The 52036-nt window shown below is 39.9% G+C and carries 38 protein-coding genes and 2 pseudogenes; 20 read left to right on the top strand and 20 right to left on the bottom strand.

The features are described 5' to 3' along the window. Positions 1 to 606: 606 nt before the first annotated feature. A complete protein-coding gene (locus ACM0OY_RS03115) occupies positions 607 to 1560 on the bottom strand; it encodes a Rieske 2Fe-2S domain-containing protein (protein WP_414567427.1) in 954 nt (317 codons plus the stop codon). Positions 1561 to 1899: 339 nt separating this feature from the next. On the opposite strand from ACM0OY_RS03115, the gene ACM0OY_RS03110 reads away from it, so the two are divergent. Then, positions 1900 to 2556 carry a TetR/AcrR family transcriptional regulator gene (locus ACM0OY_RS03110; RefSeq protein WP_414567426.1) on the top strand — a complete coding sequence of 219 codons (657 nt, stop codon included), beginning with the start codon at positions 1900 to 1902 and terminating at the stop codon, positions 2554 to 2556. Positions 2557 to 2578: 22 nt separating this feature from the next. On the opposite strand, the gene ACM0OY_RS03105 is transcribed toward ACM0OY_RS03110, so the two are convergent. Beyond that, complete coding sequence (locus ACM0OY_RS03105; protein ID WP_414567425.1) at positions 2579 to 5326, bottom strand: HD family phosphohydrolase; 2748 nt, start codon at positions 5324 to 5326, stop codon at positions 2579 to 2581. Between ACM0OY_RS03105 and ACM0OY_RS03100 the strand changes: the two genes are divergently transcribed. Then, the gene (locus tag ACM0OY_RS03100) at positions 5308 to 5688 is read left to right on the top strand and encodes a hypothetical protein (RefSeq protein ID WP_414567424.1); all 381 of its coding nucleotides are present in this window, start codon (positions 5308 to 5310) and stop codon (positions 5686 to 5688) included. The genes ACM0OY_RS03105 and ACM0OY_RS03100 overlap by 19 nt on opposite strands. Positions 5689 to 5900: 212 nt before the next feature. Here ACM0OY_RS03100 and ACM0OY_RS03095 read toward each other — a convergent pair whose 3' ends face one another. The 6 genes and pseudogenes from ACM0OY_RS03095 to ACM0OY_RS03070 all read right to left on the bottom strand — a co-directional run. After that, positions 5901 to 6842: an ADP-ribosylglycohydrolase family protein gene (locus tag ACM0OY_RS03095; protein ID WP_414567423.1), complete on the bottom strand. Its 942-nt coding sequence runs from the start codon at positions 6840 to 6842 to the stop codon at positions 5901 to 5903. Between the two features lie 95 nt (positions 6843 to 6937). Beyond that, positions 6938 to 7402 carry a type II 3-dehydroquinate dehydratase gene (gene aroQ / locus ACM0OY_RS03090; RefSeq protein ID WP_414567422.1) on the bottom strand — a complete coding sequence of 155 codons (465 nt, stop codon included), beginning with the start codon at positions 7400 to 7402 and terminating at the stop codon, positions 6938 to 6940. 11 nt (positions 7403 to 7413) lie between these two features. Beyond that, a complete protein-coding gene (locus tag ACM0OY_RS03085) occupies positions 7414 to 7551 on the bottom strand; it encodes a hypothetical protein (protein WP_011316929.1) in 138 nt (45 codons plus the stop codon). 478 nt (positions 7552 to 8029) lie between these two features. Continuing rightward, on the bottom strand, positions 8030 to 10696 hold the full coding sequence (gene topA / locus ACM0OY_RS03080) for a type I DNA topoisomerase (protein ID WP_414567421.1): 2667 nt from the start codon (positions 10694 to 10696) through the stop codon (positions 8030 to 8032). 280 nt (positions 10697 to 10976) lie between these two features. Beyond that, a pseudogene (locus ACM0OY_RS03075) lies at positions 10977 to 11423 on the bottom strand (proton-conducting transporter membrane subunit); the annotation flags it as partial. Between the two features lie 2 nt (positions 11424 to 11425). Continuing rightward, positions 11426 to 11831 (bottom strand): annotated as a pseudogene (locus ACM0OY_RS03070) (STAS domain-containing protein); the annotation flags it as partial. Positions 11832 to 12077: 246 nt separating this feature from the next. Between ACM0OY_RS03070 and ACM0OY_RS03065 the strand changes: the two are divergent. Both ACM0OY_RS03065 and ACM0OY_RS03060 read left to right on the top strand, forming a co-directional pair. After that, the gene (locus ACM0OY_RS03065; RefSeq protein ID WP_414567420.1) at positions 12078 to 12392 is read left to right on the top strand and encodes an RNA recognition motif domain-containing protein; all 315 of its coding nucleotides are present in this window, start codon (positions 12078 to 12080) and stop codon (positions 12390 to 12392) included. A gap of 376 nt (positions 12393 to 12768) precedes the next feature. Then, complete coding sequence (locus tag ACM0OY_RS03060) at positions 12769 to 14373, top strand: NAD(P)H-quinone oxidoreductase subunit N (RefSeq protein ID WP_414567419.1); 1605 nt, start codon at positions 12769 to 12771, stop codon at positions 14371 to 14373. A 94-nt stretch (positions 14374 to 14467) separates the two neighbouring features. Here the strand turns inward: ACM0OY_RS03060 and ACM0OY_RS03055 are convergent, their stop codons facing one another. From ACM0OY_RS03055 to ACM0OY_RS03035, 5 genes are all read right to left on the bottom strand, one after another. Then, positions 14468 to 15832 (bottom strand): ATP-binding protein, encoded by a 1365-nt coding sequence (locus tag ACM0OY_RS03055; protein WP_414567418.1) that lies wholly within the window; start codon positions 15830 to 15832, stop codon positions 14468 to 14470. An 83-nt stretch (positions 15833 to 15915) separates the two neighbouring features. Continuing rightward, positions 15916 to 16458 (bottom strand): methanogen output domain 1-containing protein, encoded by a 543-nt coding sequence (locus ACM0OY_RS03050; RefSeq protein ID WP_414567417.1) that lies wholly within the window; start codon positions 16456 to 16458, stop codon positions 15916 to 15918. Between the two features lie 234 nt (positions 16459 to 16692). Next, positions 16693 to 17736, bottom strand: a complete 1044-nt coding sequence (locus ACM0OY_RS03045; protein WP_414567416.1) for an ATP-binding protein — start codon at positions 17734 to 17736, stop codon at positions 16693 to 16695. Positions 17737 to 17742: 6 nt separating this feature from the next. Then, positions 17743 to 18894 (bottom strand): FIST signal transduction protein, encoded by a 1152-nt coding sequence (locus ACM0OY_RS03040; RefSeq protein ID WP_414567415.1) that lies wholly within the window; start codon positions 18892 to 18894, stop codon positions 17743 to 17745. A 187-nt stretch (positions 18895 to 19081) separates the two neighbouring features. Next, positions 19082 to 20401: a response regulator gene (locus ACM0OY_RS03035; protein ID WP_414567414.1), complete on the bottom strand. Its 1320-nt coding sequence runs from the start codon at positions 20399 to 20401 to the stop codon at positions 19082 to 19084. A 601-nt stretch (positions 20402 to 21002) separates the two neighbouring features. Between ACM0OY_RS03035 and ACM0OY_RS03030 the strand changes: the two genes are divergently transcribed. Together ACM0OY_RS03030 and ACM0OY_RS03025 are read left to right on the top strand one after the other, a co-directional pair. Next, positions 21003 to 21989 carry a terpene synthase family protein gene (locus ACM0OY_RS03030; RefSeq protein WP_414567412.1) on the top strand — a complete coding sequence of 329 codons (987 nt, stop codon included), beginning with the start codon at positions 21003 to 21005 and terminating at the stop codon, positions 21987 to 21989. A 27-nt stretch (positions 21990 to 22016) separates the two neighbouring features. Next, positions 22017 to 23408 (top strand): cytochrome P450, encoded by a 1392-nt coding sequence (locus ACM0OY_RS03025; RefSeq protein ID WP_414567410.1) that lies wholly within the window; start codon positions 22017 to 22019, stop codon positions 23406 to 23408. A 147-nt stretch (positions 23409 to 23555) separates the two neighbouring features. Here the strand turns inward: ACM0OY_RS03025 and ACM0OY_RS03020 are convergent, their stop codons facing one another. From ACM0OY_RS03020 to ACM0OY_RS03010, 3 genes are all read right to left on the bottom strand, one after another. Then, a complete protein-coding gene (locus ACM0OY_RS03020; RefSeq protein WP_414567408.1) occupies positions 23556 to 29360 on the bottom strand; it encodes a protein kinase domain-containing protein in 5805 nt (1934 codons plus the stop codon). 385 nt (positions 29361 to 29745) lie between these two features. Further along, positions 29746 to 29880, bottom strand: coding sequence for a hypothetical protein (locus ACM0OY_RS03015; RefSeq protein ID WP_414567407.1), 135 nt, complete (start codon positions 29878 to 29880; stop codon positions 29746 to 29748). An 86-nt stretch (positions 29881 to 29966) separates the two neighbouring features. Next, complete coding sequence (locus ACM0OY_RS03010) at positions 29967 to 30629, bottom strand: response regulator (protein ID WP_414567406.1); 663 nt, start codon at positions 30627 to 30629, stop codon at positions 29967 to 29969. Between the two features lie 310 nt (positions 30630 to 30939). Here ACM0OY_RS03010 and ACM0OY_RS03005 point away from each other — a divergent pair, with 310 nt between their 5' ends. Together ACM0OY_RS03005 and ACM0OY_RS03000 are read left to right on the top strand one after the other, a co-directional pair. Next, entirely contained in the window at positions 30940 to 31899 is a 960-nt protein-coding gene (locus tag ACM0OY_RS03005) for a lipoyl synthase (protein WP_414567405.1), read from the top strand. A gap of 197 nt (positions 31900 to 32096) precedes the next feature. Next, positions 32097 to 32234: a photosystem I protein PsaX gene (locus ACM0OY_RS03000; protein WP_181931953.1), complete on the top strand. Its 138-nt coding sequence runs from the start codon at positions 32097 to 32099 to the stop codon at positions 32232 to 32234. 21 nt (positions 32235 to 32255) lie between these two features. On the opposite strand, the gene ACM0OY_RS02995 is transcribed toward ACM0OY_RS03000, so the two are convergent. Then, positions 32256 to 33122, bottom strand: a complete 867-nt coding sequence (locus ACM0OY_RS02995; RefSeq protein ID WP_414567404.1) for a branched-chain amino acid ABC transporter permease — start codon at positions 33120 to 33122, stop codon at positions 32256 to 32258. Between the two features lie 184 nt (positions 33123 to 33306). Here ACM0OY_RS02995 and hrmK point away from each other — a divergent pair, with 184 nt between their 5' ends. The 12 genes from hrmK to larE all read left to right on the top strand — a co-directional run bounded on the left by hrmK (position 33307) and on the right by larE (position 48778). Further along, entirely contained in the window at positions 33307 to 35145 is a 1839-nt protein-coding gene (hrmK, locus tag ACM0OY_RS02990; protein WP_414567403.1) for a hybrid histidine kinase/response regulator HrmK, read from the top strand. A gap of 48 nt (positions 35146 to 35193) precedes the next feature. Beyond that, positions 35194 to 35805: a hypothetical protein gene (locus ACM0OY_RS02985; protein WP_414567401.1), complete on the top strand. Its 612-nt coding sequence runs from the start codon at positions 35194 to 35196 to the stop codon at positions 35803 to 35805. Between the two features lie 810 nt (positions 35806 to 36615). Further along, entirely contained in the window at positions 36616 to 37386 is a 771-nt protein-coding gene (locus ACM0OY_RS02980; RefSeq protein ID WP_414567400.1) for an ATP-binding protein, read from the top strand. A gap of 29 nt (positions 37387 to 37415) precedes the next feature. Next, complete coding sequence (locus ACM0OY_RS02975) at positions 37416 to 38318, top strand: hypothetical protein (protein WP_414567399.1); 903 nt, start codon at positions 37416 to 37418, stop codon at positions 38316 to 38318. Between the two features lie 24 nt (positions 38319 to 38342). After that, entirely contained in the window at positions 38343 to 40298 is a 1956-nt protein-coding gene (locus tag ACM0OY_RS02970) for a hypothetical protein (protein ID WP_414567398.1), read from the top strand. Between the two features lie 53 nt (positions 40299 to 40351). Next, a complete protein-coding gene (locus tag ACM0OY_RS02965; RefSeq protein WP_414567397.1) occupies positions 40352 to 41416 on the top strand; it encodes a hypothetical protein in 1065 nt (354 codons plus the stop codon). After that, positions 41388 to 42581: a vWA domain-containing protein gene (locus tag ACM0OY_RS02960; protein WP_414567396.1), complete on the top strand. Its 1194-nt coding sequence runs from the start codon at positions 41388 to 41390 to the stop codon at positions 42579 to 42581. The genes ACM0OY_RS02965 and ACM0OY_RS02960 overlap by 29 nt, the downstream gene beginning before the upstream one ends. Before the next feature lie 131 nt (positions 42582 to 42712). Further along, the gene (locus ACM0OY_RS02955; protein ID WP_414567395.1) at positions 42713 to 43450 is read left to right on the top strand and encodes a vWA domain-containing protein; all 738 of its coding nucleotides are present in this window, start codon (positions 42713 to 42715) and stop codon (positions 43448 to 43450) included. A gap of 13 nt (positions 43451 to 43463) precedes the next feature. Further along, a complete protein-coding gene (locus ACM0OY_RS02950; protein ID WP_414567394.1) occupies positions 43464 to 44714 on the top strand; it encodes a protein phosphatase 2C domain-containing protein in 1251 nt (416 codons plus the stop codon). A 227-nt stretch (positions 44715 to 44941) separates the two neighbouring features. After that, complete coding sequence (locus ACM0OY_RS02945; RefSeq protein ID WP_414567393.1) at positions 44942 to 46264, top strand: protein kinase domain-containing protein; 1323 nt, start codon at positions 44942 to 44944, stop codon at positions 46262 to 46264. Positions 46265 to 46435: 171 nt separating this feature from the next. Further along, positions 46436 to 47863 carry a hypothetical protein gene (locus ACM0OY_RS02940; protein WP_414567392.1) on the top strand — a complete coding sequence of 476 codons (1428 nt, stop codon included), beginning with the start codon at positions 46436 to 46438 and terminating at the stop codon, positions 47861 to 47863. An 84-nt stretch (positions 47864 to 47947) separates the two neighbouring features. Continuing rightward, the gene (gene larE, locus ACM0OY_RS02935; protein WP_414567391.1) at positions 47948 to 48778 is read left to right on the top strand and encodes an ATP-dependent sacrificial sulfur transferase LarE; all 831 of its coding nucleotides are present in this window, start codon (positions 47948 to 47950) and stop codon (positions 48776 to 48778) included. Positions 48779 to 48786: 8 nt separating this feature from the next. Here the strand turns inward: larE and ACM0OY_RS02930 are convergent, their stop codons facing one another. The 3 genes from ACM0OY_RS02930 to ACM0OY_RS02920 all read right to left on the bottom strand — a co-directional run bounded on the left by ACM0OY_RS02930 (position 48787) and on the right by ACM0OY_RS02920 (position 51526). Next, positions 48787 to 49833: a radical SAM protein gene (locus ACM0OY_RS02930; protein WP_414567390.1), complete on the bottom strand. Its 1047-nt coding sequence runs from the start codon at positions 49831 to 49833 to the stop codon at positions 48787 to 48789. Positions 49834 to 49877: 44 nt separating this feature from the next. Then, a complete protein-coding gene (locus ACM0OY_RS02925; RefSeq protein WP_414567389.1) occupies positions 49878 to 50096 on the bottom strand; it encodes a hypothetical protein in 219 nt (72 codons plus the stop codon). A 350-nt stretch (positions 50097 to 50446) separates the two neighbouring features. Then, on the bottom strand, positions 50447 to 51526 hold the full coding sequence (locus tag ACM0OY_RS02920; protein ID WP_414567388.1) for an SGNH/GDSL hydrolase family protein: 1080 nt from the start codon (positions 51524 to 51526) through the stop codon (positions 50447 to 50449). Between the last annotated feature and the right edge of the window lie 510 nt (positions 51527 to 52036).

Genomic DNA, 52036 nt, shown 5'->3' with positions numbered 1-52036 from the left:
CAAGTGTTAAAACTTTTGTAGAACCTATGACAATGATTAGTTTTACTTATTTAAAGATAAACAACTGAGCTTAAGATAGGCCCCAGCTACATACATAGAAATTTCTATTTGTATATATATTTAGTTCGATTGCCTACTTACCTGGGAATAATAACTTTGTAGATTACCGCTATTCCAAAAAAAATTAACCCTCAGCTTACCACTGGGGGCTTTTTTGTTTGGCAAAATGGCAGATCTGCCAATTAGAGGCTTGCTATGGTATTGAAGTAGGATACATTCCATGCGAAAAGTACTGACTTGCATTACCCCTGGTTAATTACCAGGGGTTTTTATTGAAACTTAGTAAGAATTCAGCACTCAGGAGTGAAAAGTCAAAGCTTAAAACAAATCTATTATGATTTGTATATAGTGTTTCCCTGATGGCTAAGGTGTAGAAAAAAATAATTAATCACAGGCCAACACAGATGTTCGTAGGATAACACAGTTGTGCTAATCTACCTATGTACCTAACTGAAACGAGAATCGCCACATTAAGTATTAAAGCAAGACATTAAACCTGTTTTACTTTCCAATTCGGAATTTTGCTATAGATTTTGCAAAACCAAATTACCAATTATGGTAAAGTTTTTCTGCGTAGAACATAATCTCTTCGTTTGGTAGTCTAATTTTTGGTTTTTGCCGGGGATACAAACTTTCAACTGCACTTGTATCCTGTTCTATTACTGTAGCTCCTGCTTGTAAAACTGAATTTTTAAAGAACAATTTCATCAAAGGATTATTTACTTGACCATACATCAAAATAAACGTCTTGGTTGTTTTTTCTGTTTCAGGGTAGAGAATGTGAATTTGAGCAATATTACCAATAGGTGTTTTCGCAAAAAAAGCTGTAGTCGAAGGAAAAGCATATTCGAGTGTGTTACTTAGGGTTTTAGGAAAGATTCCCAAAACAGGATTTTTGATGATTTCTGCTACTGTGTTTTTAGCTCTCGTTAAGTCTTGTTTTACCGTGGCATAGTATCCTTTTTCTTCAAAGCTACTTACATGACAAGATGTAATTTTAAATAGCTCTTTATGAGTACCATTTTGATGATTGTAGTCGTAATTAACCATTAGATTACTCAAAAATTCTCCGTGAATACTTTTTTCGCCAGTCACTCCAATAAATTCGTATTCATCTGCAATTCTTTGATGCAAATCTGGGATAGGTAATCTAGGCTCAAATCCACTATATGTCCAGATGCAATCGTTACTAATAATTAGCTCTAATGGCTTGGTAATTGGCTGAGTGTCTTGTTTGTTTCCTTGATAAAGTCTGCCTTCTCTATCAAATTCTAGTGCATGAAAAGGGCAAGTAATAGTATCTCTTTCTTGACAAACCCACCCGGATGATAAGGGCGCTTGCATATGGGGACAGATATTATCAAGGGCAAACACTTCACCTTTTTGGTTTTGCCAAATTACATAATCATGCCCATTGAAAGTGATTTTATGAGGTTTATTCAGTCCTAATGTAGATTTATGCGCGATTAACCAAGGCGCACCAGGTAAAATTGGTTGCATTTTTCCTCCAAAATATTGCCAAATTATTTATCAACAAAGAACTCAATAGTCAGGAATTAATCTCCAACGTTAAAATTTGTGATTGACGAGCTAGTATCGCTTGTCCTACATTGCTATGAATGAATGTCAATTGGGATAATTAAGGTTTGCTTAGTAACGGACGAAGTAATATTACCGGGCATTGCTCGGCTAACTTCGACTACTGCATGTTTAGATTGTGCAAAAGATGAGTTAACTAAAAAATTAGTTAACAATCATTAATTTAATAAAGTTTACCTTCTGTGTCAACTACTAATTAATTTTTTAGTTAAGATGTTTTCGTTAAGCTGATGGAGTACTGTGGATCGTTCAACAAAATCAAAACTTTCATATAAAAAACCTCGCCAAGTGCGGGATGCAGAGGCGACAAAAAAGCAAATTCTCGATGCAGCGGAAGCGGAGTTTGCGAGAAATGGACTGAGTGGGGCGCGGACAGAAGCGATCGCCAAAGGTGCAGGGGTCACCACAGCGATGATTTATTACTACTTCCAGAGCAAGGAAGGACTATATCAAGCCGTGCTGCAACGCCCAGCCGTGGAGATGCACGAAGGGTTTGAGCAGTTAAATTTCGATCAGTTACCACCTGAGGAAGCTTTGAAGCTACTTGTTAAGGAAGCGATCGCCTACGAAGCAGCTCATCCACACCGAGGGATGCTTTGGTTCCAAGAAGCAAACCAAAATCAGGGAAAGTATTTCAAGCAGGGAAATTGGCAAGAAAATTTTGCGTATCTCATCAAGATTTTAGAACGAGGGATGGCAGAGGGTTGTTTTCGTCAACTCGATCCATTTCTCACCACCCTGCATATTGTTGGTGTTTGTAATTTATACTTCAACGCTTACGAAAATATCAAGCATACTAGACCTGATTTACAATTGCTGAGTCCAGAAATGATTGAGCAGCATACCCAAGCAGCAGTTAACTTTATATTGGCTGCTGTGCGACGTACTGAGGATTAGGGATTGAATATTGTGAGTAGTATTAAGAATTCCGCACAGTAGTACTAGCTTTCAACTTAGGATAAGCAATGCGTTTATGATTAAATTGCTGCCAAACATCCACAAATATCTGGGCAATTTGTGACATTTCTTCCCGTGTTAGTCCTGAATCTATGAGTTGATTGTCTTGCCATCTGGCACGCAAAATGTTGTTCAGCATTGTTAAAGCTTGTTCGCTAGAAACATCTTTGTGCGATCGCTTCTCTTCTCCCTCAGATGTCCCGTGTACCTTGTTTTTGAGGGGTACGGGACGCTTCGCCGAGGCTTCGAGCGATCGCAGCGCTGCTTCGCAAGCATCCGCCAACATCACAATTCCTGTTTCCCGCGACTGAGGAATCGGCCCATCGTAACGAAAATCTGCTTCGTCTACCGTTAAACTTGGATCTTCTTGAGCCATTTGCTGGGCTTGGTGATAAAAATAAGCAATTAGCATTGTTCCCTGATGTTCTGGGATGAACGCTTGAATTGCTGTGGGTAAGAGGTGTTTACGCGCCATCACCAACCCTTCACTTACGTGCTTTTTGATAATTTCTGCACTTTTCCAAGGATCTTTAATTTCTGTATCGTGTTTATTCGGTCCCCCCATTTGATTTTCAATAAAGCCAAGAGGGTCATGCATTTTTCCAATATCATGGTAAAGCGTTCCAGCCCTGACTAATTCAACATTGCATCCTAGTTGTTTGGCAGCAGCTTCGGCAAGGGTAGCGACAAATAGCGTATGTTGAAAAGTTCCGGGAGTTTCAGTAGCGAGTCTTTTTAATAAGGGGCGGTTCGGGTTAGCCAACTCTGCTAAGCGGATGGGAGTGACTAAATCAAAAAGTCTTTCTAGATAAGGACTCAAACCTAAAGCGACGACACTCCAAACAAAGCCTGATGAAGCAAATAACCCTGCTTCTCGGAGGACGATATACCAAGTTGAACCAAATGCTTGGCCAATTAGGACTTTGACAATCAGGTAAATAGCGCCTTGAGTTAAAGCGATGGCCACACCCAATAGCGCCAGTTCCTCACGCGATCGCAATCTTTGGGCGATGCAACTACCCAGTATTCCTCCGCCTATACCAGCTAAAAGCGCAGCTTTGCTCATATCCAAGCTGATTGCTAATATTGGCGACAGCAGTCCGACAACTGTCAACCCCAAAGTGTGGCCGTAGAAGCTTCCCAACAATAAACCAAGGGCACTCCAGGTAGTGTAGGGCAATCCCATAACGATTACTCCTGGTACACTCAGGGTCAGCAGTAACACCAAAAGGCGATCGCGTTGTCGCAATTGGCAATTAATATGTCGTTCTACCCAGACAAAAATGCCAATGGCGACAGTAATAATGCATCCTAACTTCACCAACTCCACCCACTTAATCTGGCGGCGAATCAAGTGATAATGCTGCAATACCTCAAAATCCCATGCACTAATCTGCTCTCCTTGTTTGACAATCACCTCACCATGTTTTACATTCACCATCACAGGTGACACCCCATCGGCAGCTTTTTCAGCTTTTTCTCTGGTTTTTTCTTCATCTTTTTGCAGATTTGGCTGAAGTACAGCTAACAGCACTTTGCTTGCTAAAGGTTCGGCATGTTCTGGTACAAAGGTCTGGGCTTGTAAGCTGACCGCATCCTGTAATATATTTTGTGGCAGTCCGTGGGGTATACCTTGAGTGAGAATCCGCTCTGCACTCTGATGGATTCCCATTTGTGTATTTTCCCACTCCAGATCTGACAAGTCTAAGAGGAGAGATTCCTCATATATTGTTTCTGGGCTAACACTCTCCAACTGTAAAAGTTTGGCAGTAGCTTGGTTGTATTTTTGGCGTGCTTGGGAAATCTGAGCAATTAGTGAGGAAAAGCTTTTCTCAGAATTTGTCAGTTGGTAAGCTTCTAGTTCTTTGATTGCTTGAGTAAAGTCAATGTTTTGAGAAAAATCAACAAGCTTTGTCTCATCTGACCCTACGTCGGTATTCTCAGAATTATATTTGGGTGGTACTTGATTAGGTGCAGCTATGGATAATGGACGAAATGAAACGGCGGTTCGTCCTATTGTTTTTTGGTGCTGGTTTCGATGATTTTCTAGAGCCACTACCACTGTTTGCCATTCTGGGTCAGAGCAAGAACGGAGGTAACGCTGGCTAGATCTAGATAAAGCTGTGGTATCAAAAAAAGGAAACGCTCCTGCAATGGCACGAATTTCATTACCATCATCCAGAAGTTGTTGTAAATTTTCATTGATTTGTTGATTGATTCGTGCATCAATCATCAACACTGCTATAAAACCTTTACTGGCGGCTCTGCGCTCAGCATCTGTTTTTTTCTTATCTTCAATGCTATCTGTATAAGGCGCTCTAATTGTCTGTGGTGCGGGATTGCCTATTTGGATTTGAGTTTGGTTGTATAATTTATTACCAGTTATGCCTGTAAGGGAGACTACAGCGATCGCTAAAATAACAAAGCAACGCTTTCCATGTACCCAGTTGCAACTAACTGTATAAATACTACTCTGAGTTTTGGCTGATTTTTCCATTGACTTTAGCGCTCTTTCTTGTTTTTGGCGTTCGCTTTTGTCATTGGTTTTTGAGAAAAACAAGATTAGATTTTTGAGGATAGCTCTTATAAGTTTCGTTCTATAGCTTGTGTTTTTAAGTAGCTTTCCCTTACGGCGTAGTAATCTGTACCATCGCCGCCAGTAAAACAATTGCTGGGTCAAGAATTGCAAAAATGGCTCAGTCGTTTTCATTATCTCTGCCTGCAATTGCTGACTTTGATAAGTTAATGATCATTGATTTTTCCAGAATGGTTAAAATCTACCCTTTGGGAACGCTGCGCGAACAAGGGGTTAGACGACCAGCATTTAACTCTAAAGTTTTTTGCAGCAATGCAACCACGGTAGGGCATACTGTAAGTCAACCCTTCGGCTTCGCTCAAGCTTTAAAGCCGAGCGGAGCCGAGGCTTTAAAGCTTGAGCAGAAAACCACCTCTGGGTTAGGTAATGCCTTTGAACTAAGAATATCCTCGCCTTTAGGCAGGAGAGTGTCAATAAAGTCTCTGAACGTCAAAGCATCAGCCCTAATAATAAGTCTTCAACCGAACATAAAGTAAGCGGCTTCAAAGCTGGTTATATGCAACTTGAATGTTCATTAGCTTAGCTCTAAACAAAACAATCATCAGGAAATTCCAATCTGCGGCTACTGCAACTACGGTTGCGGAAGTTAGCTACAGAATCAAGTCGAGGGTTTGCTGAAAAACATTAGTATAGGATACTTTCAATCTTGCAAGTTTGGCATCCGCACTGTTATTTGCTGACAATAGCATTAACGTAACCGAATAACACGAGGAGCTGCATAAACTGAAAGCAAAGCTACCCTAGATATGGCAAATTCATCCTCTGTTAACTCCTTTGGATCTTGGCGAACGTTATTATACAATCCTGACCACACAGCCACAAGTGCATCAGCCAATTCTAACATTTCGTCAAAGCTTGTCAGTTCCGATGCTGGAGAATTCTTTTGTAGAAGCAAAATTCGCCAATTTAGAGGAATTCCTACTGTAGTATTATATGCGCCTGATAAAGCAGCTGTAATTGCACCTGTAGAGTGTGCCATTAAACCAGTAGCATCTTGCACTTTGGAATCACCGTTGTGACTAGCCCGCAAAACTGCCAGGCGAAAGTCTTCTAATGTACTCATAAAACAGTAAAATGCGATCGCAATACTGTTAGTGAGTTTTTCTTTGCCAGCAAACTCGGCTTGTACTCTTTCTAATCCAGCCCCTTGTTCTAATAAATTCTGAATTCTTAATAATTTTTTTGGTATTGATGTCGGCGTTTCTTCGAGGAAGGAAATTGTTTGGGGAATCAGGGTTAAGGGGTCGAGTTTTTCAGTCAAGGCTAGAGCGATCGCATACCCTACTGCTAGTGTTCCATCCCTTACTACTGGGTCATCATCCCAGATTTTTAGCACATGCAGCAAGTTTCGTCGTAGCTTAATTGGATTTTCGTGAAAAAAAAGTGCCACTGGTAGTGTGGCAATAATTATGTCTGTTGGAGCTAAATCTAGAGAAGCTTGTTGCTGACGCCCTATCCAATCATCTAAATCTAATCTACCCAAGCTAATTAAACTCTCAGTACCCAGAATTGCCATTCTGCCAAAATCGGGGTACTTCTGAGGCTGTATTCTACCACCAGAGGTTAAACTTCCCCCCAGGAATGCTCCGAATAAAGTACCTCTAAACCGACTTATAAGAGAGTAACGCATGAATTATGGAGTGAAAAGTTAAAAGTGAAGAGTGAGGAGTTAATTATAAGAATTTCTAATTCCTGACTTTACTATCAATTCTTAACTCCTAATTCCTAACTCCTAACTCTTAAATAATTTACTAATGCTTGTAAGCCCAACAAATAACTTTGAGAGCCAAAACCGCTGATTTGGCCAATGGCTACTGGGGCGATGTAGGAATGATGGCGGAAATCTTCCCGACGGTAAATATTACTCAGGTGTACTTCTACTGTAGGCAAATTGACGGCGGCGATGGCATCTCGCAATGCCACACTTGTGTGGGTATATGCCCCTGCGTTAATCAAAATTCCTTGATGTTGCCCCAATGCTCCATGAATAGCATCAACCAAAATTCCTTCATGATTTGACTGCAAGGGAAAAACTTTCGCCTGTAATTTTAATCCTTCGTCTTCTAACAGGCGGTTAATTTCTGCTAATGTCAAAGAACCATAAATTCCAGGTTCTCGCTGCCCTAGCAAATTTAAGTTTGGCCCATGCAGTGCCAGAATACTTAAGGGTTCTAAGGTCGAGTTTAGCACTTTCGGGGCTACTAGCGACGGCGTGAGCGATCGTTCACAGGAATCGGAATCAGTTCCGGTTCCGGCTCAGCCTCTGGCCCTAAAAGGCTCTCAATTAGCTTACGTGCTAATTCCTTAAGCTTTTCTAGCACCTTTTCTATATAGTCCATGAACTGACCGCTCCTGAGATACTACCTCAATTTTGATTAACAAGTACGCAGTGAATTGCGTATTTTTGCACCTCTAGCTTTTAACTGAGCCAATACACAATCCCGTATTGGGGACATCAGCTACTTCTAAAATTTGGGGTTGTGTTTTCCCATACTTTTTAGAGTATCACACTTGCAACCTACAGAACTGCATCGTACCAAGGATGGGTATCAAGGGTCAAGAGTCAAGGGGATCTGGTAGTTTATTAAGCTAAAATCTGCCAGTTTGAGACTGACAAAAGACGCAAGGACAAGGGGACAAGGGGAATTTTGAACGCGAGCAAAGTTGCCTTGGTAGACGATCTAAGGTACTTCCAAATAAAAAAATATTCATCGCGTTTAGGGCAGGGGAGCAGGGAACAGGGAGAGAAAAATTCCAGAAATTGGATAATTTATTTTTTCGAGTTCCCTAAAATCTAAAATCCAAAATCCAAAATTCTTAGCCTTCTGTGCCCTTTTTCTTGGTAGCTGTCGTTGATGACTTGGCAGTTGACTTAGATGCAGTTGACTTAGATTTGGAACTTGTTGATTTACTGGTTTTACGAGTTGATTTTGCTGTTGAGGCTTTAGCTGCCAACAATTCCAAGGCCGTAGCTAGCGTCATATCTTCTACCGATTGACCTTCTGGGATACCGACATTAGTTTTGCCATGCTTGATATAAGGCCCATACGGACCATCGTAGATGTTGATTGGTTCGTCGTCTTCTGGATGAGTACCCAATTCTCGTAAGGCTGCCTTGGACTTGCTGTTGGTGGAACTGCGTCCCTTTTTTGGCTCGGACAACAATTCTAAAGCACGTTCTAGGCTAATTGTCAATATATTATCAGCAGCTTTTAGGGAGCGGTAATCTTTTCCCTCCTTACCCTGGTCATGAACAACATAAGGACCAAAGCGTCCCAAACTCGCTTGGATTTTGCTGCCAGTGACTGGATGAGTTCCTAATGTCCGGGGTAGCGCTAACAGACCAACAGCCATTTCCAGAGTAACGTTTTCTGGGGTGACGCCCTTGGGTAGAGAGGCTTGTTTCGGTTTGGGGTTTTCCTCGGACTTATCACCTAATTGGACGTAAGGCCCATAAGCGCCAATTTTCACATAAATTGGTTCGCCAGTTTCAGGATGCCGTCCTACCTGGTCAGGGCCTGTGGTTTTTTGCCGCAGTAATACTTCTACCTGTTTGGGGTCGAGGTCGGCTGGTGTCAAATCTTTGGGAATTGAGGCAGTGACAACACCGTTACCATTTTCAACTTCAATGTAAGGGCCATATTTACCAATGCGGACTTTGGCTTCCAAATTTTCCAGTTCTACAGTTCTGGCTTTGGTGGCATCAATTTGGCTTTCCTGTTCCTTGACTAAGGTTTCCAGACCTTTGTCTCCCAAATAGAATTGCTGGAGGTAAGGTAGCCATTTAGCTTCACCTGTGGCGATGTCGTCGAGGGTTTGCTCCATTTTTGAGGTAAAGCTGGGATCGACAATATCCGGGAAATGTTTTTCCAACAAGTCTGTGACAGCGAAAGCAGTGAAGGTGGGTATGAGAGCATTATTCACCAACTGGGCATAACCCTTGTCGATGATGGTGCCAATGATGCTGGCGTAGGTACTGGGACGACCGATACCTTCGCTTTCTAAGGTTTTCACTAGAGTCGCTTCGGTATACCTAGCTGGGGGTTGGGTTTCGTGACCAACTGCTTCTAGTTCGGTACAATTGGGGCGATCGCCTACTTTCAGACTAGGTAAAATTACTTCTTGGTCTTCCAGCGCTGCTTCTGGGTCATCTGAACCTTCAACGTAAGCGCGTAAATATCCCGGAAATTCAATGCGCTTGCCAGAAGAACGGAAACCAGCGTCTTCGACTTGCAACTGGACAGTAATTTGGGTTTGCCGAGAATCAGCCATTTGGCAGGCGACGGTACGTTTCCAAATTAAATCGTAGACAGCAAGTTCTCGACCACCCAAACCAGTTTCTTGGGGAGTGCGGAAAGTGCTACCTGCTGGACGAATTGCTTCGTGGGCTTCTTGTGCGCCTTTGGATTTGGTGGTGTATTGCCGGGGCTGGGGGCTGAGATATTGTTGACCGTAGAGTTTTTCTACACAACTTCTAGCAGCTGCGATCGCCTGATCTGACAAATGCACCGAATCTGTCCGCATATAGGTAATATACCCCTGTTCGTACAAATTCTGGGCAATTCGCATCGTATCGCGGGCTGAGAGGCGCAGTTTCCGGTTAGATTCTTGTTGCAGCGTCGAGGTAGTAAAGGGTGGCGCGGGTTTGCGGGTCACTGGACGTTCTTCGATGTCAGCGACACTCCAAGTTTTTCCAGTCAGGCGTTCCTTGAGGGCTACCGCTTGGTCTTCGTTGAGCAACAAGACATTACGACCTGCGACAATTTGCCCGGTTGTAGGGTCAAAATCGCCGCCATTCGCTATTTTTGTTCCTCCCAGGGTCACTAACTGGGCAGCAAAGGGGGTTTTGTCTTTTTCTAAACTAGCCTTCAAATCCCAGTAGGTACCTTCATGGAAAGCGCGACGCTGGCGTTCCTTGTTGACCAAAAGTCGCACCGCTACAGACTGCACCCGCCCAGCAGATAATCCCCAGGCGATTTTTTTCCATAGCAGGGGAGACAAAGTATAACCCACCAATCGATCTAAAATCCGCCGCGTTTCTTGGGCGCGAACCAACTGCTCATCGATATTGCGGCAGTTCTTCAGCGCTTTTTTGATAGCATCTTGGGTAATTTCGTGAAACACCATCCGCTTAGTTGGGACTTTTGGCTTCAGCAATTGGTATAAATGCCAACTAATGCTTTCACCTTCCCGGTCTTCGTCCGTTGCCAGAATCAGTTCATCTACATCCTTGAGCGCATCTTTGAGCTGAGTGACAATTTTCTTTTTGTCTTTCGGGACAACATATACCGGTTCAAAGTCGGCGTCCACATTTACCCCTAGCTGTGCCCATTTTTCCCCTTTGACGGCCGCGGGAATTTCACTAGCCGACTGCGGTAAGTCACGCACATGACCCATAGACGCCTCTACCTTATAGCCTGATGGCAAGTAGTTGCGAATGGTACGAGCTTTGGTTGGAGATTCGACGATGACGAGAGTTGACATGGAAATTTCAAAAAAAAGAATAGCTGCTAAGCTAAACAGTCAAATTGAGGTAATTTTTGCAAATTGTCAAGATAAAACGTCACGCTTAGGGCGGTGATTTAATCCTCACACAAACTGCCTGCTTGGGAGAAAATCCGCCCTAAGTTAGGGCGCAGTCCTTCCCAGAGTATAGGAGAGGCGAAGGCTGGATGTGAATTTCCAGCTATTTCAATCTTTAACTTATCTAACGCATAATTGGCGACTACAGTTTTCAAAATACCCCAATTGGGTAATGGGGCAGGGGGAGCAGGGGAAGAAGAACTAACGATATTGCTGTTCCCAGGGCTGCAACATTCATCGCGATCGCTTGCCAAGGCAGTAGATTCTTTGTTGTCAACACTTTCGCTCCAAAGCCTGACAACAAGGGAAAGCCAGAGATCGAGAAGCTGGCTATAACCAGGGCAATCCAGATTGGGGTTGCGATTGCTTGATGTTGCAGTTCCTTAAAGTTTCGACTCGGTAAAGCTCCAGCGATTAAAAAGAGCGCCGATTTGACCAGTCCGTGCGTTAGTGCATAAAAACCACCGACGACGGGGGCGGCGAGGATAAAACCTAACTGCGAAACTGTGTGAAACGCCAGCATCCGCTTGGTATCTTTTTCAAAGACTGCATAGAAAACTCCCAGAAGCGCAGTACCAACTCCAAACATTCTCACTATCGGGTCAACCTCTTTTACCATCAGCGCACACACATATGATGCTCTGGTACAAACCTAGAAATATCAAACTTTTCTAAGCGCCGTTTGACTTTGCCAACAGCACCAACAATTAACACATGACGACTTTGTTCACTAGCATCCTTGATGGCGTTTTCAATTGCCAAAGAAGCAGTTACGCCCAACATTGGGACATCGCTCAAATCCACAATCAACACATCAGAGTCTGCCATTGCTGAATGTTCACGTGCGATCGCTTTCGATACCCCAAAGATCATCGGTCCGCTCAGGTAAAATAGCAATTGCATCATCAGTATCGCTAATTGTCTTCACTTCCTGAGATTGTAATTCCGACAGGCGATCGATAGTTAAGATATTAGCAATGAACACTCCCACGCCGACGGCAACAATCAAGTCAACAAATACGGTCAAAAATAACACAGGTGTGCAAACCTGATTTGAGAAATGAACAGTACGCTAAAAAATATGAATAGTAACTATAGACAAAAATGATGCATTTTACCATACATGACGACAAATGCACGAATTCAGGCTTGTCCAGATCGAAAGTTATGGTAGGATAATTTTGGAGAAGTTAAGTTCGGCGATACGAATCTTGTTGTTAGTAATAATTGCAAGCGGCTCTCCGGATGAACATCTCTGCATCAATGGATTCTGGAGAGTTTCATGTCAATCTACGTAGGGAACCTATCCTACAGCGTCACGCAAGACGACCTTACTAAGGTATTTTCCGAGTACGGCGCAGTAAAACGCGTTCAATTACCCACAGACAGGGAAACAGGACGTGCTCGAGGCTTTGGTTTTGTCGAAATGGAATCATCAGCCGCAGAAGATGCTGCTATTCAGGCTTTGGATGGTGCCGAATGGATGGGTCGTGTAATGAAAGTTAATAAAGCTAGACCAAAAGAGGAGAAAGCAACTCGGTCTGGCGGTGGTGGTAGTTGGCAAAAAAATAATAGTGGATACTCACGAGACTATTAAGTTCTGAGACGATTCACGAAGGCAGAAGCATTATTAGCGATCGCCAAGCAAAAACTATCCCCTACTTAGCAGTTTAGTAGATAACTGAATTTGCAAAATCTTATATAAGCAGTTCAGGAAATAGCTGAGCTGCTTATTTACTTTAGATATGAATATTGATTGCCAAAAAGCCAATCCTACACTTCAACATAATTTAATCTGATGGTAGTCATAGTATTCCAGCGCGATCACAAGCTACTACTGATTTTTGGATCTGCTTGCACCCAAGAGCGAATTTTAGCTTAAGACAGAAACTTTAATGCAACTTTGGTAAAGAACAATAGATAGAATGAACAAAGTTAGCCTTAATGTCTAATCGCCAAAACCTATACATCTCATGGATTTTGCTAATCTTGCATCCCAGTTAAATGCTGGAACAATATTACCAGAGGGGATTGTGATTCTCACCCTCTTGGGGGTTTTGATCGTTGATTTGATTTTGGGGCGTACATCCTCGCGCTGGGTTGGATATCTAGCGATCGCAGGTTTACTGGCTTCGATTGTCGCCCTGTATTTTCAATGGGACGCTTCCAATCCCGTCTCTTTTAGCGGCGGCTTTAACAGTGACAACCTTAGTATCGTCTTTCGCGGTATCGTAGCGTTGTCTGCCGCTTTTACTATACTGATGTCAATTCGCTACATTGAGCAGAGTGGCACCGCTTTAGCAGAATTCATCGCTATTTTGCTGACTGCTACCCTTGGAGGGATGTTTTTATCCGGGGCTAGTGAGCTAGTCATGATTTTCATCTCACTAGAAACCCTGAGTATCTCCTCTTACTTGCTAACAGGTTATACCAAGCGCGATCCCCGTTCTAACGAAGCGGCGCTGAAATACCTGTTAATTGGAGCTTCCAGTACAGCAGTATTTTTGTACGGAGTATCATTGCTGTATGGATTATCAGGTGGACAAACTGAACTAAGCGCGATCGCCAATGGCATTGCCACAGCTAAGGCTGGTCAATCTTTAGGTTTAGTGATTGCTCTGGTTTTTGCGATCGCAGGTATTGGCTTTAAAATCTCCGCCGCACCCTTCCACCAGTGGACACCAGACGTTTACGAAGGCGCTCCCACCCCGGTCATCGCCTTTTTATCTGTGGGTTCCAAAGCAGCTGGATTTGCTCTAGCTATCCGCTTACTGACAACAGCCTTCCCCCTTGTTGCTGAGGAGTGGAAGTTTGTTTTCACTGCTCTGGCCGTTCTCAGTATGATCTTGGGTAACGTAGTCGCCCTAGCCCAAACCAGCATGAAACGGATGCTAGCTTATTCATCCATTGCCCAAGCTGGCTTTGTGATGATTGGCTTAATTGCTAGCACACAGGCAGGGTACGCCAGTATGATATTTTACCTCCTGGTCTACCTGTTCATGAACCTGTGCGGCTTCACCTGCATTATTCTGTTCTCCTTGCGGACAGGAACCGACCAGATTGCCGAATATTCCGGACTATATCAAAAAGACCCACTCCTAACACTGGGGTTGAGTATCTCTCTGCTTTCCCTGGGCGGTATTCCACCATTAGCTGGGTTTTTTGGCAAGATTTACTTGTTTTGGGCTGGTTGGCAAGCAGGTCTTTATGGGTTAGTCTTGCTGGGCTTAGTTACTAGCGTCATCTCCATCTACTACTACATTCGCGTAGTCAAGATGATGGTAGTCAAAGAACCCCATGAAATGTCCGACGCAGTGAAGAACTATCCCCCAATACGTTGGAATTTGCCTGGATTTAGACCTTTGCAAGTCGGCTTGGTGGTAACTTTAATCGCCACTTCCATCGCAGGGATTTTGTCAAATCCACTATTTACATTGGCTAACCATTCCATCTCCCATACTGCAATTTTGCAAGCAACAGTCAATAGCACCGTACAAGCACAAAATCTACGAGTTGTGCCAAAGTTAGATTCGGTAAGTCAGTCTCAACCCTCAGTTGATTCGACTGCTAAAATTTAACTATCTAAATCTCAATAAAATTTTGTGCTATTCAAGAAGCGCCTGTTTGCTAATTAGCAAGCGGGCGCTCCGTTTTTTCGCAAAATCTAAAATACTAAAAGTTAACAGGTATCTTAATTACAAATTCTGCACCTTTTCCTGGAGTAGAAAAACAGTTAAGTTGTCCGCCATGTTTTTCGACTATAATTTGATAGCTTATAGATAAGCCTAAGCCTGTACCTTTACCCACAGCTTTAGTAGTGAAAAACGGGTCAAACAGCTTTGAGCGAACTTGTTCATCAATTCCCAAACCATTATCACCAATAGTAACCGCAATAGATGTTTTATCTATTAGTTCAGTTGTAATTTGAATTTGGGGATTGTCAGTTGTTTGTGAATTGACTGCTGACCACCTACCAGTGAGTGCCGACTTTTCCAAAGCATCGATCGCATTAGCCAGGATATTCATAAATACTTGATTGAGTTGACCGGGGTAGCAAGTTACATTGGGTAGTTGGCCATATTTTTTAATGACTTTGATTTCTGGACACTCATGCTTCGCTTGCAGCCGATGATCCAAAATCATTAAAGTACTATCAATTCCTTCATGAATATCGACTTGCTTAAGTTCGGCTTCATCAAGTCTTGAAAAATTTCGCAATGATTTAACAATTTCTTGAATACGTTGTGTACCTACTGTCATAGATTGGAAGAGTTGAGTTATGTCTTGAATCAAAAAATCCAAATCTATTTCTTCTATTTGCGTTTTAATTTCTAGAGGAGGATTGGGACAAATTTGTTGATAAATTTCTACCAACTTAAGTAAATCTTGAGTGTATTTATGGGCATGGTGAAGGTTACCATAAATAAAACTAACAGGGTTATTAACTTCATGGGCAATACCAGCGACCATCTGACCTAAACTAGACATTTTTTCAGCTTGGATAAGCTGAGTTTGGGTAAGTTGTAGTTCGTTTAATGTTTCTTGTAAAGTAGTTGTACGTTCCTGAACCCGAATTTCTAGTTCCTCATTTGCTTTCTGGAGTTCTAACTCCGCCTGTTTACGTTTTTGAACTTCTTTTGCTAACTCATCAATTTTTTGGTTTAGAAGAACGAAATTATTACTGGCTATATTTCTATTTTCTAAGCGCAAAAGAATTAAAGCTGAAGATTCAGGAGACCAAGGTTGAATAACTGCTCCTTGAGTGCGAAATATTAATGTTTGCCCATCATTTGTACGTAAATTTAAAGAACCTAAAATCATTGCTCTGCTAGTAGAACAAGCTTCCAGGTACTTTTTAATATCATCGCTAGACTCAGTTACCAAATCAAAGAGCATTTTTCCTTGCAGTTCCTGACGGCGTAATTTCAGGATATCTGTGACTGGTTGATTAGTTGCTAATATTTGACCCTCATTAGTCACCAGAAGTAAAGGTTCTGGTAAAACTCTGGCAAGTTCAAGAAATTGTTCAGGAGTCATGAGGCTTGCAATTTCAAGTTGGACCATACTTTACCGATCTATACCAGAGGTAGTATGCTGGGATTAGTTTAATGCCGAAGAGTTTAGACAGATTCTAGTCCTCTAAAGTATTCTCTACCTTCTACATCTTCTGCTTCTTGAGTAAGTTTTAAATAAACAATAACTCTGCATCCAGAAGCGCCCTGTGCTATGGTATCTTGCAATTGTACTTTTGCATACCCTAGATTATTAGCTGCGATCGTTCCAAAGACGTTTGAAGTCATCATACACATAGCAGGGCGATTAAGAACTTTTTCTCCAAATGGGCAAACGTGGTTGCCAAAAACAATTTTTTCATCATCCTGTTCAATAACGTAAAAATCGCCTTGAATTCGTTTTTTTAAATCAACTAAGACATCAGCTACTTGCTTTCGGGAAAGATTTGACACCTCTAAGGCAGATTTGTAATCTTGGTTAATCTGCCTACCCATCCTTTCACCAACTACGCTAATAAATCCAGAAGCTTCTTCTAAGCCAACTACATCCTGCAATGTACCAGATAATTCTCTGATTAATGTACGTAAAAATATATCCCGTTCTAATGGGAGATTCAGGCTACTTATTGAATGATTAAGGGAATTTGTCATGAACTTTCAGGACACAACTTTAGAACTACAGTTTTAGAGTTCCCAAAAACGCCTGTAAACTAACTGCTGATAGCAGTTTTAAGTTGTGTAAATTACAGCAGTTTCATAGAAGCCAACACTCTGCTATGCAAAATAAAATTTCTGTAATCTCTTTCTTGAGGAATTTAATGCTTCATCAATTGTTATTTTTTTGTAATTAAATAATATATTCTGAAATTATTCTATTTCGCTATTTTAATAAATTGGAATAGTGATTATAAATTCTGAACCTTCTCCCAGCACGGAATTTACTTTCAAAGTTCCTTTATGTTTTTGGACAATTATTTGATGGGTAATTGATAATCCTAATCCTGTTCCTTTACCCACTGCTTTAGTTGTAAATAAATGGTTAAAAATTTTTTCTTTTACTTGAGGCGATATTCCTACTCCATTATCTTGAATCCGAATCAATACGTGATTTTTATCTTCAGTGAGGGTAGTATGAATTGTAATTTGATTGGGATTCGCCTTAATTTGATCAAAACTCAACCCATAATTAGACTCTTCTAAAGCATCAATAGCATTTGCCAATAAATTCATAAATACCTGATTTAGTTGTCCGGGAAAGCATTGTACTAACGAAACTTCACCGTAATCTTGAATTACTTGAATAGCGGGACGAATCTTATTCCCTTGCAGACGGTGTTTGAGAATAACGAGAGTACTGTTAATGCCTTCATGAACGTTAAATAGAACTTTTTGTTCTGTATCTGCTCTAGAGAAAGTTCGCAAGCTCTTACTGAGATTGGAAATTCGATCTGTGCCTTCTTTGATTGAAGAAATGAGTTTAGGCAAATCCTCACGCACATATACAATGTCAATTAATTCACTTTTTTCTTGAATTTGCTGAGATGCTTTGGGATAAGTTTGCTGATAGACATCTAGCAGATCTAATAGGTTATAAATATACTCTTGAGCCGGAGCCACATTACCCGCTATAAAAGCAATTGGGTTATTAATTTCGTGAGCTACATCTGCAACAAGACTTCCCAAAGTAGACATCTTATTTTCCATTATCTGAAGATTAAGAAGCATAGTTTCTAGTTCCTGACTTCTTTCCTCTAATTCGCTCTGATACTCTTTTAATTCATTAATTACTTTCTTCAACAGAGATTCTTTTTTTTTATTTATCTCTTCTAGTTTCATTCGGTCTTTCTCAGACCGTTCCAATTGTTTTTGGAGAATTCTATTTGTTTTTTTGAGTTGTTGAATTTCTTTTTCACAATCAAAACTTCCCATCAGTTTTTAATGAACTCCCAAAATCAAAGTTACAAAAGTTTCGTTGTGAAATTGCGTTTGACTCATTATATCTATAGGAGCAATTTCTCCATTAGAATAAAATCCACAGGTAGGTAAAGAGTTATTGAGGCAAAGTTTTGTATTCTGGTACTCTTCTTGTGCCCTCGTACCAAGTATTTGCCGACGAGCTACACATGAAAAAAACAAAACAGCACTTGGTTCTTTACCTGGATAATTATTTAGGGCATTCATGAATGATGCTTTAGAAGCTGCAAGAATATCTTCATAGCCTGCTTCGGAAATTTGAATCAGTGCTTGGTCAGGAATATCCGCAAAAAAGGTGATACTACCTGATTCTGGATTGTAAGTAATGGGCGCCCTGATATAAAATTTGTCTGTATCTTGCTCAAACACTGCTAGGGGATATTCCATTGAAGGAGGAAGCAAACCTAGATAATGATGATAAAAATCTAAAGCTGGCTTACCATCTATTTCATAGAGAATGTTTTTATCTACTTTGGTAACTTTGCTAATTTGGCCGATGGGATGCCAACCACTTGCAACACCATGAGAAAACAATATTTTGCCGCAAAAAAGCAGAATTGGTACAGAATCACTTAAAACTTCTGTTTGAAAAAATTGGTATGTATTTTGATATTTCGACTGGTCCGCTGCTAAACCGCCAAATATCGGTACATTTTGACCAAGAGCTAGCTTTAACCCATTTAATATAGAGACACCACTAGTTGTCAGACTCTCTGGCTGAGTTAAACATAGGCTTGGTGCTGCTGTAGTTTTTGCTTTGGCTTGTTCTACAGCTTGTTTGGTTGCAGTAATTGTATCGGCTGAAATTTTGCGCCCAACCCCTGCATGAATTTCTACTTCGTCTGAGCAAAACAACATCAAAGTAATTGAGTCTTGCTGAAACTCTAGGACTGAAGAAATTTCGCCATCTGTTGTTCCACCAATTAACTCAATCCCGCCAAAAGCGTGATGAATTTGCTGCAAAATCAGGGAATGCTCGAAGTCAATTGCAGCAAAAAGAATTCCAGCTTGTGGAATATCTCCAGCAAGAGAAGTAATACATTGTTGAATAACTTCTTCAACTGCTGATAGAGAATCGGGATCGTTACTATGACCTACTACTGCTTTGAACATATATTGATATATAGACAATTCTTTTCGTACAGAATTATATAGAACTCATACTTGATTTTGCGAAGCTAGGTACACCTTTATTCATTTTTAGCTGTTCACTCTCTCTATGAGTGATTCAGGAATCAAATCGGATTCCTATAGTACCCAAATTTTCAGGAATATTTGCTGATTTTTGTTTAAATTTTATTTAAATGGGAAGCTTAATGATAAATTCCGAACCTTGTCCTGGTGCTGAATTTACTTCCAGAGTTCCTCCATGTTTGTCAACAACAATTTGACGAGCAATAGATAGTCCTAAACCTGTACCTTGACCTACAGGTTTGGTGGTGAATAAGTGGTCAAATATTTTATGTTGGACTTCAGCCGACATCCCCACGCCATTATCTTTAATCTGAATCAACGCATAATTATTATCTTCAGTTAAGCTGGTTTCAATCCAAATTTGATTGGGATTAGCCTCAATTTCAACATAAGTGCGACCTAAATTAGATTCTTCTAAAGCATCAATAGCATTAGCTAATATATTCATAAATACCTGATTTAATTGCCCACTGAAGCATTCTATTTCTGGGAAAATATCATAATTTTTTATAATCTCAATATTGGGGCGAGATTCTGATGCTTTCAATCGGTGCTTAAGGATCATAATTGTACTATCAATACCATCATGAATGTTGCAATAAACTTTGCGATCGCTATCTGCTCTCGAAAAGTTTCTTAGGCTAGTACTGATATTGCGAATCCGTTGTACACCTTCTTTCATCGAAGAAATTAAGTTAGGTAAATCCCAAAGCATATGCTGTAAATCCATCGCTGCAATTTCTTCTTGAATTTCTGCAACTGGAGCGGGATAATGCTGCTGATATAGCTCAATTAGCTTAGTCATGGCTTGGAAATATACCGAAGCGTGACCGAGATTACCATGAATAAAACCAACTGGATTATTAATTTCATGAGCAACGCCCGCAACTAATTGACCAAGGGCAGACATTTTTTCTGTCTGTACAAGCTGGATTTGAGATTCTTGCAAATCTTTTAGTGCTTTAGATAACGCTGCTGTTCTTTGGTAAACTCGTTTTTCTAAAGTTTTTGTGAGATTTCGTAATTGCAGATGGGTTTTAATTCTAGCTAATAGTTCTTCCTCATGAAATGGTTTTGTAATATAGTCAACTGCACCGATATTTAGACCTTTGATTTTACTCTCTGTATCTGAATTTGCTGTCATGAAAATTACAGGAATATCACAAGTTTCTGAATTTTCTTTCAATTTTTTACATGTTTCAAAACCATCTATTTTAGGCATCATTACATCTAGCAAAATCAAATCAGGTAGTCTAGATTCAACCTGTTTCAGTGCCTTTTCACCATTAACTTCTGTGACCACTTCAAAGCCTGCATTAGTTAATATTTGAAAAACGATCTCTAAATTAGTAGTAGTATCATCTACTACTAAAATTAAATTCTCTTCTGAAATATCAGATATTTTTATATTTTGTATATAATTCATGTATTTAAATTCATTTAACTCCTTGTTACTTGTTTATCATTAGCCTCGCATTGCAACTAAGCCACCTATATTTTCTTAACGGACTGACAGAGAAATTTACAGGTGTAACAATTCTATAGTTCCCAAAAATTCTGATAACAGCAACATTCTCACAGCAAATTATTTATATTTTACTAGGGCGATCGCTACAGATGCTTTCATCAAATTTGAATATACCTTTTTTCTTAAATTAGCCATTATTACCCTTGTTTTTTTTTATAAATAGGGGTAAACACAATGCTTTATGTTAACTTCTTCAGTTCGTCAACAGTATTGATAATGAGTAGACAAAAATGTAACTATTTTTATCAAAAAAATATAATTCAAGATAATTACGGTTATATTTTTACAAAAATTTTTAATAACATCTAAGTAAGTATTGAAATATTAAAATACATTTATGCATCGCAAAAAGTGAGGTCAGTATGAATTTCATACTTGGGAAAACGTGGTTTTACAGTGATTTTTTTCACAAAGCTATGTCATAGACGCTGAAAAAACCTATTGCTTTTGTCGTCTTCTAATTGATATTTATCCATTAAATTTAGCTCAGAGTTTTTCTATGGAAGAATTAAATTTTCCTAGTTTACACTGTCCATTTGCACTCCAAACCAATCGCTATGTCGATGTTTTACAACAGTCCGGTATTGAGTGGGTGCTCCGCTTCAATCTGTTAGCGAATGAATCAACTTATAAGCGATTTTGTAAGTCTAATTTCTTTTTATTAGCTGCATGTGCCTATCCTGATAGCGATCTTGAAGAACTTAAGATTGCAAATGATTGGTTAAGCTGGGTGTTTCTTTGGGACGATCAATGTGATTTATCAGATTTAGGAAAAAAACCTGAAATTTTAAAGTTCTATAATCAGAGATATTTAGAAATCTTAAATGGGGCAGAAGTTACAAGCGAAGATACAGCTCTTGTTCTTGCTTTAAGTAACTTAAGAGAAAGGATTCTTGCAAGACGAAGTTTGACATGGTTCCATCATTTCATCACTAGCTTTCAGGAATGGTTACAGGCATGTACTGACGAAGCAACCATCCGCGCAGAAGGAATTGTACCAGATGTGGATACCTATATCATGACCCGTAAATCAAGTATAGGTGTGGATGCTTTTTTAACATTGACTGAATTTTGCCATAATTTGACGATTCCCGATTTTTTACGAAAAAATGAAATAATTCTCAAATTGCAATTTCTCACAGGACATATTATTGCCTGTTGTAATGATATTTTTTCTGTGTCTAGAGAAATGTTGAGTGGTGATGTTCATAACTTAGTATTGGTACTGCATTATAAACAGCAGATTCCTATAAATCAGGCAATTTATCGTGTAGTAGAAATGCACAATAACGCTATACAAACAATGATAGATTTAGAAGCATCTCTTCCCACATTTGGACAAGAAGTAGATGCTGAACTTGCAAAATACATATCAGGAATGCACGCCTGGATACGTAGTAACCATGATTGGTATTCCCAGACAAGTCGCTATCAGAGTATAGAAAGGCTGGAACTAACACAAAATTATGACGTGGTGAATTCTTGAGCTAGACTTAACCTGATAAAAAATTCAATGTTATTACCTAATCTTATTAAAACCCCTTCTGTGCTACAAAAGCTGCAATGGGTCATCGATCCTATCGGCTACATGAAAAAAGCGGCTCAGCAATATCCTGACATTTTCACTGGTAGAATAGTTGGCTTTGGCGATACTGTGGTGTTTGTAAACCATCCCCAGGCAATCCAGGAAATTTTAACTAATGATAAAACAAAGTTTCTAGCTGTCGGCAAGATGAACAAAATTGGAGAACCCTTAGTAGGGGAATATTCAGTTACGTCACTCGAAGGTACTTATCACAAACGACAGCGACAACTTGTGATGCCTGCTTTTCATGGAGAGCGAATGCGAGCTTATGGTCAACTGATTTGTAGTCTGTGTACAAAAGTTTTTAATCAGTTGCCACTAAATCAGCACTTCTTGGCTCGTAACTTAACACAGGAGATAACCCTACAAGTTATTTTACAGGTTGTTTTCGGCTTGAATGAGGGAGAAAAACTTGAAAAACTTAAGTATTTATTGCCGCAGATGTTGGATATTTTTCGGTCGCCTTTGAGTTCTAGTTTATTGTTTTTCTCATTCTTGCAAAAGGATTTAGGAGCTTGGAGTCCTTGGGGAAAATTTCTACGCGATCGCCAGCAAATTGATGAATTGATTTATGCTGAAATTGCCGAACATAGACAGCAACTGAATCCAGAACGCACAGATATCTTATCCATGCTGGTGTTAGCACAGGATGACACTGGTCAATTCATGACGGATCGAGAGTTGCGCGATCAGTTGATGACCCTAATGGTTGCGGGATATGAAACTACAGTAACAGCGATCGCTTGGGGATTGTATTGGATTCACCAAAAGCCCTTAGTTCGTGAAAAATTGCTCGAAGAACTGGACACTCTGGGTGATTCCCCAGATCCCATGAGCATTTACCGACTGCCATATTTGACAGCTGTTTGTAACGAAACTTTGCGAATTCACCCTCCTTTTATTTCCTCTTTCCCTAGAGTCGTACAAGAACCTATTGAACTCTTGGGGCATTGTTTAGAACCTGGAACCGTAACGCTTGCGAGTATTTATCTCATCCATCAGCGTGAGGATTTATATCCCCAACCACAGGAGTTTCAACCACAGCGCTTTTTAGAACGGCAATTTTCTCCCTATGAATTTCTGCCCTTTGGTGGTGGTGTGCGCCGTTGTATTGGCGAGGCTTTGGCTATGTTTCAAATGAAGCTAGTATTAGCAACGGTGTTGTCACACTATCAGCTGGCGCTAGTTGATTGTCAAAGAGAGCGCCCTCAACGCCGAGGCTTTACTGTTGCACCTTCCCGTGGAGTCAAGATGGTAATGACAGGACACCGCGTGCCTCAAGAGTCTTTGGCGAAGATGGCAGGTATCTCTGTGTCTTAGAACACTATAGTGCTTCTTAATTCAGTCCAATAGAGACGTGGTACGACTCCTTAGCGCCCAAAAATTCATCCCACGCTGTCTTAGCAGTCAGGCATGGGATGAATTTTTGTTTTAGCTAAATCATAAAAAGGATAAGCCCAATTATCCTTATTGCATTGGTATCTCAATCACGAACTCAGTTCCTTCTCCTAGTGCAGAATTACAGGTTAAACTACCCTTGTGTTTGTCCACAATAATTTGATAGCTAATCGACAACCCTAAGCCTGTACCACTTCCAACTGACTTAGTGGTAAAAAATGGATCAAAAATTTTCTGCCGCACGGATTCTGCCATACCATAACCGTTATCGGCAATCCGAATCACCACTGAATTAGAATCTGTTAGTTGAGTAGATATGCGAATTTTTGCATGATGATTTTTCACTTGTTCTTGAACTTCTGATGCTCCTAAACTTCCACTGAAATTTCTATGTTGCTCATTTACGTATGATTCTTCTAAAGCATCGATCGCATTACTTAAAATATTCATAAATACTTGATTCAGCTGACCTGCATAACAAGTTACTTCTGGGAGGTTTCCATATTCTTTGATGACTAGAATTTCCGGATAATCGTTCTTATCCTTAAGTCGATGCTGCAAAATCATCAACGTGTTATCCATTCCTTCATGGATATCTACAGGCTTCATCTCATATTCATCAAGGCGAGAAAAATTGCGTAAGCCCAAAACAATATTGCGGATACGTGAGCTGCCAACCTTCATGGAATCTAGAATTTTTGGCAAGTCTTCTGCTAAAAAATCTATGTCGATTTCTTCAGATTTATCCTCAACTATGGGCGAAGAATCAGGGTATTCCTGTTGATAAACAGCTATCAATTCCAGCAAATTTTGGACATAATCACTGGCATGAGCAATGTTTCCATGAATAAAATTAATGGGATTATTAATTTCATGCGCTATTCCCGCTATCATTTGTCCTAAGGAAGACATTTTTTCACTTTGAATTAATTGAATTTGAGTACGTTTTAATTCCTGTATTGCTTGTTGTAATCTTTCATTTTTGTGGTTGAGTTCCTGAGTTCTTTCTTGGACTTTTTGCTCTAGAGTATGGTTGTATTTTTCCAAGCTTTCTTTAGCTTGTGCTAAATTTTTGTAGAGAATAGCATTCTTGAGGGATATTGCTGCTTGGGTAGTGAGTAGTTTCAGAACTTCTACGCGATCGCGTGTAAATGCTCCTGTCGTTAAATTATTTTCTAGATAAATAATTCCAATCAATTTTCCTTGATTGATAATCGGTATAGACAATAAACTCTTGGGTTCTTCACAGATAATATAGCTATCAGCGGCTAAAAATGAAACAGCCATTGCATCATCAATAACTAATATTTCTCTGGAACGTTTAACATAGTTAATCAAAGTAATGGGAACATCGTAGCTTGATTCTAAAGAAATTGATGGAAACTCAGTATAGCTATGTTCAAAATTTGAACTCGAACAAACTGCTGTAATAGTTAATGCTAAGCTATCATCTTCGCTTAAAATCAAAGCACATTTAGAAGCTCCTGCATTCTCAATCGCAACTTCCATTAAAGTAGAAAGCAGTCGCTCAAGCTCAATTTCCCCAGATAGTGCTTGAGATGCTTTAATAAATGTAGCTAAATCCAGAGAATCAGAAATACTTGTCTTTGAGCCGATGGCAGTTTGTTGATTACTCAAAGTAGATAGAGATGTGTTATTGAAAGAAGTACTTTCTTGGCTGGAATGGATATTTAGTTTGAGTTTTTCCTGCTGAAATACAGGAGCGAGTAATAGGGGATAGCGTTTTACTAAATCGTCAACTTTTGCTAATGCTCCCCAGCGAACGTAACTATAGTAAGCATCTGTAAAGTAGCTTTGGGCAATCTTATGTTTGCCCCATTCTAGATAGAATTTGGCAGTGAGTTCTTGAGCGAGGGCTTCTTCATGAAGATACTCATGTTCTTTAGCCAGGGAAATAGCGCGATCGTAAAATTCTATTGCTTCGAGATATTTACCACCAATCCGACACCGTTCAGCCTCTACAAGATAATATTTATGTAAATAATTCATAGGGGCATGATGTGTCCACTGGTGCATTTTCTCTTGATTCACTTGAACCTTATCCATAATAGAATTTTGTTCTAAAACGGATGCATTAGCATATAAAGCTAGTCGTGTTAGTGAATCATAAAAGTGGAGCAGAGGAGTAACCAACTGCCCTCTTCCACCATCTAAATATTTTTCTGCTAATGTAGAATTTTCCAAAGCTAAATGGTATTTTTCAAAGAGGTAACAAAGATGCACTTTGCTAACATAAAAATAGAAAATTCCCATTACATCATTAGCTTCAAGGTAAAGCGGCAGCATTTTTTCTTCGTTGTAAGCTTCCCCAATTAAATAACAAGGGTTTGCTACATTCCCTAGCAAATTTAAAACGCTTTGTCGGTGGATACTAATCCAGTTAAATACTATTTTTTGCTTGATTTGAGCGATCGCATTACTGTAGGTTGCCATCTCTCGCTCTAGTTCTGTCAGTTCTCGACCAACAAAATATGCAGAATAGGAATAAGCATTAAGACAATAGGCTGCGTATTCTAAATCTCCTGTTTCTATTCCAATAGCATAACCATCCAGCAAAGGTTTTAATATTTGCCTAGTATGTTCCTTCCAATGCCTAATAGTTGTATTAAATGCGAGAATGATCTTGGCTTTGACTTCTTTAGCATTCAACTTATCCACTAAAGTTATACCCAGTTTGCCAAATTGATAGGCAGACTCAATATCTCCCACTACCCCAGTGAGTACTAACCCATAATTCACATAAGCAGAAGCAGACAGGGAAGTATTACCATATTTAACTGATAGATTGATTTGTTTGAGAAAAATCAGCGGAAACAGTTGCGGCGTAACTAAATAACTAATAGCGATAATAGTTGATAGAATACGCATCACTGCTATTTGCTGAGCATCTATCATTTCCGGTAGATTAATTAATTCCTGAATATGTCTGCTGTTGAGATTTGATGCTAATTCTGCCATTGCTAACTGAATATCAGACTCACTTGGGTGTTCAGGAAATTCCACTCCCAAAAGTTTCAAAAATCTGAGTGCAGTATTTACGGCCTCCAGTGCTTGGTTCTGCGCTCCGTAAGCTTGAATTTTGATTTGATAAACTTTTATTTTTTCTAGCAGTGGTTTACGTACCAGCACCACCTCTGCTAATTGCTCCATCTGTTCAAAGTTCCCAGCTAAATATGCGGCCTCTGTCGCACTCTCATATAAAGCTAGGGTGAGATGATGTTTTGTTTCCCAACTATCAGCTGCTAGTAGTTGGATACCGATAGTTAAATATTTAACCGCAGCTGGATAAGCTGTTGATGCTAAAGCTTTACGTCCAGCAATTAAATTCATTTGGGCGAGTTCATTTCGCTTAGCTTGATGGGAGATAAATTCCACCGCAATATTCAGTTGATTAACAAGCTCAAAAATCTTTTCTTCCTGTTCTGCAACTGGAATATTGCTCAACAACAGTAGTCCAATTTTTAAATGAATTGGCTTTTTTTGCTCTTCAGGAATTAAAGAATAAGCAGCTTGCTGTACGCGATCGTGTACGAATTTATATTTAGGTATTTGTAAATTCAGACTTGCAAATTGTGTAGATTCTATTGCTGCAATAATTAACTCTTTATTATTATCGACCGGGCAAATGTTGTAATTTTCTGTATGTGGTAAAATTAATCCATCAAGTAATGCTTGCCACAAATCTGATGCTGTATCTACTACAGATTTTTCATGGACGATCGCTAAACTTTTTAAGTCAAATTGGTTGCCAACACAAGCAGCAAGTTTTAAGACTTTTTGGGTATTTATCGGCAGTTTTTCTATCTGAATTGCGATAAATTCTACTACATCATCTGTAAGAGCTAATTCTTTGATTTTGCAAATATCATACTGCCAATAACCAAGATCGAAGTTTAATGCAATTAGCCCTTCCTCGTATAAAGACTTGAGGAATTGAATAGAAAAGAAAGGGTTACCTTTAGTTTTGGCAAACACCATCTGAGTCAAAGAAACAGCAACTAATTCCGGACAATGAAGCGTGTCAGCGATTAAATGATTTAAATCACCCTGATTCAAAGGTGCTAGGGTAATAGTACTAATACTTGCTCCTGCTTGTTCAATCTCTTGCAGTGTCAAATAGAGTGGATGTGCTTTTGACACTTCATTATCTCGATAGGAACCAATTAATAATAAGCCTCTTTTAATTTCAGTTATTTTTTCTGTCTCTTCTGAAATATTAGATAACGTATTTTCACACATTAATAACTGAATTAATTTTAAAGAAGCTGTATCTGCCCATTGTAAGTCATCGAGAAAGATAACGAGGGGATGTTCTTTTGTGGTAAAAATTTGAATGAATTTTTGGAACAATAAATTAAAACGATTTTGGGCGGCACTGCCAGAAAGTTCTGTAACCGGAAGTTGCTTGCCAATAATCTGTTCGAGTTCAGGAATTACATCAATAATTACCTGAATTTGTGTACCTAATTCTCGCAGAATCTTGGCTTTCCATTGTTGAATTTGGGCATCAGTTTCTGAGAGCAGTTGTCCGATTAAGTCTCGAAAAGCTTGCACCAATCCTGATAAAGGAATATCACGTTGAAACTGATCGAATTTTCCTTTGATGAAGTAACTCCGCTGGCGCAGGATGGGTTTGTGGACTTCGTTGACTACAGCAGTTTTGCCAATTCCAGAGAAACCCGCGACTAATATCATTTCTACCCCTCTGTGAGTAAGGGGAGGCAGTGGCTTGGGGAGCCATTGCGTTGAAGAGGTTTCCTGGCTCAAAGCAAGTAATTCTGCTGACTTGTACTCCTTCTCTATGGGAGACTGTGCCAATGCAGAATCCGTAGGGTAACATCTGCTGCGGGATTCAAGGGGGTTAGCAACTCGCTCAAAAGCAGCTAGTAGGGTTTCAACTTCATTTTGCCGACCATAGAGTTTTTCAGGGATTACAAAACGGTCTGAAATGTCGCGGTTGCCTAGTCCAAAAGGTGCAATATTTCCTGTCTCTTGCCACTGCTTTTGACACACTTCCAAATCATGCTTTAACCCCAATCCACTTTGATAGCGTTCCTCTGCATTTTTGGCCATCAGCCTGCTGATAATATCAGACAAAATTGCTGGAATATTTGAGTTAATTCGGCTAGCTTTTAGCGGTTGTTTAGCAATGTGAGAGTAAACTAACTCCATCGGATCTTTGCTGGTGAAGGGTAACTGTCCGGTGAGGAGTTCAAAGAAGGTGGCACCAAGGGAATAAAAATCAGTGCGGTAGTCAATACCTCGGTTCATCCTACCAGTTTGTTCTGGGGAAATATAAGCGAGAGTACCTTCTAAAACGTTAGGATTTATCAGAAATTGACTTTCTCTTGGCAGGAGTGTGGCAATACTAAAGTCAATAATTTTTATCTCACCCGTGGTTGGGTTAATCAAGATATTAGCAGGTTTAATATCTTTGTGAATAATGCGATCGCGGTGCAGTTCTTCAAGAATAGATGCAATTTTAATAGCAATGTCGAAAAACTCATCTAGGTAAATTTTATTTTCTTTTTTATCCTTGTCGTCCAGTCGCCATTTTTGCAGGGAAATACCGCCAAAATCTTCCATCACTAAGATGTAGCTGTTACGGTAATTATCTAAACTATAGGGTTTAACGATACCAGGAATATCGATATTTTTAGTGATGATATATTGATTGCGAAACTGAGCAATTTCGGCAAATGTCGGATATTCATTCCGCATCAATTTCAGGACGACTGATTTTTGGTCTTGTTCTCTAATACCTCGATAAACTAGGGTTTTACTGCCTGAGTAGATTTGCTCAGTTATCCTATAGCCAGGAAACGCATATAGTGTATCTAGTAATATTGACATTGCAATCTATATTCATAATTTTTGTTTCTATGGCTTAGTATTCCCCTATGTAGACTATCGTTATCAATAGATCGTAAAAATTATTGTTCAATTTTTATGGGAAAATTGAATTTTCAGTAAAGATTATATTCCAGGTTTTATATTTTTATAAATGTTACCTTTTCGATAAAACCATTAAATTAGCAACTATATTTTTATTTTTTTATACCAAAAATACTTTTATTTTTTGGGTTATTTTGGCGTGTTAGTTATTACGTTAAAACGTCTATTTGTCTTTTTGTCAATCAGCACAAATAACAAAAAACCTGCCATACTATTGTTCTCAAGAGTAAAGTATGGCAGGTTTAATGGGTCTAGGAATGTTTTGCTAGACTAGCAACTGAGGTTAATAATATCCTCCCACCCTGACCAAGTAATTAGTAATTATTAATTTGTAATTGGAGGTGCAGAGGATAATAGCGATCGCAAATTTTAAGCTAATTTGTGTCCAAGTTGCGTATTCTCTGGTTAAGACTGTCATTTGTCCTTTGTCTAAAGCAAATGACCAATGACTAATGACAAAGAACAGCCAGATGAAGTAGTTATGCAATTTAAATGTGTTTTAGCTTATTTGATTTTTTGTTTAATAAAAGTCACAACTTGAGTTAGCTGTTTCTTTAAACCCTCTATTTCTGCTTGCATTTTCGCAATTTTATCGTTCAACGCCTCAATTTCCGCCTGGGAGACTCCTGGGGAACTAGAGGTTGGTATTGTAGTATTTACAGGAGGTGGGGTTGTTACTAAGGTATTTGGCTCACTAGAAGTTGCTACCGTAGCACTTGTGACACTGGAGGTTGTAACAGTACCATTTTTAGTGGCGCCTGCTCCCACTGCAACTAGTTCTGGGCGTGGTTGTTTCGCTTTTGTCATAGCTAACTTAATTGCGCCAATTAGTTGCTTCTGATCGAAAGGCTTGCCAAGAAATTCAAAATATTCAAAGGGTTCTGAGATTTTCTCGGTCACTTCTTCTTTGCGACCAGACATGATCACCAAAGGAATTTTTCTTAACTCTGGGTGGGCTTGAACTTGCTGGAAAACTTCCCAGCCACTCATTTTAGGCAACAGGAAATCCAGCATAATTAGGCTGAGTTTTTCCTGAAGGATGAAATTTAGTCCTTCCACACCGTCTTTTGCTTCCAGTACCTCAAAATTGCCCGGAGGCAACATTTCTCGTACTTTTACCCTGACAACTGTAGTGTCATCGATAACTAAAATTTTATTGCTTGCCACGACTGTTTGCTCTAACAGAAACTTTAAGTGTAAATAGCGGCTTTGCCGATTGTCCTTGAGAATTCTCCCACTATATACAAAATATCTATGAATTGGGGGATAGTATATTTCGGTATAAATGACACTACTAGACGTGTCTTGCAAAACTTTTGCTTGTCTTGTTTTAAATTTGTGTCATTGTGATATTTAAAGCTTTAGCCTCGATCTAAGGCATAAGGGATAGGGGTAGACAAAGAATTCTTGATTCCGCCTCACTGCACATCCGCATCTTACAAAGATACGCCGTTTCGATACTCTCGGAGATTTTTAGATGATTTCGTCAGAAAAAGCCGAACTCAAGTCTGAAATTATGGCAATGCCTAGCTGGCTACGTCGCCCCATTGGCAAAGCCAGCGAAATCTCTACCGTACAACGCATTATTAAACAGCGGCAAATTCACACGATTTGCGAAGAAGGGCGTTGTCCCAACCGGGGAGAGTGCTACACCCAAAAAACCGCAACTTTTTTACTCATGGGGCCTACCTGCACACGCTCTTGTGCTTTCTGTCAAGTGGATAAAGGTCATGCACCGATGCCTATTGATTTAGAGGAACCACAAAAGGTAGCCGAGGCGGTGCAGCTGTTAGGATTACATTATGTGGTGTTGACTTCTGTAGCTCGTGATGATTTGCCCGATCAAGGTGCAGGGCATTTTGTGAAGACGATCGCGACTATCCGCCAATTCAATCCAGAAACTCAAATTGAAGTCCTGACCCCAGATTTTTGGGGTGGTGCGGGGAGGAGCCACTACGATCTTGGGGTTTCCCCAAGTGGAGCAAGTGGCGTTGGAGAGTCGGGTCAACGCCAGCGCATAGCGATGATTGTCGAAGCCAAACCAGCTTGTTTCAACCACAACATTGAGACAGTGCGACGGTTAACTGGACCAGTGCGCCGGGGAGCCAAGTATGATCGCTCCCTAAGGGTGTTGGCTATGGTCAAAGAACTGGATTCGACAATTCCCACCAAATCAGGTTTGATGCTGGGACACGGAGAAACCACCGATGAAGTCGTCCAAGCAATGGCTGATTTAAGGGCTGTGGATTGCGATCGCTTGACTATCGGCCAGTATATGCGCCCCTCTTTAGAACATCTACCAGTCCAAAAATATTGGACTCCAGAAGAATTCGATCAACTCGGCTCCTTAGCACGGCAAATGGGATTCAGCCACGTCCGTTCCGGGCCTTTGGTTCGTAGTTCTTACCATGCGGGAGAGGAGGGAGTAGGGAGTTAAGCGGGGGAGCAGGGGGCAGGGGAGAATAAAAAATTATCTCTTTCCCCTCTGCTCCCTGCTCCCTGCCCCTCTGCCTCTTCTGCCTCTTCTGCCTCTTCTGCCCAATGCCCAACTTCAAATATTTCTAAAGAAGTTGAGGGATTGGTACACATAATTTGGTATTTCTTAAAAAGTCCTGACATTAGGAGAACCGCATTATGACTGCTAAAGCTAAGAATTCCGCAGTTGCCGACAGTGGAGCTAAACCTCCCTACGCCTATCGCACAGGCTGGGCACTGTTCTTGTTAGCGATCAATTTCTTGGTAGCAGCTTATTATTTCCACATTATTGAGTAGTTAGAAGTGGAGCGGTGCTGCTCAAATCGTGCCTTTAAATAAACCTTTGGGACGAATGAGTAGCACCAAAATCATAATCAACAGTGCTACACCTTGTTTATATTGAGAACCCAGCCAAGGAGTGCTGATTTCTTGGACAATGCCAATGATAAAAGCTGCGGCGATCGCACCGTAGGGGTTGCCAATCCCTCCCAAAATTACTGAAGCAAATAATGGTAAAATTAAGAACCATCCCATGTTCGGGCGCACAGCTGTAATTAACCCATACATACTTCCACCCAAGGATGTAAGAGTACCAGCGATTAGCCAAGTCCAGAAAATTACTCGGTCAACATTGATACCGGAAACCCTGGCTAAGTCTAAATCGTCAGCAACTGCTCGCATAGCTTTACCAATTTTGGTGTTTTGCAGGAGATAGTGCAGCCCCAAAATTGCTAGTACTGCCAACCCCAATACTAATAATTGATTTTGCGGCACTTTCAAGCCGAAGATGTCTAAAGCTGGCGTAACAGGTAAATCGTAATTTTGATTTTTGCCACCCCAGATAAAAATAATTCCATTGCGAAGAAATAAGGCAAGTCCGATAGAAATAATAATCAGCGTGGTGGAAGTAGCGCGAATAGAGCGCATCCTTGACCAGAGTAACTTTTCTGATAGCAGCATTGCTGCTACTGTTCCTCCTGCTGCAAGGATCATTGATAGCCAAATATTGACTCCAATGGTATTGATTAGCCAAGTTAGATAGGCTCCTAAAGTGAGAAAGTCACCATGAGCAAAATTAGATAGACGTAAAATTCCATAGGTCAGTGTGAGTCCAACTGCGGCTAGAGCAATAATGCTCCCCACTGCAATTCCATTGACGATTAGTTGGGCGAATTGTATATCCATAGTTTGAAGTTGCCAGAAAAAATTTTGAAATCAGTCCTTCATACAATATTTTTTTTGGTTTAGGTGCTAAACCCGACACCATAAGTTATGGTTTATAAATAAAAAAGGATTGCCCGCCCACATAACATAGAATCCTATTTGGATTTTTATGCAAAGCTAAACTTGTTCAGCGGTCTAGTTGACCATGCAGCAGTATTCAAGCTTACCAGAACACAACTCACAGATAGATGCAACGCCAAAACTTTTGACAACAATTCAACAAGTTCGCGCCGATTTGTGGCTGGAGAAAAGTTTAAACCAGTTGCAAAGTCGCCTTAATGATTGCCTGCTTTCTGCTTGTAATACTGTCTCACAGTCACTAGCCGCAGAAGCAGAAATTTTCCAAACTGTGGTCAACCAGATTAGCACTGCTGTGGACACCAGCCATGTGGCGTTCGTGCAGTTTGCCGTAGGCGTTGCTCTGCTTGAGCCACACCAAACATTTGCTACAGTTTGCTATGTTTCTCGTTCCCCATTTTCCGGCTCACAAGATCTACTGTTGGAAGTAACGGTGACAGCAGAAAAAAAGCTGCCATTGAGATTGCAACAGACCATAGAAATCAAAGATTTGCAGGAGCTTGAAAATCAACAAACGCCGAATGCTTGGCGGTTAACTGATGATTCTGGTGGCGTCATCGGCTGGCTACTTATCGCCACAGCAGCACTAGGGTCTGATTCTGACCCACTCATAAAATCGCAAGCTCAGCTCAGATCGCAATTAATGGCCAGGTCTGCAAAGCAGTGTAATACAGCTTTGCTCCAACTCAGACACATACTATCTTGGCAGCAACGGTATGAAAAGCTAAGTAGCTCTAATCAAGAATTGGAGCGTACTAATCAACTGAAAAATCAGTTTTTAGCAAACACCAGTCACGAAATTCGTACACCGCTAAGTTCGATTATCGGGTTTACCCATTTGCTGTTAGCTCAAGGTTACGAACCCAGTAAAGAACGTCAACAAGAGTATTTAAATATCATTCAGTCTAGCGGCAAGCACTTGCTAGCTCTGATTAATGATATTTTAGATCTCTCTAAAATTGAAGCTAACCAACTAGAAGTACAGTGGGAAACAGTAGATGTGCCACTGCTGTGTAGCAATGTTTTGGCACTGGTGAAGGAAAAAGCCGCTAATAAGGGTTTGAAACTAGTTCTAGAACTTGACCCTGATATTACAACTTTAGTAGCCGACCCATTACGACTCAAGCAAATGCTGTTGAATTTACTCTTCAACGCTTTAAAGTTCACCAGCAAAGGCAGTGTTGGCTTACAGGTTGCTTGCAAAGGTGTATTTGTGCATTTTACAGTTTGGGATACTGGCACTGGTATATCCCAAGATGACCAAGCTCTACTGTTTCATCCCTATTTCCAAATTGCCAACGCTGTAGCAGGTGTTGAAGGTACTGGTTTGGGTCTAGCAGTGACTCGCAAACTCGCGGAAATTCACGGTGGTTTGGTGAAAGTGGAATCTGAACTAAATCGCGGTTCACGTTTTACCCTGGTGCTTCCCCTGAAGGAAGCAAGGGAGGCAGAAGAAGCAGGGGGAGCAGGGGAAGCAGGGGAAGCAGGGGAAGTAAAATGTTCTTTATCTGCTTTGCCCGTTATTCCTAGTTCGTCTGCTGAGATATTGCTGGTTGAAAATGATTTACCCAATGGTGATTTGATGCAAATTTATCTATCTAAATTGGGATATCAGGTGACTTGGGTTAAGAGTGCTGCAAAAATGTGGGAAGCTTTAACACAACTAGAGCCAGCAGTAATTTTGATGGATGTTTACCTGCCAGATGGAAATGGTCTGAAGTTGGTGCAGGAACTACGAGAAAATCCCCAGTATCAGAATATTCCAGTGATTGCCCAAACAGCAATGGCAATGAAAGGCGATCGCGAAACTTGTCTAGCCGCTGGAGTAAATGATTATATTTCTAAACCAATTGATTTGGCACTTTTAGCTAGTTTGGTCGCTAAGTATAGTAAAGCACCAACCTAAGGCGAAATTTCTTCAGTCGGGGGGAGTATCAAATGGAGAACTTACTGAATGAATAATTTGTCTCGCCAAAAGCTTTCTGAACTAATTGAAAAATATGGTGATTATCTCTGGAGTGACCCGAAGCGCTGTGAAGCAATGCTGCGAGATGTCTGTGGAGAACACCGCCGCGAAATTTCGGCACTGATTAGCGCACTCAAAGAGCAAGTAGTGGTTGACCTGCTTACATACCAAAACAATGTCCCCTCTGAATTATTACTAGGGCGACTGGTAAAGCGGGTAAAGGACAGCCAAGCTCTAGCTGATGATGCTGCTATCTGGGCTGTTGAATCTTGGGCCCTGGCTTTAAAAGTTATTTCGGGTGGGACAACAGTATTTTTTGACCAAGCATATTCCTCATTGACAACTCCATATACCCTGACACTGAGAATAGTCAGTCCTAAGGCAAAAACTTGGCAGTATTCAATCGACTTAGAAGAGTTTTACGAGGATAACCCTGAATGCTTCTTTAGAGACTTCGACGGATACCAACATCAAAAATTTGCAGCAGCTCTTCAAGATGGACTGCAAATACAAGTAAAAAATTCCGAGATCGACAGAATTCTCCACCAATGGATTAGACAAATTTCTCTAGGATACCGCGATACTCCTCTAGAAATTTAGTCACATTTTGTTATCAAGCAACAACACTACTGTATACAAATATTAGCAATAACGAAATAGGCATAATTCAATATAAAATCTCAGTCTGTAGTGAGCGATTCATCGCTGATTCAGGATTATTAGGACTAGTCCTTACTACAAACTTTAATTTATTTGCGCCTAGCTACTTAGGTAACACTGATATTACTCCTTGCATACTTTTTATGAATGTTGTAGTATATACTTACGTGTATACTATAAACCATCGGCTATGCATAATTTATCTGCGATTGGGTTTAATTAAACATCAATAAAAATTACTGCTTAGCAATTTACTGAAACAATTGCGTTCCTGACTTTTAACTTGAAACCTAGCTGAATGCCTATTTTCGTTTCAGGCTATGGTGTGTTTGAGGCTAGGACGGACTTGCAATTGTAAAAACTTGAAACTTAATAACAAAAAATGCAGCTATGCAGGAGGCAAAAAGCAGATAAGACAGACTTTTTAGTTTCATCTAATTGTATTTTATTAAAACAGCAATATTGGCATCAGTTATCAGAATTAAGTTGGGTATTGGAGTCCGACTAGCATATAAATAACTGGGTTTTAAACCCATTTTTATAGCTTGTTTCCCCCGCCAAGGGCGAACAATTAGTAGCGGGTGTCAATGCCCCAGACTCTTGATTTTGAATTTTGCATTTTTCTTCTATTTCGTCATCCTCAACTACTTAAACAGTTGGATAACTCAGTCAAACAAGTAAGTATTGATTGGGTGTATGGTGCTTAATACTTGAAGTAGTTGGTATTATTTTAGAGTCAATTAGGTAATTATGTCAGTGATTGTGATTGGCGATCAAGGGGTTGGGAAAACAACTTTGATGTTGGAGTTAGCAAAATCTAAAAACGGAAATGTCCAAGTAATTTCACCGTCTATTACAGATTTACAAAAAAAATTTACAAACAATGGAAATATCATCCCTACTGATAATACATACAATACTAATTTACAAGTAAAAGTTAACCTGTTCGGATATTTCAAAGAGTTTAATGTTAACTGGATTGATACAGCTGGAGAAGCATGGAGACCAAATTCAATCTGGCAAACCCAAAATCATAACGATTGGAAAGACACTTTAGAAAGTTTGGAAAATGCCAAGGTTTTAATGATTATTCTTGCTCCACATCGGCAGATGCTCGAAGAAGAGTTACTAGAACTTGTAGCAGGGAAAACTAATTTTAATAAAAAAGATACTCGGTTTCGTAGCCGACAACAATGGAAAAATCGTTTTCAAGAATGGTTTGATTTTTTGGAAAAGCATTGTCAGAAAACAGACCATATTTTATTTTGTTTAAATATGGCAGACTTGTTTTGTGATGTCGTCAGAGAATGTGAACTTTATCAAAAAAATTCTACACTGCAAAAAATTAAATGGTATGAACATAAGGAACGTATATTGCAACAGTCTTTTGTAGAAGTTGCAGAATTAATTGACACATTTGATATGAAGAGGCGTATCCCAGTTCAGTTATTCGTAACTACATATTACAAAAGAATTTTATTAGAACTACCCTGGATATATATTGGTACATATTTGAAATAATTAAACAAAAAATAATTGGAGTAGAACTGATGTCTACGGTCAAAACCACAAAACCAACACTAACATCACCGAAAAAAAGAACAGTTCAAGATATCAAGAAGATTTATGTTCTTGGGCCACAAGCTTCGGGGAAAACAACTTATCTATCAGCCCTTGCACTTTTACTAAAAAGTCAAAATCCCAATCACAAATTAGTAACTGTTACTGCTCAATCAGATGATGCGATCGCTTTAGAACAAGATGGTAAAAGTCAATGGATGAATCAGACTCCACTACTTCCTACTGATTTAGCAATTGATCCATCTCATCTGCCAGAATATAAATTTTTAATTGAAGTATCAAATTACTTGAGAAGCAACCCTCTAAAAATAATATTAACTGCAAAAGATTATGGAGGTGAATTTTTTCAAGATCTACTTCAATATCCTCAACCACCCAGGCTAAAAAGCTACTTGAGAGATTGCATGAATGCTGCGACTGGATGGATTATCATGTTGCCTGATTTTAGTTTGACGAACTTAGATGCTGATGATATTGATTCTGAATATCAAGATATTCTTCAAATACTTATCCGCGAAGCAAAACAAAAAGATATTTTGCGAGATCTGCGCTTGGCTATAGTGATGAGTAAATGCGAACGAGGAGAACTTTGGCCTAGTCGATGGGAACCAGAAAGAGATTTATTCAAAGTTCGTCTCCCGAAAACTACAGAGTTTTTACGAAAACCTAGTCTGATTCCCCAAAGCAATGTTAGTTTTTTTGCCCTATCCTCTTTCGGGGTATTAGGCCATAACGACCCACGTCCCAACCGCTATACACAAGGTAATGGAAGTGCTGTACTAAACAATCGGGATTCTTGGTTACCCCACGGTTTGATTAACCCCTTGTATTGGATAGCAACAGGAAATAAATGGAAAAATCCTTCTTTTTGAACACAGTTTAATTAATTAAAAACTATGACCGAAGAACAAATTGAAATCTATGAATTTCGGAGAGGTTTCACTTATAAACTTCAAGGTGAAAGTTGGGTTTCTACTGGATTTTATGGTCCAAAATATGTTGGCATTACTTTTAAGGATAACGAAATACCTGAAGCAATAATTCAAGCTATACAAGAGCAAGCTTTTGATGGAAATCAATTTGTAGATATCCATCGTATGTCTATTTTATCATCTGAAGAATATGGAGCGATCGGTACTCAGAGATTCAATGAAGAATTCACTTCAGGCATAGCTTTAGTTGGCAGAATAGTTGATGATTGGTCTGTTCTTGCAGTCATCACATTTGCACTCGATTTTAGTTCTCGCATATTTCCAGTTCAGCGATACTTTTGTTGCCAAGAATCACCTGATTATGATGCAATGGCAACATTAATAGCATGGTGGTCAGCAAATAAAATAACTTTTGATATCTCTGATAACGATCCAGGACAAGTTTATAATTTTTCTCCAATAAAAAGCGAAGATTTACCTAACGTAAATAATTTGGATGGTGTCAGACCTACTGGCTACCCTCATCTTTACTTACTCCAACCAGGAATTGATAATTCTCTGAATAAGTTATTGCAAATTTGGTCTACTTGCTTGCAACTAGCAAATCAAAATCAGATTAACCCTGCTTGGGCATTTAATATACATTCTTTAAAAAGACCCGAACTTTTTACTTTAATTCAGGCAGCAACAGAAGAATATTATCACAACAACATCTCTGAAGAGAATATTGTTAATTTTCCTCAAACACATCAAGATACTCCTGAAAAAATAGAAATAATACCCAATAAGATAACATTAAAATCTGCTTTAATAAATTTTAAGAATAATGGAACATTAACTCTTGAAAACCAAAAAATCTTGAAACAAGCAATAATTAATAATTATAATTATCAAAGTTGGCAAAATTTATTTGAGCCAATTTTTAATGATTGTGCTGAAGAAAAAAATATTATTTATTTATTAACACTCCAATCTATAATTATTCCAGAAAAAACCCTTGATTTATTACAACAATTAGTATACAGTAATGAGAATTTATGGGATAATTTTATAAGTTGTCAAACATATCTACGGACTATACTAAAGCCAGAAATTAATCAATCCTTAGAAGAAGGAGTTTGGTATGTTATAAATTCATTAGTTGAAAATAAAATTAGTCTTCCATTTTGGAATAAAGTTTTAATAAAAATATTTTCTACAGGTTTAATCATAGATAAATTTTTTAATCAACAGATAATGTGGGCAAATGCCTTAAGTAAGTCTTTAGAACAGTACTTAATTATAAATTTTAGTTCTTCAGAAGAAGATAATTTAAATCCAACAGAAGATTTATCCAGAACTAAGTTTTTCAATAACCTTAAACAAGTAAATTATCGAAAAAGATATAATCAGGGATATCAATTAGTAATCAAAATAATGCAGAGGAGTCAACTGCCTAAAATTAGCATTATCAAAGCTGAAATTTACAATAATATTAATGGTAATATTTCAGCACAATTATACGATCAAATTAGTACTAACTATATAAAAAATTATCCTGATTTTGTCTCTTCTTTAAAGAGAAAACCCACTCTAAAAGATAAATTCAACAGATTTAAGCCTCGCCGAATAAACGAGCGAAGACAACAGGTGCAAGTTAGATATTTACAGGCTCAACCCTCGAAAAATAAAGTTAGACAACAAGTTACTTCCAACCCTAGACGTAAGATACGTCAAGATAATACGGTTCTTGAATTTATTACTGTAATTGCTTTAATCGCTTTTATTTTATTATTAATTATATATTTCATATATTATTTTATTTATCAAATAAATATTGATGATCCAGTATTTATAATATTATGTTTTTTATGTATTTTATCTCTTGTAGCATTGACAATATGTATTATCTTATCGTTAATTTTAAATAGAAATAGATAAAGTTAAAAATAAATGCCATTAATTTAATTAGTTTACCTAAAAAACGATAAAGTATGCGTAATTATCTATATTTTTGGTTTGGCATTATAGGAGTAATTCTGGGTTGGAGTGTTAGTCAATTTTTGCTTTTCGATCTCCAACCTATTTGGTCAGCGAGTAACTTTACTTTTTTTTTAGAATATCCACAATTAGTTAAGCTGACAATTATTTCTTCTTTTCTAGCCTTATTCATGGTTATGGCTGAGGCATTTTTGAGTCAACCTACTCGAATTAAAGCAGCTTTACGAGTACTGCGATCGCCTTTATTAATAGCCCTAATTTTAGGTATAATTTCTGGATTACTTTCAACTGGAATTAGTACCGTTATCAAAATCATCATCCCCGCACCAGCTTTCTTTATTCGTTTTCTTGATTGGATATTAATTGGACTAACTGTTGGACTAGCTGAAGGTTTAAGCTGGTGCTTGCGTATATTAATTAGAGAAAAACCTGATTTCAGGCGAGTTAAAGAGCGGCTACGTAACAGTTTGATTATCGGAACAGTAGGTAGTATTGTAGCCTTCTTTTTATCTGAAATTTACCCAAAACAAGATATTGTTAGTTTCATTATACTTGGCGGAGTTCTGGGAGTAGCATTAAGCTTCACCTCTTCTCCCAGTTATCAGATAGCTTTGAGAGCAGGAGCAGGTTTTGAACCAACTCGTAGTAGTTTTACAAAAAATGCAGCAGATAAAATTAACGGTAATTTAAAATTTACAAATGATAGCCGCAATCGCAAAATTGAAGAAGGATTATCAATCCAGTTAACTGATAGCAAAGAAGTATTGATCGGCTCAGGAGAAACAGCTAATATTTACGTGAGTGATTTGCCGCCAGAAAGTGCAAAAATTACTATTAGAAATCGTAAAGCTTGGATAAGTCCTTGTGGTAAAAATAATTTAATTTACAGGAATCGGCAAATATTTATAGCACCTTGTAGTAATCCAGAAGATGATTTAGAAGAGCAGGAAATCGAGCTATTACACAATCAAATTATTACACTGCAATGTATTAATACAACTAAAAGAAAATATGTGAGGTTTGTTTTTTATGACAGATTTCTCGACCCTGAAGCTTAGTCGGGTAGCCTTACTAACTATCATCGGTTTAAGCTGGATAGAACCAAGTTATGCCAAGTCTGTTTTAATTTCTCGTGTTTATGACCAAAACTTAGGCAGAGGCTTAGAAGTGATTGCCCGTATCAAAGTTATAGATGAAAACAACGAGCCAGTTTCACAACAGCTAGATGAAAAGGATTTCACTATCAAAGCTGATGGCAAAGCTGTAGAAGGTTTCACTTTGAGAAAACCTGATGCTGTTACACCAGATCCTAGCCGAATTATTATTCTCTTGGATATGAGTGGTAGTATGAATGACCCGGATGCTAATAATCAGGTTCGTGGAATGGCTGCTATTAAGGCTATTAGGTCTTTTATTAAGTCAATAGAAACTAAAAATTTACCGACAGAAATAGCTATTCTACCTTTTGCTGAAAATGGTTCTAGCTGTGGTGGTGGCTATCTTCCTCCGCCAGTAGAGATTAATACTATCAGTCAAAAATTTTCGGTTTCAAATAGAAAATTTCTGGATACAGAGCTATCAGAGTTAGAGAAAAAATTTATAGGAGATAAATCTCAGCGACCCTGTGGTGCAACAAACATTCGAGAACCTCTAAAAAATGCTATTCAGTATTTTAGAAGTAACTATACCAGGAAGCAGTATGTTAACCAGCCTCAAATACGTTTGGGCATAATTTTGCTATCTGACGGTTACGACCCATATTTGAGTAACCGAAATAAACCTGACCTGAAAAACCTCGAAAAACTCCTTAGAGATAACCGAGCAATTACACTACATACTCTCGGATATGGTAGTGAAAATCAAAATGATACTAGTAAAGTAGATATTACTGTGCTTGAGCGGCTTGCTAAAGCTTCAAGAGGAGTGAAAAAATTTTCAGCTAATGGGGCTGAAATCAGTGAAGCTCTGGATAAGTTTCTAAAAGCACTGTTGGGTGAGTATGAGATTATTTACAAACCAACTAACACTGAGCGGGGTTCTGAACAAACTGTTGAAGTCAGTGTAGATGGAGTTTCAACACAGAAACAGTTTCGCTTGAATAATAACCCGACATTGCCAGGTCATATTAGAGTTCAAATTTTAGTAATGACTATCATAGCTGGTGGAATTTTGGCATATTTACCTTTTTTAGTTTGGACAAGGCTATTAGAAAAAAATGCGTAAAGAAATTTTGCTGATGAAAATTTGTAGAAGAAAACAGTAGAAGATTTAAAAAGTAAATCTGTCATATACAAAAGTTATATTTAATACCATAATTTTTATATACACATAGAATAATCAGGAGCTATTAATTTATGAGTCCACTTCCTGGTGGAGCGATCGCAACCAGACCACTGCATTTCATATTTATCTGCGATTGTTCTGGTTCGATGTCAATAGAAGGCAAAATTCAAGCATTGAACAATGCCATCAAAGAAGCAATTCCAGAAATGCGAAGGGTTGCGGATGAAAATGCCCATGCTCAAATATTAGTACGGGCGGTGAAATTTTCTGACGGTGCCCAGTGGCATATTGCTACACCCACACCTGTGGATAGTTTCAAGTGGGAAGATTTGAAAACAGATGGACTGACTGATATGGGAAAAGCTCTGTCATTGGTAGCAGACCAGCTGAAAATGCCACCAATGACCGATCGCGCCCTTCCCCCTGTATTGGTGTTAATTTCCGATGGTCAACCGACTGATGATTTTAACAGTGGACTGAAAACACTTTTGGATCAGCCGTGGGGTAAAAGAGCAGTTCGGATTGCGATCGCCATCGGTAGAGATGCAGACACCGATGTTCTCCAGAAATTTATTGGTTCTGGTTCAGAACTCAAACCACTGCTAGCTAATAACGCTGAAACTCTGGTCAAATATATTAAATGGGCTTCTACTGCCGTAGTCAAAGCTGCCTCAGCCCCACCCTCAAAAGTTGTTGATACCTTTTCTGCATCTGGTAGCGCTCCTAGCCCTGGTGCTTCTGTGATGGCGGGAACAGTCCCTATCCCAGTCCCGGCTACTGCCAGTGGCGATGCAGACGATATTTGGTAACAGAGAGTATCCTATGGTTGAAGAGAAAAATCAGGTCAAGTGGCGAGTAGGCGGCGAAACTGCCAAAGGGGCGACTCATGTGCGCCACAAACTACCTAACCAGGATTATATTGACTGGTGGCAGCCATCGAGAATGGCTCTACCGATTGTCTTGGTGGTTTCCGATGGTCATGGCAGTGCCAAAAGTTTTCGCAGCGATTTGGGTTCTCGGTTTGCAGTTGAAAAAGCGATCGATGCACTTAAAACCTTTGTTGATCGACCTGATGATGACAACTTGGCAGCTGTCAAAAATTATGCAGAAGAACAGTTGCCAAAGGAACTTGTCACTCAATGGAAACAGACAGTTGAAGAACATTTAGGAAAACAGCCATTCAAAGACGAGGAATGGCAGCAGTTAACAGAAAAAGATGGCACCGGTGCGGCAAGGCCAGTTGTTGAGAAAAATCCCCTACTGGCTTATGGTGCGACAGTGTTAGCTGTTTTAGTTACAGAGTCATTCATCCTTTACTTACAACTTGGGGATGGCGATATTCTTTGTGTAGATTCCTCTGGGGAAACTACACGACCTTTTCCTCAAGATCAAAAGTTAATTGCCAATGAAACAACTTCCCTTTGTATGGAAGATGCATGGAGAGAAATCCGAATTCGTTTTGTGCCACATTCAGATGAAGACTCTTTGTCAATGATTTTGGTTTCTACAGACGGCTATGCCAACTCCTTCACAACAGAAGAAGATTTTTGCAAAATTGGCAGAGATTACTTGGCAATGATTCGTGATGAAGGCTTTGATGCAATCGAGCGACAACTAAAACGTTTTCTCATAGAAACTTCAGATCAAGGTAGTGGGGATGACATTACACTTGGCATAATCAAGCGGATTGATGAGAAAGATACAACAGATATTTTAAAGGAGATGAACCGTAGGCTTAATGAATCAGAAGCTGCTCATGAAAAAACAGAAAACGAGTTAGAAAAATTCAAAAAACGCCAAGAAACTGATAGCAAACTGAATTTACAACAATTGAATAATTTCAGGCAACAGCAGCAAACAGAAATTACTGATCTGCAAACACAAATCGCTGATATTGAAAACAAGCTAGTAACCCAAAAACAAGCTTTTAAGCAGCGCATTGATTCTTTAGCAAATGCATTAATAGCTACTATTATTTTTATAATTATTAGCATTATATCAGCCCTCACGCTTTGGTTCTGGTCAGCAAGAACACAGACGCCTTCCCCACCAGGTTCTACTCAAATTCGATAGTAGGTCACGTCGCTTCTCTACGAGACGCTAGGCGTAGCTTGCTTCCCCGCAAGGGGTACGCTCCGAATTCAAAATTCAAAATTATTAATCCCGATAAATCAATTTAGGAGCTTGTATCCTTTTGTGTTTCGGTCAATTAAAAAGACCACTATCGGAAATATTTGCACACAGTAAAGAAGGGAATAGAAACAAAATAAACAAATTGCCAGGTTAGGGGAAATAAAAAGATGAGTCAGATACTCAAAATAGGACAAATAGTTGAAACTGAGGCTTCTCGAACTAAGTGTCAACTAGAGGAATTACTTGGAGGTGGGACTCAAGGGGAAGTTTATCGCATCAACTTCAACGGTTCACCAATGGCCTTGAAATGGTATTTCCCTCAATGGATTGAACAAGATATTCGTCAGCGAGAGCGATTAGAAAAAGCGATTGAATTTGGCCCACCTAATGATAGATTTCTTTGGCCAGTGGATTTAGCATCAGCACACAATATTCCTGGCTATGGTTATATCATGCCACTACGAGAATCTCGCTTCAAGGGCATTGTTGACTTGATGAAACGTAAGGTAGAGCCAACATTTCGCGCTCTAGCAACAGCTGGCTTTGAACTAGCTAATAGCTATTTGCAACTCCATTCTCGTGGGTTGTGTTATCGTGACATCTCCTTCGGCAATGTCTTCTTTGACCCCAAAACAGGTGAAGTTAGGATTTGCGATAACGACAATGTGGATGTAGACGGCATTCCCGGTTCAGTTGATGGAACTCCACGTTTTATGGCACCAGAAATAGTCCGGGGTGATGCTTCTCCTAGTACTCAAACAGATTTGTTTTCGCTGGCAATTCTATTGTTTTATATGTTGATGGTGCATCATCCTTTAGAAGGTGCCAAAGAACAAGCAATTCATTGCTTCGACTTGCCTGCGATGAAAAAGCTATATGGCACAGAGCCAGTCTTCATCTTCGATCCTGATGATATTTCCAATTGTCCAATTCCTGGCGAACAAGATAATGCTTTGGCGTTTTGGCCGATTTACCCCAAGTTTTTGCAAGAACTTTTTATTAAAGCATTTACTGAGGGAATCCGCGATCCCCAAAATGGTCGCGTGCGTGAAGGTGAATGGCGAACAGCGATGATACGCCTGCGTGATTTTATTATCTATTGCCCCCACTGCGGTAGTGAAAACTTTTACGATCGCGATATTCTCAAAACTTCAGGAAAGCTCAATCCCTGCTGGTCTTGTGACAAACAAATCCAAGTACCGCCACGCATCCGCATTGGCAATAGCATCGTCATGCTCAATCACGACACTCAACTCTTTCCTTATCATCTTGAAAACCAGGGAAAGTATGATTTTTCTCGGCCAGTTGCAGCAGTCAATCAAAATCCGAAAAACCCGAGTATTTGGGGGCTGAAAAACCTTTCTGGCGAAAAGTGGGTGACCACCAATGCTGATGGTCAAGTGAAAGAGGTTGAACCTGGACGCAGTACAAGCATTGCCCTTGGCACAAAGATTAACTTCGGCAAGGCAGAAGGAGAATTCCGCACCTAAACATTCTTGTTTTAAAAACAGGACTTACGCAAAATCATGATAAAACGAACCGCAAAGGACGCGGAGCGGCTTCCTGCAGGGTAGGACGCAAAGGACACAACAAACAAATAAGAGTTTCAGAGAGTTTTTGTGTAAGTCCTAAAAAATTTGAAACACAAGGAGATGATGAAAATGGTAAGACGCCCTGGTGGTGAATTAGCAACACGACCACTCCACTTTATTTGGCTTTGTGATACTTCCGGGTCGATGTCTATTGATGGCAAAATAGAAGCACTGAATAATGCGATTCGTCAGGCGTTACCTCAGATGCGACAAGTAGCAGACGAGAATCCCAATGCTAATGTGCTGGTGCGTGCTTTAAAGTTTTCTCATGGAGCGGAATGGCATATTCCCAATGCAACATCACTGGATAACTTTGGCTGGAGTGATTTGATTGCAGACCCACTGGAGAAACCAAAGCTTGATATTGTGTTCATGGTGGACACCAGTGGCAGTATGAGTGATGAAATTAATGCAGTCAAAAGTAGTTGTGTTGCTTTTGCTGACCGGATTATCAAAGAAGGAGCAAACGTCCGGTTAGGGTTGGTGGGATTCGATATTGGTGGACACCGGGGTGGGTCGATCGCAACTTATAAAGTTCACAATTTGTCTAGATACACTATCGGTATTTGGTCGTTGACTTCACCCCAAGATTTCAAAAAAAATATCCAGTCCTTGTCTTTAGGTCTTTTCGGCGGTGCTGGGTGCTACTTAGCTAACCGAGACACAGTAGACATTTTTCCTTATGTTGTCCGTACCTTTGATGACTCATCAAATGATAAAGGAGTGTCATCAACCTTAGAATCTTTTATAGAACGCTTCAAACCCCGAAATTTTGAAGATAATTCCCAAAATTCCCGCATACTAGTAATCATTTCTGATGAAATCGGAAATAACGAAGGACTTTCTGATATTGTCTCTCAACTCAAGAGTGCAGCGATTACTGCCCATGTTTTAGGAGTCCCCAAACGTAATGGTGCTCATGAGTCGATCGCAAATATGACTGGTGGCAAATTTTGGGATATTAGCAAGTCCAAAGGTGAGCAAGACTTTAGCACTCTTTTAGGAACAGTAGCAGAGGCGATCGCCAAAGAAGTCACTCGCAAACTCGCAAATGGTACCGTATCTGCGGGCACCGATATGGGGACGGGTCTGGAAATGGTCGCCCAGCAACTAAAGATACCACCGATGACTGACCGCGCATTACCGCCAGTTTTGGTTTTAATTTCCGACGGACAGCCGACAGATGATTTTGCAAGTGGTTTAAAGGCATTGATGGCTCAGCCTTGGGGGAAAAAAGCGGTTCGGATTGCGATCGCTATTGGTAAAGATGCCGAAGTTGATGTTTTACAGGATTTTATCGGCAATTTAGAAATCAAGCCACTACAAGCAAACAATCCTGATGCGCTTGTCAAATATATTAAATGGGCATCTACAGCAGTATTGAAAGCAGCTTCGTCACCAGCTACTCTGACTACAAGCGCCTCTGCTTCTGGGGTAACTGTACCCATTGCCGCACCCCCCATACCAGAATCAGATTCTGCGGCTGATGTTTGGTAGATTGAGGTCAACTACTACACTCTTTGGTTTGAAGCTCTAAAATAGTATTCGCAGGATGCTATCAGGTTTTGGCAGGGTTGAGAAATGATGCTGACAGAAAAATTTGAGCAATTAAGAGCTTTATTTCAAGAAATGGAGCAGGCGTTAATTGCCTACTCTGGGGGCGTTGATAGTACTTTGGTTGCCAAAATTGCTTATGATGTGTTGGGCGATCGCGCTTTGGCTGTGACTGCTGTTTCTCCTTCGCTGTTGCCAGAAGAGTTGGAAGACGCGAAAATTCAAGCTGCAACTATTGGGATTCGTCATCAAATCGTTCAAACTCACGAGATGGAGAACCCCAATTACACCTCTAACCCTGTCAATCGCTGTTATTTTTGTAAAAGTGAATTGCACGACACTCTCAAACCTTTGGCCTTAGAGTTGGGTTATCCCTATGTGGTGGATGGGGTGAATGCTGATGACTTGCATGATTATCGCCCAGGAATTCAGGCGGCGAAAGAAAGAGGTGCGCGATCGCCTTTAGCAGAAGTGGGTGTTACCAAGGTTGAAGTCCGACAACTTTCGCAACAACTAAGCTTACCTTGGTGGGATAAACCTGCTCAACCTTGTTTGAGTTCCCGCTTTCCTTACGGTGAAGAAATTACTGTAGCTAAGTTGCAACGAGTTGGCAGAGCCGAAATTTTCTTAAGAAAGCTGGGTTGGCAGAATTTACGCGTGCGATCCGAAGGCGATACAGCACGCATTGAATTACTGCCAGAACAAATCAAAGAGTTTGTATTAAAGACTGATTTACAAATATTAATTTCCGCATTTCAAGATTTTGGATTTATTTACGTAACCTTAGATTTAGAAGGTTATCGTAGCGGTAAGTTGAATCAAGTTTTAAATCGGGAAGTCGTGGGCATTAAACTATAGGATTTTTTTTAGCCTATAGACACCCCTGTTGTAGTTTTATTTTCATGACTCATCTTTGGCTGGCGCATCAGCGTTTCATACCAATCGATAATCGGCAGATCCGCGGGTGCTGTTAGTTGTTGATAAACACGTCGGCAGAGTTTTCGGAAAGAGGGGTAGCGTTCTTGACGCCAATGGGTGGCAAGTTCACTCAAAGATGCGTCATTAAGATTTCCGAGAGCATAATTGCGGTCAAAACCATGTTGGATGGGCACTACTGTCCCATCTGCTTCGATAATTAGGGGTGATACCAGGTCAGCAAAGCAGTAGTTATGCTGATTTATTAATGCTTCGTCTGCAAAAAAGCTACCAGGATTTGAGCGCAGCAAATCTTGGTGAACTAAATCAATCTGAATAAATATCTTGTCACCAATAGCTTCTCGCAAACGCATGGCTTTCAGGTAAGCATAGGATAATACGTTGGTACTGGGTCTAGACCCGACGAGGCTTTGGCTAGCGTGTCCAACTTCTGCTAGTGGATGAATCTGCAATAACTTCGCTCCTTGTTCTAAAGCGAAATTCGCAACCCAGTCTAACTCTCGGAAATTTTGTTTTGTGAGCGTAAAAATAAATCCAAATGGGATACCCGATTGGCGAACCCCTTCCAGCCGAGCCGCCATTTTTTCAAAAGCCTGGTCTGAACAACGTATACGGTTATGAGAGGCTGGTATTCCATCAAGACTAATGGCGAGTAAATCAACTGCTCCACACAACTGCTCTAGGTGTCGCTCATCTAAAAGTATGCCATTGGAAGTAACAGTTGTATGCATCTGGCATTGGTGAGCTTGCTTTAACAATTCGGGTAGAGGTTTGTAGACAAGAGGTTCACCTCCTGAAAAGCTGGCAATAGTATACCCTTGTTCGCTGGCATTGCTAATTGCTTGTAAAAGGAGCGGGACACTGAGTTGGTCTCGCTCCTCTGGCCCAGAAGCGGAGTAACAATGGAGACAGTGCAGATTGCACCGTCTGGATGGGTGGATTTGCAGAATGCGATTAAAGTTTCCAGTAGGTGTCATATACTACACGGCTCCAATTACTCGTTATGAACTAAAAGCTCTGGTTACGAACGAAAAAGGCCTGGTTGTTGAAACAAGTCCCAAACGGGAGTTCCGTAAGGAAATATTTTGGGAATGTTCCACTGTATTTGCGAATTAATTAAGGGGAAATTAATTGCCAGGTTTCCTCCTTTCAAGGCTTCTAGTTCTTCTAGTTCTTCAGGAGTTAGTTCCATATCCAATTGTTCGTCTTGAATATCTTGTATTTGCAGACGGTTTTCCATGATATTCTCCTTGGTTTGATGAAAGTGCGTAGGTATAGCACATTGTAGAGATTGCTCTTTTGTCTGAGCGATCTCTACACGTTTAGCTCCATTCTTCTATGAGGAATTTACGGAAATTTCTGTTAAAGTTGCAAATATTTATAGACACTGTTTTTGATATCGTGTCGGCTTAAAAACGATCGCGTCGTTTTTCCTCCCAGAGCTAACTGGGTTTTCAAACTCCCATGAGGCTGTTGGTGAACTTGTAGATATGGCCACATACTGGACTGGGAATCAACCAGTATAAATAGTTACAAAAATAATAATGGCGATCGCTGCAAATCAATTACATCGAGGAAAGAAGCGATCGCTCAATTCTTACTCTGAGTCAGCTTATATTCTATTTGCTGTAGTGCTGTTCGCCACACATCATACCCCTCTTGGGACAGGTGCAAGCCATCTGTGGTTAACTCTGGGCGCAAATTGCCTTCCATATCTGTAAACCAACTATAGATATTGAGATAATTCGCGCCTTCTTGTTTGGCAATTTGAGTTAGTTGGGTGTTGATGTTACGAATGCGGCTATTGGAAAGTTTTGGTAAGCGAGTCGGCAAAATTGATTGGACAATAATTTGAGCTTGGGGGTGATTCTGTCGTAAGCGGCGGACAATTCGGCGATAATTATTCAAAATTGCGCGATCGCTATCACCTTTTCGTAAGTCGTTAATCCCAGCCATAATGTAAATTACATCCGGCCGGGTTGCCGAAAATGCCCCCAATCTTCTTAAAACGCCGGCGGAAGTATCTCCAGATATACCTTGATTGAGCCATAATTTCCCAACAGGTAATTTTTCTCTAGGAAACCACATACTCAACGAATCACCAACTAAAATACTCAGGTGATTTGTACCTTGACCTTGGGCAATGGCTCTGGCTTCTAAAGCTAGTAAACTTTTCCAGTCTTCATAAGTTAGTTGACGCTTCTTGATTGACTCCCACAACGATTGCAAATTATCACTATCCCCGCGTGTATAAATCTGACCAGTTTTCAGAGCTGCCAATCTTTGGTAGTAAAGTTGATTGCCAGATGTCAGTGAAATAGTAGCTGCTTGGGCGCTGGGGTTGAGTGATGACTCTGTTGAGTCTGTTGTTGGAGCTGGTAATCCCTGGCTACTGAGTTCTGGTGATGAGGAATCAACACTGTTGATATTTTGCTGACTTGGTGTTGGCTGCGAACTTTCTAAGGGTTGCAGCACTTGACCGCTGAGTTCTGGTAAGGAAAAATCGACGCTGTTGATAATTTTTGTACTGACTATTGTCTGGGAACCTTGTTTTAAATCCCAGAGGAATCTAGAATTTTCCGGCAGGACAATCGACAGGTGTGGAAGAGCCGATGCTGGTATTGCCAATCCTGTTAACAAACCTGCTGCCAACAGATAAGGGTCCCTCATCGCTTTGTCTCTCCTCTACTTACTGCTTTTTCCTATGACAGCATTAGTTGGCTGTATTCAGGATAATTTTACTTAGGTCAAATTATTATTCTTATTTACACTGTATAGTTCTGTAAAGCGTGTTCACGAGATTATATTGGACAATTTACGATCTCTTTAAAGTAGGGTTTTCCCGGTGGTAGATGAGTCCGATTTGTGAGAATACTTTTACTCAAAGGAATATTTTCACTAACCGATGACTTTCCACGAGTTAGTTGTGACAAATATTGTAAGTAGCTGCAAACTTGGCGATTACTAGATGATTTTTGATGACCTCAGGATAGAGGTTTTTACTTTTGACGTTGTTAATATAGGGAAAACCATGTGATTTTAGGTTTTCAGATTTCAGTAAGCTGTAGCGATACTCTTTCAGAGTCACTTCGTGAACGCATGAGAGCTTGATTAACCAGGAGGCGATGTCTGACGACAAGACAGCCTCTACGCTTTTTAATTTCTCATATGAAATTGAGC

The sequence above is a fragment of the Nostoc sp. CCY 9925 genome (assembly GCF_963920935.1).
Classification (GTDB): Bacteria; Cyanobacteriota; Cyanobacteriia; order Cyanobacteriales; family Nostocaceae; genus Nostoc.
Note: the sequence above shows the minus strand (reverse complement) of the source record. Positions and strands in the feature narration are given on the sequence as shown.

Excerpts from the sequence above, each read along its gene's own strand:
- ACM0OY_RS03115 (WP_414567427.1), bottom strand. The coding sequence starts at position 1,560 with ATGCAACCAATTTTACCTGGTGCGCCTTGGTTAATCGCGCATAAATCT.
- ACM0OY_RS03100 (WP_414567424.1), top strand. The coding sequence starts at position 5,308 with ATGGCTCAGTCGTTTTCATTATCTCTGCCTGCAATTGCTGACTTTGAT.
- ACM0OY_RS03105 (WP_414567425.1), bottom strand. The coding sequence starts at position 5,326 with ATGAAAACGACTGAGCCATTTTTGCAATTCTTGACCCAGCAATTGTTT.
- ACM0OY_RS03095 (WP_414567423.1), bottom strand. The coding sequence starts at position 6,842 with ATGCGTTACTCTCTTATAAGTCGGTTTAGAGGTACTTTATTCGGAGCA.
- ACM0OY_RS03085 (WP_011316929.1), bottom strand. The coding sequence starts at position 7,551 with ATGGACTATATAGAAAAGGTGCTAGAAAAGCTTAAGGAATTAGCACGT.
- topA (WP_414567421.1), bottom strand. The coding sequence starts at position 10,696 with ATGTCAACTCTCGTCATCGTCGAATCTCCAACCAAAGCTCGTACCATT.
- ACM0OY_RS03065 (WP_414567420.1), top strand. The coding sequence starts at position 12,078 with ATGTCAATCTACGTAGGGAACCTATCCTACAGCGTCACGCAAGACGAC.
- ACM0OY_RS03060 (WP_414567419.1), top strand. The coding sequence starts at position 12,769 with ATGGATTTTGCTAATCTTGCATCCCAGTTAAATGCTGGAACAATATTA.
- ACM0OY_RS03055 (WP_414567418.1), bottom strand. The coding sequence starts at position 15,832 with ATGACTCCTGAACAATTTCTTGAACTTGCCAGAGTTTTACCAGAACCT.
- ACM0OY_RS03050 (WP_414567417.1), bottom strand. The coding sequence starts at position 16,458 with ATGACAAATTCCCTTAATCATTCAATAAGTAGCCTGAATCTCCCATTA.
- ACM0OY_RS03045 (WP_414567416.1), bottom strand. The coding sequence starts at position 17,736 with ATGGGAAGTTTTGATTGTGAAAAAGAAATTCAACAACTCAAAAAAACA.
- ACM0OY_RS03040 (WP_414567415.1), bottom strand. The coding sequence starts at position 18,894 with ATGTTCAAAGCAGTAGTAGGTCATAGTAACGATCCCGATTCTCTATCA.
- ACM0OY_RS03035 (WP_414567414.1), bottom strand. The coding sequence starts at position 20,401 with ATGAATTATATACAAAATATAAAAATATCTGATATTTCAGAAGAGAAT.
- ACM0OY_RS03030 (WP_414567412.1), top strand. The coding sequence starts at position 21,003 with ATGGAAGAATTAAATTTTCCTAGTTTACACTGTCCATTTGCACTCCAA.
- ACM0OY_RS03025 (WP_414567410.1), top strand. The coding sequence starts at position 22,017 with ATGTTATTACCTAATCTTATTAAAACCCCTTCTGTGCTACAAAAGCTG.
- ACM0OY_RS03020 (WP_414567408.1), bottom strand. The coding sequence starts at position 29,360 with ATGTCAATATTACTAGATACACTATATGCGTTTCCTGGCTATAGGATA.
- ACM0OY_RS03015 (WP_414567407.1), bottom strand. The coding sequence starts at position 29,880 with ATGACAGTCTTAACCAGAGAATACGCAACTTGGACACAAATTAGCTTA.
- ACM0OY_RS03005 (WP_414567405.1), top strand. The coding sequence starts at position 30,940 with ATGATTTCGTCAGAAAAAGCCGAACTCAAGTCTGAAATTATGGCAATG.
- ACM0OY_RS03000 (WP_181931953.1), top strand. The coding sequence starts at position 32,097 with ATGACTGCTAAAGCTAAGAATTCCGCAGTTGCCGACAGTGGAGCTAAA.
- ACM0OY_RS02995 (WP_414567404.1), bottom strand. The coding sequence starts at position 33,122 with ATGGATATACAATTCGCCCAACTAATCGTCAATGGAATTGCAGTGGGG.
- hrmK (WP_414567403.1), top strand. The coding sequence starts at position 33,307 with ATGCAGCAGTATTCAAGCTTACCAGAACACAACTCACAGATAGATGCA.
- ACM0OY_RS02985 (WP_414567401.1), top strand. The coding sequence starts at position 35,194 with ATGAATAATTTGTCTCGCCAAAAGCTTTCTGAACTAATTGAAAAATAT.
- ACM0OY_RS02980 (WP_414567400.1), top strand. The coding sequence starts at position 36,616 with ATGTCAGTGATTGTGATTGGCGATCAAGGGGTTGGGAAAACAACTTTG.
- ACM0OY_RS02975 (WP_414567399.1), top strand. The coding sequence starts at position 37,416 with ATGTCTACGGTCAAAACCACAAAACCAACACTAACATCACCGAAAAAA.
- ACM0OY_RS02970 (WP_414567398.1), top strand. The coding sequence starts at position 38,343 with ATGACCGAAGAACAAATTGAAATCTATGAATTTCGGAGAGGTTTCACT.
- ACM0OY_RS02965 (WP_414567397.1), top strand. The coding sequence starts at position 40,352 with ATGCGTAATTATCTATATTTTTGGTTTGGCATTATAGGAGTAATTCTG.
- ACM0OY_RS02960 (WP_414567396.1), top strand. The coding sequence starts at position 41,388 with ATGACAGATTTCTCGACCCTGAAGCTTAGTCGGGTAGCCTTACTAACT.
- ACM0OY_RS02955 (WP_414567395.1), top strand. The coding sequence starts at position 42,713 with ATGAGTCCACTTCCTGGTGGAGCGATCGCAACCAGACCACTGCATTTC.
- ACM0OY_RS02950 (WP_414567394.1), top strand. The coding sequence starts at position 43,464 with ATGGTTGAAGAGAAAAATCAGGTCAAGTGGCGAGTAGGCGGCGAAACT.
- ACM0OY_RS02945 (WP_414567393.1), top strand. The coding sequence starts at position 44,942 with ATGAGTCAGATACTCAAAATAGGACAAATAGTTGAAACTGAGGCTTCT.
- ACM0OY_RS02940 (WP_414567392.1), top strand. The coding sequence starts at position 46,436 with ATGGTAAGACGCCCTGGTGGTGAATTAGCAACACGACCACTCCACTTT.
- larE (WP_414567391.1), top strand. The coding sequence starts at position 47,948 with ATGATGCTGACAGAAAAATTTGAGCAATTAAGAGCTTTATTTCAAGAA.
- ACM0OY_RS02930 (WP_414567390.1), bottom strand. The coding sequence starts at position 49,833 with ATGACACCTACTGGAAACTTTAATCGCATTCTGCAAATCCACCCATCC.
- ACM0OY_RS02925 (WP_414567389.1), bottom strand. The coding sequence starts at position 50,096 with ATGGAAAACCGTCTGCAAATACAAGATATTCAAGACGAACAATTGGAT.
- ACM0OY_RS02920 (WP_414567388.1), bottom strand. The coding sequence starts at position 51,526 with ATGAGGGACCCTTATCTGTTGGCAGCAGGTTTGTTAACAGGATTGGCA.